Here is a 55,502-nt window from a genome sequence, read left to right as displayed (position 1 = left end):
CCGCGTCGTCGCGAAGGAAGCGGCCCACGACGCGCCGCGGGTCGGCGGCGATCGTCACCTCGTCACCGCCCTCGACCAGCGCCAGCGGCAGGTCCGGCATGCCCTCCACTCCCGCGCTCACCAGTTCGGGCCGCAGCACGAACCGCGCCGTCAGGTTCTCGTCGACCTCGAAGGTCCACTGCCCGGCGTCGTAGCCGCCCGCGTACTCCGGCGCGGGTGCCCGCAGCGCCAGCCGTACGGCCTGCGGCTTCGCGCCGAGCAGGTGCTCGAGGCACCAGTCGGTCACCAGCGCGCCCAGCGCCTTGCCGGGCGCGGAGTTGGTGAGCGTGGTGACGGCGAAGCCGTGCTCGGGCGCCAGCACGAACGTGGACAGCTGCAGGTTGCCGATGTTGCCTCCGTGCGTGACCAGCCGCACGCCCGCCTGCTCCTCCAGCAGCCACGGCAGCCCGATGCCGGTCCACGGCGCCCCGACCCGCACGTGCTCGGCCCGCATCAGCTCCCTGGTGGCCGCCGAGATCGGCGCCTCGCCGTCGGCGCCCAGGTGGAAGGCGGCGTAGCGAAGCTGGTCGCGCACCGACGAGACCAGCCCGCCCTCGGCCATACCCTCGCGGAACAGCCCCCACGTGTGCGCCACCCGCGGGCCGTCCTCGCGTACGGCGTGCCCGACCGCGTGCGCCCGCGTCGCGACCTCCCAGGGGAAGAAGAAGCTGGAGCTCATGCCCAGGGGTTCGAGCACGATGCGCCTGACCGCCTGCTCGTACGGCTCGCCGCACACGACCTCGACGATCCGGCCGAGCAGCCGGAACCCGGCGTTGTTGTAGGAGGCGAGCGCCCCGGGCGGGAAGAGCTGGGGCAGCCGGTCGTAGGTGCCGATCGAGTCGGCCAGCGCCGAGGTGTCCCAGCTCTCGCCGTCGTCGATGTCGCCGAGGAATCCGCCGGTGTGGGTCAGCAGGTGCCGGACGGTCAGCTCGTCCGCGGCCCGCTCGTCGGCGAGCCGGAAGCCGGGCAGGTACTGCCGCACGCGCCCGTCCAGGTCGAGCCGGCCGCGTTCGACGAGATGCATGGCCGCTGTCGCGGTGACCGTCTTGGTGGTCGACCCGATCTGGAACAGCGTGTCGCCGGTCACGGGGGCCGGCGCGTCGACGCTGGTGACGCCGGTGGTCAGGATGTGCTGCACGCCGTCGGCGAGCACGCCGACGGCGGCACCGGGGACGTGGCGGGATGTCGCTTCGCTGTCGAGCAGGCGCTGCAGGGGAGTGAGGTCGGTCATCGGTTCATCCTGCTGACTGCGGGAGCGGCGGGCTTCGTCGGCCCGCACCATTTCCGCCGCGCCGTTCGTCCGCCCGGGTGGATGCCTCGGAGCGGGGGTCAGCCGACCGTGGGCAGGGTCAGCGTGGTCCTGGCCAGGTCGACGGTGAGCGTGGGCCGCTGGCCGGGTTCGAGGAACTCCCAGTAGTCCGTCCCGCCGATCACCAGGCCGATGCGGTGCCCGGCGGGCACGACGTGGTCGAGCGGCGACAGGTCGAAGCTCATCGTGTAGAACCGCTCGGGGTCCAGCGGCACGCCGCGCCGCAACGTGGCGTGGTGGCCGAGGTCCGCCCATCCGGTGGCGACGATCTCGTGGTCGACGGTCGTGGTGGCGGTCTCGGTGTCGAGGTAGCAGGCGCTGTCGGTGGCGCTGCCCTCACCCCAGCACGAGCGCGTCGTGAGGGTGCGGATGCCGCCCGTCCCGGTGATGTCGACGTAGTCCCTGATGGTGGCGGGGCCGTAGTCGACCACCGCGATCCCCACCCTGGCGACCGGCGTGGAGGACTTCATCGTCACCGTGATCCTGCCGGTGCCCGACAGGCGGGTGTCGGCCGCCAGCGGCTCGGACCTGTACAGCAGCCGGTGGTTCGAGGGCCCCTCCTTCACCCATTCGAACCGGCCGATGTCGGGGTCGTCCTGGAAGGTGGCCCGCGCCGACGCCGGGGGAGGGGCGGTCGACAGGCCGTCCTGCCCCGGCCACCACGTACGGGGCCGCGCGCCGGGTGCGGGCCAGGCCTGCTCCTCGCGCCACTGGTCGGGGGCGTGCTCGATCGTCACGGCAGGCTCGCGGTCGACGCCGTTGTCGACGCCGCGCAGCCACCTGTCGAACCACCGCTCGACGGTGCGCACGTAGTCGGCCCTGCGCAGGTCGAACGGGTCCACGTGCCCGCCCTGGAACAGCCACGCCTTGCGCGGCACCCGCAGCGCCTGCCACCACAGGGAGAAGTTCGACGCCGCCACGGCGTAGTCGCCGAACCCCTGGGTCACGAAGACGCTGGCCCGCACCCGGTCGGCCTTGCCGGGGTAGTCGCGCTCCTGCCAGTAGCGGTTCCAGTCGCCGTCGTTGCCCTCCAGCCGGTTCAGCTCCTCGGTGAACGGCTTGCACAGCCGCATGGCGCGCTCGTTGTAGAGCCGCGGCGGGCCGTCGTCGGTCCGGACGTAACCGCGCCAGGCGCCGTTGGCGTTGTAGGTGCGGTAGATGTCGGTGTTCCCGGCGATCGACACCACGGTCTTCAGGCCGCGCACCCCGGTCGTGGCGATGCCGTTGGCCAGCCAGCCGTCGTGCGACTTGCCCCAGATGCCGACCGCGCCGGTGGACCAGCCGGCCGCCACCGGCTCGCCGCCGAACGGCTTGGTGTAGGCGCGGGCCCTGCCGTTCAGCCAGTTCACCACCTGGGCGCCCGCGGCCACGTCGTGCCGGCCGCCCCTGTCCATGCAGCCGGTCGACCGGTTGGTGCCCGACATGTCGACGAGCACCACCGCATAGCCCTTCGGCACGAAGTAGTTGTCGTAGTACAGCGGGAAGCCGGTGGGCTTGCCGTCGGCGTCGTAGGTCTTCTTCTGGGCCTCGTTGCCCCGGCCGCAGCAGGCGTAGTAGGGGCTGATGTCCATCAGGACAGGCACCTTGAGCCCGCTCGCCGCCGGCTCGGCGGGCCGGATGACGTCGGCGGCCAGGCGGTCCCTGTGGCCGTCGCGATCGAGGTCGACGTCGAGCTCCACCCACGCGGTCTCGCGGATCGCGTCGGCGTAGGAATAGGTCTCGGCATGCGCGGGAAAGGCGGGGATCGCCGCCGCGAGCGCCATGCACATCGCGACAAGTAATGATCTCATCCGGCAAGTTTCACACTGATTTGTGGCGCTGGTAGTAGCGCGCCACCCTGGCCCGGTTGCCGCACAGCGCGGCCGAGCACCAGCGCCGCCGGGGGTGCGCGGGCAGGAACAGCATCACGCAGTCGTCGGCCGCGCACTGCCGGATCCTCCCGGCGGCGGGATCGCTCAACAGGTCGGCCGCCGCCTCGGCGAGGATCGCGGCCAGCCGGACACCCGGCGAACCCGTGCGGACGGGGACCGCGGTGAGCGCCTCGCCGTCCCAGCGCAGCTCCCTGACCGCGGGCGCCGCGCGCTGGGCCGTGTTGAGGCCACGCAGCGCGGCCGGCGCGGGCCGCTCACCCCGCATGAGCGTGTGGACGGCGGTGCCGGCGTGGTCGCGTACGGCGTGCACGGCGGCCAGGTCGGCCGCCGACGGCAGGCCGTCCAGGCCCGGCAGCCGGTCGGCCTCGAGGTCCAGCCAGCGTCTGAGCCCCTCGGGGGTGGCGATCAGGTCGGTGCCGGCCGGGCGGGTATTGATCAGGTCGAGCGCCAGGGGCTCTCCGATGAGCATGGTTCTAATGGTACATCGCCATCTTGACCCATTAGTGCTATAACTAATGCATCTTCTCGCTACGGAGGCATGTGACATGTTGGTCCCGCGTGTGGTGCACAGGTTCGTCGACGTCGACGGGGTGAAGGTCTTCTACCGGGAGTCGCTCCCCGAGGATCCCGACGCCCCCGTGCTGCTGCTCCTGCACGGCTTCCCGTCGGCGTCCCACCAGTACCGGCGGCTCATCGACGCGCTCGGCGCCCGCTACCGGCTGATCGCCCCCGACTATCCCGGCTTCGGCCACACCACGGCCCCCGACGACTTCACCTACACCTTCGACCGGCTGGCCGACATCACCGAGGGCTTCGTGCGGCGGCTCGGGCTGGAGCGCTTCGTGATGTACGTCTTCGACTTCGGCGCGCCCGTCGGCTTCCGCCTCGCCCTGCGCAACCCGTCGTGGATCGCCGGCCTGATCGTGCAGAACGGCAACGCCTACGAGGACGGGCTGTCGGCCGGTGCGCGCGACTTCATCGCGCTGCGCCCGGAGGTGGCGGGGGCGGAGGAGACCGTGCGCGGGCTGCTCACGCTGGAGAGCACGCGCGGCCAGTACGAAGGCGGCACCGGCGACCCCGAGGCGGTCGCCCCCGACGGCTGGACCCTCGACCAGCACTTCCTCGACCTGCCCGGGCGCAAGGAGGCGCAGGTCGCGCTGGCCTTCGACTACCACTCCAACGTCGAGCAGTACGACAGGTGGCAGGCGTGGCTGCGCGAGCACACCCCGCCGGCGCTCATCACCTGGGGGCGCCACGACATGTTCTTCCCCGAGCCCGGCGCCCACGCCTACCTGCGCGACCTGCCCGACGCCGAGCTGCACCTGTTCGACACCGGCCACTTCGCCCTGGAGGAGAAGCTGCCCGAGATCGCCCCGCTCGTCGCCGGGTTCCTCGACAAGGTGTGGCGCTGAGGCACGTCCCGAGGCGTCCCGAGGCACGGTCCGAGGCGCGGCGGGGCGCGGGTCGCGCAGCGTGCGGCGCCGACGCACGCGGGTTGCCCAGGGCAGGGTGCTGACGTACGGCGGGCGCCGGCTCGGCTCAGGGCAGGCGGGCGGCCCGGGCGTTGAGATAGCGCTGCTCCGGCATGCCCCGCCACCGGCCGGACCGCGGCGGACAAGCGCCGAGAATGAGCTCTCATGAGAGCCATTGACCATCCCCTGGTGCGAGCACTGCTGTCGCTCGAGCTTCCCCCGGCGGACTTCGTCATCGCGGGCAGCGGGCCGCTCCTCGCCCACGGCATCAAGGACGACATCCGCGACCTCGACGTGGTCGCCCGTGGCCAGGCCTGGGCCAGGGCGTGCGCGTTCGGCGCGCCGGAGCCGTCTCCGTTCGGCGAGCACGTCGAGAAGGTCGCGGTCCTGGACGGAAGGATCGAGATATTCAACGGCTGGTTCGCCGAGGCCGGCACCGTGGACGAGCTGATCGCCCGGTCCGAGGTCGTCGACGGCCTCAGGTACGAGTCCCTGGCGGACGTAGGCCGCTGGAAGCGGCTCCTGGGCCGCCCGAAGGACCGAGCGGATCTGGCGTTGATCGAGCGGCACCTCTCGGGCCGGGCCCTCGCGCGACCACCCCGCGCCGGCGATCCCATCTCATGAGGGTCGGCGAACGGGCGTGGGGCCACCGGCTCTGCCGTGCGCTCGCCGCGGCGCCGCGCCTCGCGTCCTGAGACCGGGATCGGCCCGTGTCGGTGGCCCGGCCGTGCGGGCCGATCCCGTCACTCGTGATCGGCCCGCACCGGCATCCCGACCGTGCGGGCCGGCCCCGTCGCCCGTGATCGGCCCGCGCCGGCATCCGGGGAGTGCGGCCCCGAGACACGCTAGAGGTCGGCCTCTGCGAGTACGGCACGCAGCCGGGCGGCGAAGCGCTCGGGATCCCCCGCGAACCCGACGTGGTCCCCCGGGAACATCGTCGGCTCGACCCCGAGCGTGTCCGCCAGGGCTCGCGAGGAGCGGTCACAGAGCTGCCCGGCCGAGTCCGTGCCGATCCCCACCACGATCCGCGGCTTCCCCGAGCGCAGGGCGTGCACGTCGGGGACCCATCGGACCGTGGGCCGCAGCATGTGCGTGTGCTGGAAGTCCGCGTCCGCGACGTCCTGCGGGTCGCGATCGCCCCCGACCATGTGCTCGAACACCTCCTCGGGCAGGAAGATGTTCGCCTGCTCCAGGAACTTGCGGAACGCTCCGCGGGCGTCCCCCGCCAGATGCGTCGCGATGATCTCCTCGGTGCCCTTGCGGAGTTCCTCGCGGTCCTCCAGCAACTCGATCAGCGGGGGCTCGTGCGCGATGACGGTGTGGACCTGGTCGGGATGCGCCTGGGCGAGGGCCAGCGCGCTGACGGCGCCGCCGCTGGAGCCGAGGACGGCGGCGGGACCGGCGCCCAGGTGCGTCAGCAGCCGCGAGAGGTCGTCGGCGCGCATCTCGGGCGTGGAGTCCTGGCCGGGGTCGTCGACGGGGCTGCGGTTGATGCCGCGCGGATCGGTGGTGAGCACCGTGTGGTCGGCGCTCAGCAGGTCGGCCAGGGGTTCGAACGACCTGGCGTCCATCGGGGCGCCGACCAGGACCACGACGGGCCCCTGGCCGCGCACCTCGTAGTGCAGCCGGGCGCCGGGTACGGCGAGGGTGCCGGTGGTGACGGTATCGGGCATGGCGAACCTCCTCGAATTAACTGAACTGTACGGTACAGGAAAGTTTTACTGTACTCAATCGTTCAGTTGTCGGGTAGGATGGCGCCATGGCCAGAGGCACCGCCGCATCCGCTCCCACCGGCAAGCGCGCCGAGCGCAGCAGGCGCGCCATCGTCGCCGCCGCGCGCGAGGTGTTCCTGCGCGACGGCTTCGACGCCAGCGTCGACGTGGTCGCCGCCACCGCCGGCGTGTCCAAGGTGACCGTCTACAACCATTTCGGCTGCAAGGAAGACCTGTTCACCGCGGTGGTCGAGGACGCGCTGGACGAGATCGGCTCGACACTCTCCCAGGTCAAGGCCGGCGTGCTGGCCGCGGAGGACGTACGCGAGGTGCTCACGCGCACCGCGCGCGCCATGGTCGCCGAGGCGATCGAGCCCCCGCGGCCGGAGCTGCGCAACCTCGTCACCGGCGAGCTGCGCCGCTTCCCCGAGATCGGCCGGGCCTGGCAGGAGCGCGGGCCTGGCCGGTTCGCCGGGCTCCTCGGCGAGATCCTGGGCCACCTGACCGAGCGCGGCCGGCTCGCCGTCGGCGACATCGAGGTGGCCACGATCCAGTTCTTCGGGCTGACGGTCTACCCCCACCTGATCTTCAATTCCTTCGGGACCACGCTCACCGCCGACCTCGCCGAACGCCTCATCCGCGAGGGTGTCGACATGTTCCTGCGGCGGTACGCCACCTGACGACCTCACGTGCGGGCCTACCCGCACGGGGCTCCGGTCACTGACCTGCTCCTTCGCCGGCACCGTCGCGCGCAGGCCACGCCATACCACCCGGCCGAGAGGGTACGGCGGAGGTTGTACGACCTGTTGAGGAAAGGCGTGGCTCATGTGCAGATGGCTCGTTTACTCGGGAACGCCCATGCTGCTGTGCGACGTGCTGTACCGTCCGCAGCCGTCGCTGATCGACCAGAGCCTGCGCTCCCGGATGGGCGTGGAGACGACGAACGGCGACGGGTTCGGCATCGGCTGGTACACCGTCGGTATCGGCACCCCCGCGATCTTCCGGGACACCGGCCCGGCGTGGAACAACCGCAACCTGCGGGAGATCGCCGAGCATGTCCGCTCGCCGCTGTTCTTCGCCCACATCCGCTCGTCGACCGGTACGGCGGTGCAGCAGACCAACTGTCACCCCTTCCGGTACGGACGCTGGTTGTGGATGCACAACGGCGTGGTCACCGGCTTCGACCGGCTCCGGCGGGAGCTGTGCATGGCCGTCGACCCCGCGCTGTTTTCCCGCATCGAGGGCACGACGGACTCGGAGGTGATGTTCTACCTGGCACTGACGTTCGGCCTGGACGACGACCCGCCGGAGGCCGTGGCCCGCATGGCCGGCCTGGTCGAACGGCTCGGCCACGAGCACGGCATCGAGTTCCCGCTGCAGATGACGGTCGCGACGTCGAACGGCGAGCGGGTGTGGGTCTTCCGCTACTCCAGCCGGCGCCAGTCGCGCACGCTGTTCTACAGCTCCAGCGTCGAGTCCCTGCGCTCGCTGCACCCGGATGTCGCGTGGCTGCGCGGGCTGTCCGCCGACACCCGCCTGGTCGTGTCCGAGCCGCTCGGCGACCTGCCGGGAGCCTGGAACGAGCTGCCCGAGAGCAGCTACGGCGTCATCCCGCCCGACGGCGAGCTGCTGGCCGGGTTCACCGTCGGACAGCTGACCTAGCCAGGCATCCGCCCGCGCCGACGGGCACCAGGGCCCGCCGGCCTCCCCGGGCTGAGCGGGCGCTGCCCGTGCCCCTACCGGCCCTGAGCGTCCACACGGTGTGGGAGCGGCTCGAAACCCGGCCGCTCCCACACCGTCGCCCAGGTCCGGGCTCGTTACACCTGCCGAGTCGGATACATGGTGATCCGCGAGAGATTGACATGTGCCGGCTGAGCCGCCGTGAACGCGATCACCTCCGCCACGTCCTGGGCCGACAGCACCTCGATGCTGCCGATCAGCCCGTCGAGCCACTGGTTGACCGCGGGATCGGTGACGTGCCCCTGCAGCTCGGTGGCGACGACCCCCGGCTCGACGGCGGTGACCCGCACCCCACGGCCGCCGAGTTCGGCGCGCAGGGTCGTGGACAGGTGGGTGACGGCGGCCTTGCTCGCGGTGTAGGCGGCGAAGCTGGGGAAAGGCACGTGCGAGGCGATCGAGGAGATGTTGATCAGGTCGGCGGGTCCGGTGGCCGCCGCCCGCAGCAGTGAGGGCGTGAGCGCGTGGACGATGCGCAGCGCGCCGGTGACGTTGACGTCGATCTGGCTCTCCCAGTCGGCGAGGTCGGCCTGCTCGGCGGGGGCGGGCAGCATGATCCCGGCGTTGTTGACGACGAGGTCCACCCCGCCGAAGACGCCGAGCACCCGCTGGACGGCCGCGGCCACCGAAGCGGAGTCGGCCACGTCGGCGGCGACGGCGATCGCCTCCCCTCCGGCGTGCTTGATCTCCTGGACGAGGTCGGTCAGCCGCTCTTCGCGGCGGGCCAGCAGCGCGACCCTGGCGCCCCTGGCGGCCAGCAGCGTGGCGGTGGCGGCTCCGATGCCGCTGGATGCTCCGGTGACGATGGCGGTACGGCCCGCGAGGTTGTCGGTCATGGCGCCGACTCTGCCGCCCGCCGCATGCCGTACCCAGGGACCTGGTTTTCCTGGGTCTGACAGGACCAGGCACGCGCGGCCGGGCGGACCGATAATCGAGGGGTGAACGAACTGGGTGAGTTCCTCAAGTCGCGTCGCGCGCGCGTCCGTCCCGAGGAGGCGGGCCTGCGGTCGTACGGCGGGCGCCGCCGCGTGCCCGGCCTGCGCAGGGAGGAGCTGGCCCAGCTGGCAGGAATGAGCGCCGACTACTACACGCGGCTGGAGCAGGGACGCGGCGGCGGAGTGTCGGAAGAGGTGCTCAACGCGCTGGCCAGGACGCTCGGTCTGGACCAGGACGAGCGGACCTACCTGTTCAGCCTGGCCAGGCCGGTGCGCGCACCTCAGCGCTCGCGGCGTACCCGGCGCACGGTCGGCCCTCAGCTGCGGCACCTGCTCGACGCGATGGAGGGCGTGCCCGCCTACGTGATCGACCACAGGAGCGAGCTGCTGGCCTGGAACCGCCTGGCCTCCGCGCTCTACACCGACCTGGGCAGGCACCGTAACTGGGCGCGCTTCTGCTTCCTCGACGAGGCGAGCAAGGAGATCTTCGTCGACTGGGAGAAGAAGGCCAGGGAGGTCGTCGCCTACCTGCGGCTGAAGGCGGCCCAGTATCCGGACGACGCCCTGCTGGCAGCGCTGGTGGGCGAGCTGTCGGTGAAGAACGCGCACTTCCGCCGCTGGTGGGCCGATCACAACGTGCTGGAGAAGACGCGCGGGACCAAGCAGCTCCGTCATCCGGTGGTGGGCGAGTTGTCGCTGAGCTTCCAGTCGTTCACGGTGACCGGAGAGCCCGACCAGGTGCTGGTGGCCTATGCGGCCGAGCCCGGCTCGCCCTCGCAGGAGGCGCTGCGGCTGCTGGCGAGCTGGTCCCTGCCCGAACGGCAGGGTGCGCCCGGCTAGGGCCTGCTCAAACTGAGAGTAGCCAAAACACTACCCTCCGCTTGCGGACGCTTTCCACGCTGTGCTGACGTGAGCGGCGTGACCTCATGCCAGGACCGGGTGGTCCACGAACTGCGCACGCTGATGGATCGGGCCATCGCCGCCGAGGATCTCGGCGCCGCGCTTTCCGCGGCCATCGCGCCGTGGGTACGGCACGACGCGCTGCGCCTGATCGGCACCAGTCCGGCGACCGGGCTCGGGCAGGGCTCGTTCAGCTTCTGGCACCGGTACGAACGCGAACTCGCCACGGCCCTGCTCGCCCACCGTCACACCCACGGCGATCCCTGCCGGCCTTCGTCCCTGGTGCGCCGGCAGGTGCCGGTCGCGGTGGCCGGCGCCGACGAGGGGGCGCGGCGGGCGTTCGCGGCCTGCGGCGTCTCCTGCGAGCTGCGGCTGCTCCTGCGTGACAGCCGCGGCGTGTGGGGGCTGCTCGGGCTGGTGCGCGCCTGCGACGACCACCCCTTCACCGGCGACGACCTGCGCAGGGCGGCGCTGCTCGGCCCGGCGCTGGTGACCGCGCTGCGCCGGTACGTCACCGCGGGCCCGCTGGCGCCCACCGCGGCCGCGCTGCCCGCCGGCGTGATCGTCGTCGGCCCCGACCGCACGATCCGTACCGTGACCCCGCAGGCCCAGGCGTGGCTCGAGCGGCTGCGCGGCCCTGTCCGGCACGGCACGCACGCCTGGCTGGCCGACACGTTCGTGACGGCGCTGGCGATCGACGCCGGCGAGCACGTCCGCGGATCGGGCGGCGGCCGGCCGCTCATCTGCGCCCCCGCGGCCCACTACGGCCGCTGGCTCGCCGTCGAGGGCCAAGCCCTGGACGAGGACGGCACGGGCGACGTGGCCGTGGTCATCCAGTCGGCCGCGGGCGCGCTCATGCTGCCCTCGTTCTGCGACTGGTACGCGATCACGCCGCGCGAGCGCGGCGTGCTGGAACTGCTGTGCAGGGGAGCCGCGCCGAAGCAGATCGCGCGGCTGCTCGGCCTGTCCGCGTACACGGTGAACGACCATCTGAAGGCGGTCTTCCGCAAGACCGGCGCGGCCGGCAGGGACGAGCTCATGGCCGCCTTCACCACCTGAACGCCATCCCCAACACTGGGGGGATGTCCGGGCCGCCGCCTCACCCGACCATGAAGGAGTTCGCACCACTCACAGGGGAGGAACACCCGTGAAAAGCATCTCAACCCCCGCCCGCCGCCAGGTCGAGCGCTTCCTGGAGTTCTCCGACCACGTCGGGGGACTGGCCGAGGCCGACGTGCTGGCGCTGCTGCGCGACCAGGGCATCACCACGCTGGAGGCACTCGTCAGCAAGGCCGTCAGCGCGCCCCGCTCGGCCCCGCCCGTCAAGATGGACGCCGCCCAGGCGCTGAGCGCGCCCAGGGCGACCTCCACGCAGCCCATCACGCACCCGGCACCCGCCATGGCGGTGGTCGTGGACGGCGTCGAGCACGACCCCCGCGACCTGTCGCGGTTCGACGGCCGCCCGCTGACCTACATCTACGGCCCCGAGCGGCTGTCGGCCCTCACCGACGACAGCGCGCTCAACGGCGCGCTGTGGGCGGCCTCGCAACTGGCCCAGGCAGGGGCCGCGCGGGACCCGCGCCCCGCGACGTGGGGCCAGGTCCAGATGTTCGAGCACGTGGACTACGCCGGTGACTGGTTCTGGTGCGCGGCCCGAGAAGCGCACAACGACCTGACCAGCGTCCACCACGGGCCCCTGCACCTGCACGACTGGAACGACGTCATCAGCTCCATGGGCGGCACGAACTGCTCGGTCCGCTACTACGAGCACATCAACTTCGGTGGCAGTTCCCTGTTCGTCGCACCGTTCACCGACATCCCCAACCTCGTCCCCAGCGGCTGGAACGACCGCATCTCCTCCGTCTGGAACCTCGGCTGATCCGCACACCACCGCCCTAGGCGGCGGATCAGGCCGGTAAGCGGGCCTGGCCGCGCCGCATGCGCAGGACGGCACCACCACCTGCGCGCGGCCGGTCAGGCCCGCCCCCTCGTTCGCCACTTTCATCTCATTGCACAGAGTTGCCAATCGACGACACACCGTTACTATTGCGTGGAGGTCTTCCACCCCTTTCCCCGATCCCTTCCCCCCGATCACGGAGTGCCGCATGGAGCGAACGGTTCTGGCCGCCGTCACCGAACGTCCCGACGCCGATTCGGCACTCGCCGATCAGCTCCGCCGCGTGTGCGCGGCGATGGACGAGCACGGGCTCCAGGTGCGCTGGACCCACCGGGCCGAGGACGCCCTGGCGGTGGTCGGGTCGGACGCGTCGCTGACGGCTGTGCTGGCGGCATGGGACGCGCCGGGGGCCGAGGAACTGCTCGGCGCGGTGGCCAAACGGTTCCGCGGCCTGCCCGTCTTCCTGATGACGCAGGAGCAGGAGCTTCCGCTGTGGGTGTACGAGGTCATCCAGGGCTACGTCTTCCCGCTGGAGGACACCCCGCAGTTCATCGCCGGGCGCATCGCCCACGCGGCCGAGCAGTACGCCGAGAAGATCCTTCCGCCGTTCTTCAGCGCGCTGCGGCGCCTTCAGGACCACCATCGCTACTCCTGGCACACACCGGCGCACGCGGGCGGGGTGGCGTTCCTCAAGTCGCCGGTGGGGCGGGCGTTCTTCGACTTCTACGGCGAGCGGCTGCTGCGCACCGACCTGTCCATCTCCGTCACCGAGCTGGGATCGCCGCTCGACCACACCGGCCCGATCGGCGAGGCCGAGCGCAACGCCGCCCGCGTCTTCGCCGCCGACCGCACGTTCTTCGTGGTCAACGGCAACTCCACCGCCAACCGCATCGTCGGTCACCACGCGATCGCCCGTGACGACACGGTCCTGGTGGACCGCAACTGCCACAAGTCGGTCCAGCACGCGCTGGCCATCAGCGGCGCCCGCCCGGTCTACCTCGTACCCGAGCGCAACGGGCTGGGGCTGGCGGGCCCGATCCCGCCCGCCGTACTGCAGGCGGACGCGGTCCGTGACCGGGTGGCCGCCCACCCCCTCGCCGCCGGGGATCCGACGTACGCGGTGATCACGAACTCCACCTACGACGGGGTGTGCTACGACGCGGTGCGGGTCGGCGAGCTGCTGGGCGCCAGCGTGCCGCGGCTGCACTTCGACGAGGCGTGGTTCGCCTACGCCCGGTTCAACCAGCTCTACGCCGGCCGCTACGGCATGGCGATCGACGAGCGCACGCTGCCGGGCGCGGGGCGTCCCACCGTTTTCGCCACCCAGTCGACCCACAAGCTGCTGGCCGCGTTGTCGCAGGCGGCGATGCTGCACGTCCGCCCGGCGGAGCGGGCGCCGGTCGACTACGACGCGTTCAACGAGACCTACCTCATGCACGCCTCCACCTCGCCGCTCTACCCGATGATCGCCTCGCTGGACGTCGCGGCGGCGATGATGGACGGCCCGTCCGGGCCGTTCCTGACCGGGGAGGCGATCGTCGAGGCGGTCCGCTTCCGGCAGGCGATGGTACGGCTGGCCGCCCGCATCCGCGAGGACGGCCTGCGGCCCGACTGGTTCTTCGGCGTCTGGCAGCCCCCCACGGTCACCGACCCGCGCACCGGCCAGGACGTCTCGTTCGCCGACGCCGACCCTGCGCTGCTGTGCGCCGAGCCCCGATGCTGGACGCTGGACGAGGGGGCCGCGTGGCACGGGTTCGACGGGATGTCCGAGGGCTACTGCCTGCTCGACCCGGTCAAGGTGACGATCACCTGCCCGGGTGCCGACGCCGCCACGGGCACGCTCGACTGGGGCATCCCGGCCCGCGTCGTGGCCGCCTACCTGGAGCGGCGCGGCATCGTGGTGGAGAAGACCGGCGACCACACGTTGCTGGTGCTGTTCTCCATGGGGATCACCAAGGGCAAGTGGGGCACGCTGATCGACGCGCTCACCGACTTCAAGAACGCCTACGACAACGATCTGGACCTGGCGGAGGTGCTGCCGGGCTTCGGGCCGTCCGCGATCTCGCTGCAGAAGTTCTGCACCCTGGTCCACGAGAAGCTGCGCGACTCCGGTGTCGGGAAGCTGCTCGACCAGGTCTTCACCACCCTGCCCGAGGCGGTGTCGACTCCCGCCGACTGCTACCAGGCCATGATCCGGGCCCGCACCGAGCGCGTCTCGCTGGACGGCCTGCCGGGGCGGGTAGCCGCGGCCACGGTGGTGGTCACCCCGCCCGGGATCCCCATGCTGATGCCCGGCGAGGCGACCGGCCCGGCCGACGGCCCGCTGATGACCTATCTACGGGCTCTGGAGGACTTCGATCGGGCCTTCCCCGACCTGGCCACCGACATCCACGGCGCCCACCGTGACGGCGACGGCCGCTACTGGGTGGAGGTCGTCAAGGACTGAGATCGGCGGTCGTGCGCCGGGTGACCGGTGGGCGGCCGGACGGCCCCGGGCGGCGGTTCACCCGGGGCCTGATCCGTGGTCATCCGTGGTCAGCCGTGGACGACGACCTTGTCGAGGTCGGGGGCATAGGCGGTGTCGTTGCCGAAGCGGAGCGTGTTGGCGCCGGCGGCGAGCCGTACGGTGACGGTCACGACGGCCGGGACGGACCAGCTGGTGCCGGTCAGCGCCACCTGCGTCGCGGGGCTGCCGTTGACGCTGACGGAGAAGGACCGGGAGCCGTCGACCAGACCGTGGATCTCCAGCCGGTAGTCGCCCTCGCTCGGCGCGGTGACGCCGGTGAGGGTGACGCCGTTGGCGGCGCCGTTGCCGATGTAGCCGACCTTCGCGCCGCCGGAGCACCCGCCGCACGCGGCCCGCAGGGCAGCGCCCTCGACGGCGCTGGCCGGCGCCTCGGCCTCGTAGTGGTTGTGGGTGGGGCCGGCGCAGGTGAGCTTGGCGTCCGCCCAGTCGGCGTGGTCGTAGTTGATGCCGTCCCCGCCGTCGGTGACCACCAGGCGCAGCAGGGCGGCTCCCGAGATGTCGGCCGTGAGCCGTTGCCCGGGCATCGCGTTGGTCATGACCTCGGTGCTCGCGACCTTCCGCCCGTCCGCCCAGATCTCGAACGCGGCCGTGCCGCGGGTCCCCGCCTCGTCGTCCAGGCCGGCCACGGCCGTCACCTGGGTGCAGGCGCCGCCGATGTAGTACTCGACCGTGCTCGGGGCGTGCACGCCGAGGCCCTTGGCGTACACCGCTCCGCCGACGGTGAGCGGCCCGCCGTCCCCCGAGCCGTCCTCGCCGACGCTGCGGTCCCGCTCCACGGGGCCCCAGCCGTTCGTCGAGCTCAGCCAAGCGACATCGCTGAGGTAGGAGCTGCCGGTAGGGGCCGTCGGCGGAACCAGCAGGCCAGCCGTGCCCGTGGTCCGGGCCGGCGGCCGGCCACCGGGGCCGGTGTGGTCCAGCGTGGCCGTCACCTCGTGGTGACCGGAGGAGGCGTCGGCCGGCGCGGTGACCTTCCAGGTGGTACGGAAGGTCCTGCCGGGAGCGAGGATGCCCTTCGTCGTGGGGGAGGTCGCCTCCACCTTCCACCCTTCGGGCGCGCTCACCCGCACCGAGAGCCGCTGGGCCGGGACGTGCCCGTGGTTGACCGCGGTCGTGGTGAGGGTGAGGGGCTTGCCGGGGTGGGCGAGCACCGGGCCGTCCGGATAGGCGGCCTCGCCCTGCGGGCTCAGCTCGACCGCGGGGGCGTACCGGGCCCACCCGGCGTCCTTGGAGACGCGCAGCATGACCGTGCCGTGCGCGGGGACCGTCGCCGCGAGCACGTCCTCGGTGTGGGTGTCCGTGCGGGTCCACAGGTCGCGCACCCGGTAGGCCGGGCTGCCGTCGGCCAGTCCGATCTCGGTCACCGAGGTGGCGACGCGCTGCGCCCGGTCGCTCTCGTTGAACAGGGCGACCGCCTTGTCCCCGTTGGCCAGCGGCTTGACGACGACCCACCGGCCGCCCTCGGACTTCAGCACGCTTCCCTGGATCCCGAGCGGGTCCTGGTCGACGGCGATGACCTCCTTGTTGAGCAGGATGTCGAACGTCTCGCCTGATGCCCTGCGCAGGTCGGAGCCGATGAGCAGCGGAGCGGCCATGATCGACCACATGCTGAAGTGGGTGCGGTACTCGGTGTCCGTCATGCCGCCGTTGCCCACTTCGAGCATGTCGGGGTCGTTCCAGGCCCCCGGCTTGGCGTACTGCGCCAGCGCCAGGTTGCGCTTCATGATGTCGAGCATCGAGGACCAGCTGTCGCTGATGTCGCCCGTGGTGCGCCACAGGTGGCCGACGTCCTGCGCCCAGAGCCACGGCTGGTTGGAGCCCCACTCGCAGATGCTGAAGACGATCGGCCGGCCGCTGGCCCTGAGCGCGTCGCGCATCGTGGTGTACCTCTCAAGCGCGCTCTGCCCGAGATGGTCGCCGCAGTTGTCGTACTTGAGGTAGTCCACACCCCAGGAGGCGAACAGGTTCGCGTCCTGCCTTTCGTGGCCGATCCCGCCGGGGAAGCCCTTGGCGTCGCACGTCCTGGTGCCGGCGCTGGTGTAGATGCCGAACTTCAGGCCCTTGGAGTGGACGTAGTCGGCCACCGCCTTGATGCCGTGGGGGAACCGCACGGGATCGGGCACCAGGTTGCCGTTCTGGTCGCGCTGCGGCAGCGCCCAGCAGTCGTCGAGGTTGACGTACTGGTATCCCGCGTCCTTCAGTCCCTTCGAGACGAACAGGTCCGCGATTCCCTTGACCATCTCCTCGTTGAACTCGGCACGGCAGTGGGTGCTGTTCCAGTTGTTGAAACCCATGGGCGGGGTGAGCGCGAGACCGTCGTCGACCGCCGCCGCGGCTGCGGGAGCGGCCGTTGCCACGGTCGCGGCCAGCCCGGCGCTCGCCAGGGCCGTACTCAGCAGGGTCGTCGCGGCGAAGCCGGAGAGAAGTTGTCGAAGCGCACGCACGAACTGCCTCCATGGGGGGTGGATGGCGGGCAGGCTCCACTGGTAAGGCCCGGCCGGGGCATGCCGGAGCCTGCCCTCGCGGGGGTGCTGGGGAGAGCCGTGAGGCGGCACGGTGAAAACGGGTGGGAAGGGCTGGGACGGTGGCCCGTCGCGGGCCGGGGATGGGCGGCCGGGACGAATACGAACAGCCTTGCCTTTGCAATTCACCATGAATCATCAGAATCATGCAATACCACACTTTATAACGACTAGATCTCAACACATCTGCACTCGGATGGACTGGGAAGCAGTCGGAAAGACCGACAGCGGCGGCGATACATGCGCGTGAAGCGGCGGGTTCGCTTCTGTTGATTCACGCTCGGCTCTGGGGGAGTGCCGCTCGTCAACGCTCGACCAGCAGCGCACCAGGGCTCTGCCGGTACGCCGTCGGGCCTACCGGCCCCACCCCGCCGGTCGTGCGCGGCCGAAGCCGGGCGGCAGGCGAGCCCGAACGATCACCGCTGTCACCCTCGCCCGCCCGGGGTGCCCCTTCGGCGGGTCCTCGACACCTTGGCACGCGCCTACGACCACGCCGACCCCGCGGCCGGCTGCCGGGATGCTCACGCAGGAGGTGGAGATGCTCGGCGGCGCCGCCGAGCCGCCCCCGACACCGGTCTCCTGCATCACGCGACAGGACGCCGGCACCTACCACCTGATCGACTTCAAGGAGGTCGGCAGGCCGGGTCGGCCGGTGAGGATCCGTGGTCGCGGGAGGGCGTCACGGGGTCGGATCGCGGGCGGGAAGGTGTGGCCATGACCACGCCGGCGACCTGCCGTACAGGATCAAGCCGTGCGGTCGTGAACGACGGCGAGCGAACCGCTCCACTCCCTGACGCGGGCAAGCAAGGTCACGGCGGTAGGAAGCGGATCGGCGCAAAGAACGCTCGCGTGGAAGGCGTGCGGCATGCCGTCGTAGATGTCGAGGCTGACCGTTCCCGCGGCGTCGGACACCGCCTCGGCGAACCGCTGCGCATCATCGAGGAGAACCTCTTTCGAGCCGGCCACGACCAGCAGCGGCGGCAGCCCGCGAAGGTCGCCGTGCAGAGGGGACTGGGGTCCCTGATCCGGCCGGGCACCGGCCAGGTACTGCGTTCGGACGTGGTCGAGCACGGTCCGGTCGACGACGTCCTGGCCGTCGTTGGCGTCGATCGACGGGCTTGACAGCGTGAGGTCGGTCTGCGGAGAGATGGTCAGCGCTCCGGCGGGCAGAGCGTCGCCGGCCTGGTTGAGTACGAGCAGCGCCGACAGCACCAGCGTGGCGCCGGCGGACTCACCGGCCAGGATGATCTTGGAGGCGGGTACGTCCTGAGCGAGCAGGCTCCGGTAGGCGGTCACCACGTCCTCAAGGGCGGCCGGATATCGGTGAGCCGGGGCAAGGCGATAGTCCACGGCCAGGACAGGACGGCCGGTCGCCTCGGAAAGGCGGTAGGCCATGATCTGTTCCAGGTGGGGATTGGCGTACTCGAACCCGCCTCCGTGGACGTAGACGGTGACCCCTCTCGCGGACACCGCATCGGCTGGCGGCTTCTGCAGAGGCATCTGCGGAGGCTTCTGCGGAGCGGTGACCCAGGTGCCGGGAACGCCGCCGGTGTGCGGCAGCAGGGCGGTGAGGTCGGCGTCAGCCGGTAGGACGGGAGGTCGAGACTGCATGGCGCCGAGCTCGGCCAAGACCATGGCGCCGGCGTCGGGTGCAGCGGGGATGTGGGTGAGGTTCACGAACAGATCCTTCGTACGGAGCAGTGGGCGGGACGGCCTCCCCTCCGTCCCGGAGTGGTGGATCGTCGGAGGGAGGCACGATGCGCCGATGGCAGCGGTCACCAGGAGGCGCCTGGTGCCGTACCTGGCAAAGACGGGAATGCGGTGCAGGCATGCGACGACCCGGCGTCAACAGGAGCGCGGATCGGCGGTCAGTTGTTCGGCACGCGAGAATGCGCCGTGCTCACCTGCGGTGGTGGTGGTCAGCACCGTCCGCGCAGGGCGCGCGGCGCGGGCGTGGTCACGGTCAGATGCGACCGGTGAACTGAGACGTCACGAGACCAACCCCTTGATACGGTGCCTCCATGCCGTCGGCGTTCTCCTCGACGACGTCACGCGACACGCAGATCATTAGAGCCCGCCGACGCAGGGCTGTCAAACGTCGCCGACACGGCTCTTCCTCGCTCGCACGGCTGACTTGACCGATGATCGCAAGAGTGATGGGATCCGTCGTCAGCGTCGCGGTGTACCGGCAAGCAGGCCGCCGAGGACACGGAGGCGCCGGAACATGGGATACCCATGGAGCCCTTCGACCTCGCCGAGCCAGCCGCGTTCGGTGGCTTCGCGTATCCGGTCATGCAGGTTCGTGATGATCTCGGCGAGCCGCATCGCTTGTGCTGGATCTGGCTGCAGCATGGGACATCTCAGCAGGCTTCTCTGAACTAAGGAACTTGATGCTCAGCGGTAGCGCCTCACCTCGTTCGCTGTCGAAGCGGGTCAGGTAGAGGTCAGCCCAGCTTTGGCGGAGTCGAGATGGCGGGTGTCACCGAGGTTGACGACCTGGCGGCTGTGGCGGAAATCGTCTTCGTGCAGTGTGGTGATGCTGCCCGATCGAACTCGGAAAAAGGCATGGCCGACCGCCATGATCGGCATCTTGATCCAGGCCGCCACGACGAAGGTCAGGGAGCCACCGTGCGTCACGATGATCTGGTGCTCGCAGGGGCGCTGCACGATCTCGTCCATGGCCGCGTAGATGCGCTGCGCCAGCGCCGCCTTGGTCTCGGCACCCTCCACGCCCTCGTCATGTTCCAGCCGCTCCCCGACAGCCGGCGGCGGCACGAATCGCTGATCCAGCCACTCCTGTGGCCTTCCCTCCGCCTCTCCATAGGATTTCTCCCGCAGTCTGCGGTCCAAGATTGGCTTCACGCCGAACAGCTCGGCAACCTTCTCGGCCGTTTGCCGGGTGCGCTGCAGATCCGAGGAGAACAGCTCCACCTCGCCGCCGTCCGGGATCTGAGCCCGCAGCGCCTGGGCAATGGAGGCCGCCGCGCTGAGGCCGGCCGGCGTCAGCTGCGAATCATGCCAACCGCCGACGACCCCCTCGATGTGATGTGTCGCCTCCGGATGGGTGACGACGTAAATGGTGCGCACGAGCGAGCTCTTCCTGTCGATGGCCAGGCCTTTGGCGATCTTAAGAGTGGTTCACGCGTTTCTCTGATTTCTCTGAACTTTGGGGCCGGTCCGTCCCAAAGCCTCTGATCTGCAGCTCTCTGAAACCGAATCGGTGATCCCAGAGGAATCACAGCGAGATGCTCCGGAGAGCGAGAGCCGCTCCGCCTGCCGCCTCAGTACTGTGATTTCGCATGACGGACACCGAGATTGAGATCACCGCCGACCTGGTCCGCGACCTGCTGCAGGAGCAACATCCGGACCTTGCAGGGCTGGCCATCCGCGAGGTGGCGGGCGGCTGGGGCAACCAGATGTGGCGCCTCGGGGACGAGTTGGCCGTGCGCATGCAGCGCATGGACCCCACCCCGGAGCTCCAGCTCAAGGAGCGGCGGTGGCTACCCGTGCTGGCCCCGCGCCTGCCGCTCCCGGTGCCGACCCCGGTGCGGTTCGGCGAACCGTCCGAGCGCTTCCCCAAGCACTGGACCGTGATGACGTGGGTTCCCGGCGAGCCGCTGGACCACGTCTCGATCAGCCGCGGCACCCACGCGGCCGACACGCTGGCGGGCTTCCTCCAGGCGCTCCATGTGGAGGCGCCCGCCGAGGCCCCGGCCGGTTCGGACTTCGGCGCTCACCTCAAGAGGTGCACGGGCGGCTTCGAGCAGTTCTTGCAGGCCATTGACCGCGACGCCGTCGGCGATGTCCGCGCCGTCCGGGCCGTCTGGGCCGATGCCGTCGCGGCCCCCGAGTGGGAGGGCCCGCCGGTGTGGGTGCACGGCGACCTCCATCCCGCGAACGTCGTCGTCTCGGACGGAACGCTCTCGGGCATCGTCGACTTCGGTGGCATGTTCGCCGGCGATCCGGCGTGGGACCTCGCCGCCGCATGGGTGCTGCTACCCGCGGGCACGGCCGCACGGTTCTTCGACATGTACGCGCACGCAGACGAGGCGGCGATCCGGCGCGCCCGCGGGCTGGCCGCTATGAAGAGCCTCTTCCTGATGCTCATGGGGCAGAACGGAGATCGGGGCCTTCCCGGCGGGAAGCCGAACTGGGGACCCGCAGGCCGGGCGGCACTTGATCGTGTTCTGAAGGGCGTTTGACGCACGGTTCTTTGACTTTCTCGATCTTGGTGAACCGTGGGCCGTAGCGGCCTGTCCGCTCCGGCGTCCAGGCTTCCATCGGGTTGTGGTGCGCGTGCGCGCGGCCGGAGCGACGCGCCAGGTCCAGCGGGAACGGCTCGAGCAGCGGCCCGGATCCGGTATCGCGGTGCAGGTCGTGGAACCTGCGCGGCACCGTCTCGCTGTGAGCGACGGACGACGGGGCAGGACCCCGCCCCGTCGCGGCCTTCCCTCCGGGTACCTACCTGACGGTCAACGGGCCGATGCGCTTTCTGAACGCAGACGTCTACACGCCGCTTTATGTCACCGGCTCGGTCACCGCGCAGCACCTGATGTGCCTCGTGGACAGCAATCTGTTCATCGGCGGCTCGCTCACCGTCGGGGGCCTGCTGATGACGGAACTCTCCGACTCGGGAATGCTCGTCGTACACGGTGCTGCATCTGCGGGCGCGTGGCTCGAAACATGGGACAGGGGCGACGTCACCTTTGTCGATGATCTGAAGGCCCGTCGGCTGCGCGTGTCCGAGGGCGATTACCTTGAAGACGCCGACGCGGATGATGCGGCTGACATCCTGTTGCCCGAGTTCCTGGACGGCGACACTGAAGATGCCGCGGAAAAGCTCTGGGAAGCCGCGCTTGAAGGACGTCCCCTGCTGCGCCCCTGATTTCCTGCCGGTTTGATCGGCAGCCGCGGATGAGTACAACTGGGTGAAGCCTGTCTGCGCGGGCTGGACGATGTCGGCGATCAGTTGGCGGGGAGTGGGCGCCCCCTGCCGCGGCTGCCCGACCGGCTCGACAGCTCAGGAATGCGCCGTCTGCAAGGTGCGGAGCAGTTCGAAGGCGGGACGGTCCACGGAACGTCGCGTGTTGCTGAGGACGGCGACGCCCACCCCCTTCTCGGGGTCGAAGCCCACGAACGAGGAGAACCCGCCGGTCATCCCGCTGTGCCAGATCTGCAGGTGGGCGCCCTGCCGAGCATGCAGCCGTTGCCCCATCCAGCCCAGGTGAACCCAGGAGAAGGGGCTGATCCGGTGCTCGGTCCGGCGGCTGAGCCGGATCGCCTCGGCCAGCGCGCCGGCGCCGTCGTCCACGTGGGCGCGGAGGAAGGCGACCAGGTCGGCCGGCGTGGATCGCAGCCCTCCGGCACCGGCCATGTCCGCCAGGTGCCAGGCCGCGGCGGGCCTGCCCCGCCGGGTGTGGCCCTGCGCCAGGCGCGCCGACCGGCCGCCGCCGGCAGTGCCGCCGACAGTGCTGCCGACGGTGCCGGCACCGCCATCACCGTCGAAGGTGCCGTCGACGGTGATGCCGGTGCCGGTCAGGTCCAGCGGGGAGCTGATCTCCCGGGAGATCAGCGTCTCGTAGTCGGTGCCCACCCGGTGGGCGAGCGCCGCTCCCAGCAGGCCGGCGCCGAGGTTGGAGTAGCGGAACCGGCGTCCGGGTGTGGCGCCCAACCGGGTCCGAGCCAGCCCCCGGAGCAGGAGATCGATCGTGCATCCGGCGTACGGATCCGGCTTCCACGGGCGGAGCAGCGCCTCCAGCATCATGCCCTTGGGCAGTCGGGGCAGCCCTGAGGTGTGGGTCGCCAGATGCCGAAGGGTGATCTCCTGGCCATCCCGTGACGGCACGCGTGTTCCCTCGGGCAGCAGCGCGGCCACGGGCTCGTCGAGGTCGACCGTGCCGGCGACACCCAGCCGCGCCAGGGCCAGAGCCGTGAACACCTTGGTCACCGAGCCGACCTCGAACACCGTCCCGGCGCCGGGCGTGCCGTCGTTGTCACCGCCGGCGCGACCGGCACCCCGGATCTCCACCGAGCCGGGGGTCAGCGCGGCGACCACCACGCCGACGTGATTCGCGGCCAGCCGGTCAGCTGACTCCCTCACGAGGCCGTCCAGATCTGTCACATCTGGCAATTATCGGGGCTGCGGCGTGCGGGCGGAGCCGCCGAACCCTGCGGCTACGAGTGGCGTGGCCGGCCGGCGGCGGCGTACAGCAGCTGCCGCAACCCCGGCAGTTCCTCCCGGTCCTCCCGCCACACCAGGCGCAGGCTCAGCCGCGGAGCCGGCAGCGCCAGCGGTACCAGCGCACCCGACTCCAGCGCCCCGGCCACCGCGAACTCCGGCAACAACGCGATGCCCAGACCCTGCTCGGCCCAGGCGCGCATCACCGCCACCCCGCCCGCGCCGACTCGTTCGGGCCCCGGCCCGAGCACGCTGTCGGCGGCCAGGCGGAAGGAGCAGCCCGGCACGTTGACCAGCAGCCGCTCGCCCGCCAGGTCACCGGGGCCGACCAGGCCGCGCCCGGCGAGGGGGTGTCCCGGTGCCGCCACCAGCACCAGCGGGACCTCGTCGACGTCGAGGAAGGTCAGCGGCTCAGGCGGCGCGAACCCCAGCCCGCCCAGCGCCTGGCCCGCGTCCAGCAGCAGCGCCGCCTCCAGCCGCCCGGCCGCGACCTCGGCCATCAGCTCGTCCCTGCTGGAGCTGGGACGCACCCGCACCTCCAAGCCGGGATGGTGTTCGGCCAGGTGGGCCAGCACGCGCGGCGCGTGGGTGGCGGCGATGGTCTCCAGCGCCCCGAGGCGCAGCCGGTACGGCTGCCCGGTCACTTCCAGCCGGGCCTGCTCGGCCAGCTCCAGCAGGCGGCGCGCCCAGCCGGTCAGCCGCTCGGCGGCCGCGGTGGGACGCATGCCGCGCGGCGTGCGCTCGAACAGCGACACCCCGAGCGAGCGCTCCAGCGCGCGGATCTGCTCGGAGACGCTGGAGGGCGCCAGGTCCAGGGCGACGGCGGCGTCGGTGACGGTGCCGTGCCGTAGCAGGGTCTCGAAGGTGCGCAGCTGGCGCAGTTCCATGCCGCTGCCAACCCGCGCCGGGCGTTCGGAAATTCCGAACGCTGCCTTCGGGTCAGCCGGTGGAGGCGGCGGTCGGTGCCGGGCGAGGGTGGGCGCCGTGATCAGATATCTCGTGGGCGTCTCGCTCGGCTACTTCATGGTGCTGCTGGACATGACGGTGCTGGCGGTCGCCGAGCCGGACCTGGCCGCCTCGCTGGAGACCTCCGTGGCCGGCCTGCAGTGGGCGACCACCGCCTACACCGTGGTGTTCGGGGCGTCGCTGCTGTCGGCCGGCGCCGTCTCCGACCGGTACGGCGCGCACCGCGTCTTCCGCGCCGGGGTGAGCGCGTTCGGCGCGCTCTCGCTCCTGTCGGCGCTGGCGCCGACGCTGCCGGCCCTGGTCGGCCTGCGCGCCGTGCTCGGGGCAGCGGCGGCGGCCTGCCTGCCGAGCTCGATGGCGATCATCGCGCGGCTCTACCCTGACCCGCCGCGCCGCGCACGCGCCGTGGCCACCTGGGCGGCCGTCAGCGGCGCGGCGGTGGCCGCCGGCCCGATCGCCGGGGGAGCGCTGGTGGACCTGGCCGGCTGGCGGGCGATCTTCCTCGTCAACGTGCCCATCACCCTCCTCGTGCTGTCCCTGGTCAAGGGCGCGGCGATCACCTGCCCCGCGGGGGAGCGGCGGATCGACTGGCGCGCGCAGCTGGCCGCCGTGGCGGTGCTGGCGCTGCTCACCGACACCGTGGTGGCCGCCGGCTCCCGCGCCTGGGCGCACGCGGCCGCCTCAGGAGCGGCCACCCTGGCGGTGGCCGGCCTCTTCGCGGCGCTCGAACGGCACAGCCCGGCGCCGGTGCTCCACCGCGGGCTGCTGGCCGGCCGCGGCGTGCGCGCCGGGCTGGCGGCCGGCGCCGCGGTCACCTTCACGCTCAACGGCATCCTGTTCGTGCTGCCGCTCCTGCTGCGGGACCAGCACCTCGGCGCGACCGACACCGGCCTGGCGTTCCTGCCGATGACCCTGCCCTTCGTGCTCAACCCGCCGCTGACCGGCCGGCTGGTGGCCCGCTTCGGCCCCCGCCCGCCCATCCTGGCCGGGCTGGCGCTGCTGGTGGCCGGCAGCCTCGCGCTGGCCGCCGGATGGCTGCCTGCCGGGCTGCTGCTGGCCGGCCTCGGCGTCTCCTTCGTGCTGCCCGCGCTGGCCGCGGCCGTCGTCGCGGCCGCTCCTGAGGGTACGGCAGGCGCGGCCGGCGGGCTGCTCAACAGCGTCAGGCAGGTCGGCGCGACGCTCGGGGTGGCGGCCATGGGCGCGCTGGTGACCACCGGCCCGGCCCTGCCGCTCCTGCTGGCCGCGGCCGTCTGCGCGGTGGCGGCCGCCGGTTTCCTGCAGCCCGCCGGCGCCCGGCTGGGGTGACATCGGGGCCCCGGCGGGCGGGCTCAGAGCGGCCACGAGGTGAGACGCCCCCATGCGACGATCGCGGCGACGACCATGACGGCGATGTTCCCGCCGACCAGGTGCGCCTCCCCGCGACCCAGATGCGTGATCGTGGCGCCGGCCATGAGGATCACCAGACCGATCGCCGCGACCGGCGTCAGCACGGGCGCGATCCGCGTCACGCCGGGAAGGACGAGGCCCGCCGCGCCGCACACCTCCAGGATCCCGATGCCCGCCACCTGGGGCCGGGAGAAGTCCTCGACCCACGGCATGATCCCGCTGATGGCCTCGAGCGGCGCGAAGATCTTGAGGCCACCGGCGAGGAGGAACAACACCGCCAGCAACCCCTGAAACACCCAGAACACGATGGTCATGCCGTTCAGTGCACACCGTCCCCGATGGGACTGTCCAAGACCGGTTTCCACCTGCCCGACAGGCGCGGCCTATCATGGCCGGAATGGGATGGGATCTGCGGCGGCTGCGGTATTTCCAGGCAGTGGCCGAAGAACTGCACTTCGGCCGGGCGGCCCGCCGGCTGCACATCGCCCAGCCGTCGCTGAGCCAGCAGATCAAGGCCCTGGAGCGGGCGGTCGGCGCCACCCTCCTGGAGCGCACGCCGCGCGGGGTGCGGTTGACCCCCGCGGGGGCGGCGGCGCTGGAGGCGGCCCGCGACCTGCTCGCCCGCTCTGACCGCACCCTGCGCGACATCAGGGACCTGGCCGCCGGCTCCGCGCCCGCGCTCAGGCTCGGGCTGTCCACGGGGATCGGTCCCGACCTGCTCGGCCGGGTACGGCTGGCCGCCGCAGCCGTGGGCGTGGACATCGCCTTCCGCGACGCCGCCTCCGCCGAACAGCCGGACCTGCTGCGCAGGGGTGAACTCGACCTCGGCCTCGTGCTCGAGCCCGCGACCGACGACACGGACCTGAGGCTGCTGCGCCTGGTCGACGAACCCCTCGGCGTGATCGCCGGCAAGCGGCACCGGCTGCCGGACCGGCTCACGGCGGACGATCTCACCGGCACGCGCCTGCTCTGGTTCGACCGGGAGGAGGCCCCCGGCTACCACGACCATGTGCTGGACGCCTGCGCCGCCGCCGGATGGCGGCCCGAGATCCAGGTGTGCGACAGCCGGCGGCTCAGCGCCGTCGTCCTGCTGCTCACCGCCGAGCCGGACCTGGTCACGCTGGTGCCCGCCGCCAAGGCCGGCCATCCCGAGCTGGTCTGGCGCCCGCTGCGGGACGCTCCCCGCCACCGCGTCGCCCTGGCCTGGCGCCGTGCCGACGGCAGGGAGGCCGTCGGCCGCCTTCGCGACGAGCTCGACCGCGGTCCGGCGCGGACCTGACTCCTCCGGTCCGGCGCGAAACCTGATTCCTCCGGTCCGGCGCGGACCTGGTGACCGCGGTCCGGGGCGACCCTGACGACCGGTGAGCGCCCGCCGCGACCTCGACCGTGCTCGTGGGCGAAGGGCGAGGGCCCGAGCCGATCGAGACGGGGATCAGCCGCTCTGCGCGGGCGTGCCGGTCCGTTGGTCACGGGCCCGCCAGGCTTCGGTGAGGCCGGCGACGGCCTGGTCGAGCAGCTCGGGCCGCAGGGCGAAGCTGAGGCGCAGGCGGTCGCGGTGGCGGCCGTCGGCGGAGAAGAGCGAGCCGGGGGCGACGGCGACGCCGTACCGGCGGGTGAGCGCCGAGAAGCGGTCGGTGTCGGTGCCGGGCAGGCGGACCCACAGGGACAGGCCGCCGCGCGGCGGCTCCCATGTCCACGCCGGCAGCGCGGCGGCGAGCGCGGTGGACAGGTGGTCGCGGCGGGCGGCCAGCTCGGCGCGCCAGGAGCCGGCGGGGTTGCCTTCCAGGAGTTCGGCCGCCATCCGCTGGGAGACGGCGCTGGTGGCGAGGTCGGCGTCCTGCTTGGCCTCGGCCAGCCGGGCCAGCAGCGGCTCGGCGGCGCGCAGCCAGCCCACCCGCAGCCCGCCCCACAGCACCTTGGACAGCGAGCCCACGGTGACCGTGCCGTGCGGGTGACCGTCCGCGAGCGGCGCCGGGCAGGCGCCTTCGAACACCAGCTCCGCGAGGGTCCGGTCCTCGACGATCAGGATGTCGTCGGCGCGGGCCAGGTCGGCCACGTGCCGCAGGTCGGGGACCGCGCCCGTCGGGTTGTTGACGCTGACGGCGTAGATCAGCGCGGGCCGGTGCAGGCCGATCGCCGCGCGGGCCGCTCGCGGGTCGGCCAGCTCGACGGGTACGGCCAGCGCTCCGGCCCGCTGGAAGGCCGCGAGCGCGCCGCCGTACGTCGGATCCTCGACCAGCACCCTGTCCCCCGGGCGCAGCAGGACCCTGGCCGCCAGGTCGATGCCCTGCTGGGCGCCACCGGTGATCAGGACGTCCCCGCCCAGGAGCGCGCGCAGGCGGGGGTCGCCCTTGGCGTCGTACCCGTGGCCGGTGGGTGTGCGCAGGAGTTCCGCGGCGTCGAGCGGGGGCACGACGAGGTGTGAGGGGTCGGGCACGACCGAGGTCGACAGGTCGGCGAGGACGGCGCCCGCGCGCAGCAGCCCCGAGAAGGACGGCGTGCCCGTGGCGACGGTCTCGCGCAGGTAGGTGCCGCTGCCGTGGCGGCGCTCGAACAGCCCCTCCTCGCACAGGGCGTTGAGCGCGGCGGCGACCGTGCCGCGGCTGAGCCCGACGATCAGGGCGAGGTCGCGTTCGGACGGCAGCCTGCCGCCGGGGGCCAGCGCGCCGATCTCGGCGAGATCGCTCAGCGCCCCGGCGAGCCTGCGACTGGGCGGCTGCCTGCCCTCGCGCAGCCGCAGCCGGTCGCGGACGAGCACGGCGAACCTGTTCAGATCCTCGGTTCCCACCGGGCTATTGTGCCCGCTCTTGTGTGGCCTGGTCGACCGCCGCTAGATTCGCCACTCATCGGAGAAGTGGCTCAGAAGTGGCCACTTGATTGAGCCACTTGAGGGGACATGATGAAGCTGCCCGAAACCGGGACGATCTGGATGGACGGCGCGCTGGTTCCGTGGCCGGAGGCCCGCGTCCACGTGCTGTCCCACGCCCTGCACTACGGCACGGCCGTGCTGGAGGGCACCAACGTCCACGACACCCCGCAGGGCCCGGCGGTCTTCCGGCTCGACGCCCATCTGGCCAGGCTCTACCGGAGCGCGAAGATCATCGGCCTTGCCGTGCCGTACACCCCGGGCGAGCTGCACGCCGCCACCCTGCGAACGGTCAGGGACAACGGCCACTCGACCTGCTACATCCGCCACCTCGTCCACCGCGGCTACGGCGAGATGGGCATCTCGGCGCGGAACTGCCCGGTCACGGTGTCGATCGCCACCTGGGAGTGGGGCACGTACCTGGGCGACGGGGTGCGGCTGATGACCAGCTCCTGGCGCCGCAACGACCCCGCCGTCGTCCCCACGGTCGCCAAGGCGACCGGCCCCTACCTGAACTCGGTGCTGGCCAAGGCCGAGGCGCTGGAGGCGGGCTTCGACGAGGCCGTGCTGCTCAACGCCGCCGGCCACGTGAGCGAGTGCACGGCCGCCAACCTGTTCCTCGTCAGCGACGGTGCGCTGGCCACCCCGCCCGCCACCGCCGGGGCCCTGGAGGGCATCACCCAGGACACCGTCGAGCGGCTCGCCGCCGACCTCGGCCTGCCCGTACGGCGGCGCGACATCCTGCGCGCCGAGCTCTACACGGCCGACGAGCTGTTCCTGTGCGGCACGGCCGTCGGGATCGTGCCGGTCGCCTCCGTCGACCACCGCGAGAGCGGTCCGGAAGGCCCGGTGACCGCCAAGCTCAGGAACGCCTACGACGCGGCCGTGCACGGTCGTGACGACCGCTACCGCGACTGGCTCACCCCTGTCGGTTAGGTCCGGCCGACCCCGCGGCGTGATCAGGTCCGCATGCGGGCCGGATGGAACGCGGCACTTTGCGGGGCTGCGGGCGGCGTCCATGAGCCTCACCGGTGCTGTGGGCAGGTGGACGGCCGGATGGACGGGGAGTCGGCGGAGGTGGAGGCGGGCGGGTGGACAGGGGGACGGTCAGCAGGCCGGCGAACCGGCAGGCCGACGAACGGGGAGGCGGGCGGACGAGGGCCGGTGGATGGGGAGGCCGGCGGACGGGAGGCCGGTGAATGGGGAGGCCGGCGGACGGTCAGGCTGGGGTTGTCAGCGGACCCAGCCGGTGTAGCGGCGTCCCGCCGACGTGCCCGAGGAGCGCCCGCCGCCGCGGCCCTCGGCGGGTTCGAGGGTGGCGGCGACCGCCCTGACCAGCCAGGCGTTCACCGACAGGCTCTCCCTGCCGGCCGCCTCCTCCACCCTGACCTTGAGGTGCTCGGGAAGCCGGAAGTTGATGCGCGCCGTACCGCCCTCGTCGCCCTCCGGCGGCAGCGGGGGAGCCGGCGGCCTGGCCGCGACGGCGGGCACGGGCTCGACGGTCTGGTCGGCGGACTCGTCGACGGGGACCCTGACGACGAAATCCGGGTCGCGACCGCGCAGGCGGACGTCGACCGACCCGGGTGCGAGGTCGCGCGTGATCTCGTCGGCCGCCTTCGACAGCGCCTCCAGCAGGGCGAGCCTGGTCGCGGACTCCAGCGGCCCGGTGAGCCGCTCGGCGAGCGCACGGGCGTCGTCGCCACCGACCTCGGCAGCGGCGGCCAGCTCCTGGCGCAGATAGTCGACGTATGGCGCGAGATCCATGACGCCACTATGGCGTCAACCTGGCATCATCGCAAGCCGCCGACCTTCGATGCGGCCACTCCCGCCAAGGCTCCGCCGTGAGCCGGAGCACCGCCCCGACCGGCGTGGCCACCAGACCCCGCCGACACCCACCCGGCCTGGGTCGAGCCGCTGACGGGTGTCAGCGAAGGAGGGCCGGCTGGAGGGAGGTCGTGCGGGTCCCGCTCGGGCGGCACGCTGCGCGCGCCCTCCGACTGCGACGCCTGCGCCGGTATCGCGGCCTCACGCGCTGGAACGCGCGCGGGTCAGCCGAGTTGCTCCTCCATCAGGGCTCGCGCCTCCGGCCAGGCCCGCCAGAGCAGGAGCTCGGAAGCTCGCGCGCAGCGCGGCGAGCAGGCGTTCGCGCGTTCTCGTCCGGGGTGTGTCCGTATGTCTCGTCCAGGGTGCGTTCGCGTGTCTTGTCCGGGGTAGCGCTCGGTCTGATCCGTCACGCGTCGTCTCCCAGGCGGTAGACGCGACGCGCGTTGTCCTTGCCGATCATGGTGGCCACCCGGACCGCCTGGGCCGGCGACCACTCCCCGTCGGCCACGAAGCCGCCGAGGACGCGGGACATGGCCCGGCGCCACAGCAGGGCGCCCAGGTGGTGCAGCTCGGTCGGGCCCCAGGCGTCGGAGGAGAAGAGAGTCTTGGCGAACGGCGCCAGCTCCAGGCTCTCCGCCACGACGGCCACGCTGCGCGCTCCGGTGTAGTTCACTCCAAGGCCCACGTCGAAGTAGACGTTGGGGTAGACCTGGGCGAGGTAGCCCGCGTTGCGGTGGAACGGATAGCAGTGCAGCAGGAGCAGCGGCACCCCGCTGGGCTCGGCCCGCTCGATGAGCCCCCGCAGCAGCAGCGGGTCGGAGCGGCGCAGGTCGATGTCAGGATCGCCGTAGCCGGTGTGGAACTGCAGCGGCAGCCCGCGCTCGATCCCGGTCCAGATCAGGTGGCGTAGCAGCACCGGATCGTCGACCCGGACCGTCGCGGTCTCCTCGACCGCCCGGAGCCACCGCCCCGCCGCGGCCGTGACCTCGGCGGGGGTGGGCGGGCTCGGGTCGAGGTCGAGCCCGTGCCGGTAGGCGGCGATCGTCTTGAGGCCGCGGGCCGTACGGCTGAGCTTCCACAGCAGTTCGGCGAAGCGCGCGGCGAACCCGGCCGCGCTGACGCCCTCGGCGACCACCTGCTCGGCCACCGCCTCCAAGCGGACGACCTCCTCGGCGGGCCGTCCGGTGACCTCGGTCATGCCCGCGACCCCGAGGATCTCGTCGCCGCGATAACCGGTCTCCACCAGGAAGTGGCCGATCCCGCTCGCGGTCAGCAACCTCCTGTTCACCTCCGCGGCGCCGAGCTCGGCACGCCGCGCCATGTACGCCTCGGGGGAGGCATGTGGGTCGAGACCCAGCACGGGCGCGCAGTGCCGCAGGATCGCGAAGCCGATCTGGGAGTCGAACTGGCTCATCCAGCCGGGTACCGGCCGGTCCGACTCGGTGATGAGCTCCTCGAACTCCGCCCTGGACAGGTCGTTGCCCGCGGCGCCGTGGACATGGTGGTCCACCAGTGCGATGGCCTCGATCGACTGATCGAGGGACTCAGAAGACATCAGCGATCCTCCGGCAGCTTTCCACGTCGTCCAGACCGTCGAGCGCGCGCGACTCCGCCCGCCTGACCGACAGGTACGTGTCGATGAGGTCGGGCGCGAACAGGCCGCGGACGACCTGGTCGGCCTCGAGTGCGTCGAGCGCCTCGTCCTGCGACCTCGGCAGCGGCGGCACGGCTGCGGCCGAGACGCACACCTCCGCGCGCTCTCCAGTCATCGACGCCTCTCGATCAGGGTTGTCCCGCCCATCATTCTGGATGGTCGCCGAGCCTGTCGGGATTCGCGCCGACGCCTGCGCGGGTCGCGGGAGGGCGGGGCGGCGGGTGGCCGGTCCTCGCGGCCCGGCGCCGGCATGGCGGCGGGCATGGCCGGCGGGCCCGGCGCCGGCATGGCCTCGGTAAGTCTCATGAAAGTCCGATGAAAGGCTCATGCAAGGCGATTCAGCTAGAAACAGCGCATACGGCCATAAACCGTATAAATCTGCACGAAACTGCTCGATACTCATCGATCGTGCCCATGTGATGGCGCTGCCATCGGCGCGGTCGCCCTCGGCATATGAGGGGCGAGTGTCAGATTCATCCCTTTCTGCGATGCGAGCGACTCCGACGCCGGCCCTGGCGCGGGAGAGAAGTGTGACTCGATGAAGGAAACTCCCGGAAGCGACATGCTTTCGCGCGCCGCGAGGTCGAAGCGTGGTCACCGGGGCGACATGCGTATCGCGATCGTCGGTTACGGCAAAGCCGGCCGGCAGCACGCCACGGCGATTCGACAAGCCGGCGCCATGGTGTTGCATTCCGTTTTCGACGCCGACGAAACCGTCGACGTCCTCCCGCACCGGCGGATCGGCTCGTGGCCGGACGTCCTGGCGGACCCGGACCTGGACGCGGTCGCGCTGTGCACCCCTCCCGGTCAGCGGTCCGACATGGCGCACGCTGTTCTCGACGCCGGGAAATCGCTTCTCCTGGAGAAGCCTCCGGCCATGTCGGTCGAGGAACTGGACCGGCTCGCCGCGAAGTCCGACGACGTGGCCGTGATGCTGCAGCATCGCCTGCGCATCCCGGAAACCGCCTGCACCGCCTGGGGCGGCGACGCGATCGGAACGCTGCTCGTGAGCCGGCCACGGGCGCCCGAACATTTCACCGGATGGCGCGCGAATCCTTTGCACTCATCCGGCGGGGTCACGTCTCACCTCGGAATTCACTACCTGGACATCGCCTGCCAGCTCTTGGGCGACATCGAACGGGTACGGGTCAGCGACTATCGCGAATGCGCGCCCGGAATCGACATCAGGAGCGCCGGGACGATCTTCTTCGCCTCGGGGGCGACGCTGGCCTTCACCGTGTCGGCCGATGGCGGCACGCGCGCGGAACACCTCGTCATCGTGGGCGGCGACGCCAGGCGATTCGAGATCACCGATGGCATGGTCCGTATCGCGGTCGGCGACCGGGTGACCGAGATCCCACCCGAGCCCACCCCGGCCCTCCGGACACGGGTCTACCAGGAGTTCGCCGCCGGCCCCGATCGCTGCCGGCTGGCCCGGGCCAGGGCCGTCGTGACCGTGCTCGACGAGGTGCGGAAGGCCGGCGGCCGATGATCGCACGGTGCGGCCTCTCGTCGGCGTCGGCGCCGGAGCTGAGCGCTTCCGATCTGGCCGCGCTCACCCGTCGTGCCGGGGGTACGGTGGTCGACCTGCGCGCCGGCAGGGGCCACCGGTGGGAGCGGGACGGCATCGCCGGGCTGGCTGGACTCCCCGTGGCGTTCGTCGGCCTGTCGGTCGTGCTCGGCCGGGACGACCGCGACGTGATGCCGGCGGAGCACTTCCCCGATCACCCCGTCAAGATCTTCGCGGCGGTGGGCGCGCTCGAGGCCCCGTGCACGTCGGAGCAGATCGACCGACTCACCCGCCATCGTCCGCCGCGAGACGTCCTCATCGAGACCCATCGAGGGCATGCGGGCCCCGATGAGCTGATGCGCCTGTGCGACCGGTACGGCTGCCGCCTGCTGATCGACAACCTTGGCCTGCACGGGATCTCGCGAGACTTCGAGGCGGATCTGACCCGGCTGGCCCTGCTGGCTCGTGCCGTTCAGGTCAAGGGCTTCGGCTGCGGCGACCGGCACCGGCACCGCCCGCTGACCGGCGACGACCTCCGCTGGCTCCGCCTGGCCGGCGACGACGTCACCGACCTGACAGTGGAGTCGCACGCGGGCGTGCCCGAACAGGACCTGAGCGTCCTCCGCCATGCGTGGAAGGGGGTCGCATGCGACTCGCCGTGATCAACGACGAAGTCCACCAGGATCTGCGCGTCGTCGCGAGGACCGCGCGCTCCTGCGGGTTCTCGGGCATCGAGATACGGTCCCTCGCGAACACGCCGCCCCATCGGCTCGGTGACGAGCAGCTGGCGCAGGCGCGCAGGACGGTGTCCGAGCACGGGTTGGAGGTGGCGGGGTTCTGCCCGCCGGCCATGAAGTGCGACCTGCCGCGCACGGACGAAGACGTCGGCCGGGTCCGGACCTTGCTGATCCGCGCCGTCGAGCAGGCTCGTCTCCTCGGCGCCCCCCACGTGCGCGCCTTCACCTTCTACCGGGACGGCGCACCGGATCCGGTCAGCGCCGCCCAGGTCGCCAGGGAGGTGCTGCACGGGGTCTCCATGTCCGGCGTCCAGCTTCTGGTGGAGACCGGCACGCGGACCAACACCCCGACGATCGCCCTGATCATGACCTTCCTGGACGTGCTGGGTCACAGCGACGTCGGGATTCTCTGGGACCCGGGCAACAGCGTCTTCAGCGGCCGGCATCGGGCTCCCTTTCCCGAGGAGTACCGGATCGGGTCAGCACTCATCCGCCACGTGCACGTCAAGGACCCGGCGGGCACGACCGGCTATGTCCGCCTCGGCGAGGGCGATCTGCCCTGGGCGGAGATCGTCGCCGCCCTGGCCGCCGACGGCTACGAGGGCTGGCTGTCGCTGGAGACTCACTGGCGGCACGGGCGCGTCCTGACGCGGGAGGAACGCGACCGGCCATGGGGCGAGGCCTTCACCGAAGGGGGCCACGCGGCGAGCGTCGAATGCATGCGGTGGCTGAAGAGGCTGGTGACCACGTGAACGGCCCGCTCCTGCTCCTCGGCGCTCAGCGGTCGGGAACGACTGCCTTCGCGCACGCGCTCAGCCGTGCCTACGCCGACAGCGGAGGCTTGTTCACCGTCAACGGCAAGCTGCCCTACCTCCTGCCCCGCTGGTGCACGCGGAGCGATCTCGCGGGCCGGCATTTCCGGGCCGACGAGATCTGGCATGCTCTCGGCCGCAAGCCGGTGGCAGGACAGGGAGTCGCGCACTGGCGCGTCCGCGTCGGCACCGCCCTGCGCGCCGCCGCCTCCAGGGTGGCGGAGGGCCGGCGTGACGACCCCTCGGCGCTGGTCCGGGAGATCCTCACCGAGTCCTACGCGGCCTGGCCCTTCTGGGGGGACAAGTACAACGAGTACCTGCTCGATCTGCCCACCGTGCTGGAGGCGGTGCCGTCGGCTCGCCTGCTGCTTCTCGTGCGGCACCCGTACGAGGTCGCCGCCTCCACGCACGAATGGGCGGGAGAGCGGCCGTGGAAACCGGCTACCGATGTCGGCGCGTGCGCCAAGTGGGCGGCCTGGCACCGCGGCTGGCTCGCACTCGCGCCGGCGCTCGACCCGGCGCGCCAGATGGTGGTCGGATATCGCGCGCTGTGCGACGGCAGGGCCACGCGGCGGCTCAGCACCTTCGTCGGTCTGGATCTCGCCCCCTATCTCGGCGGGCTGCGCGCCAGGCGCAGCACCTGCCCCGAACCCGATCTGCCGGCAGACCTGGATGCCCACGTCACCGCCGTGTGGGGGCGTCTTCGTGAAAGGGAGAACAGCTGTGAGTGACAACCCGCCCCACGCCGGGCGACATGACCATGACCATCGGTCGCCGTTCGGCTTCGGCCTGCATCACGTCCAACTGGCCATCGCTCCCGGCAGCGAGGACGAGTGCCGCTCCTTCTACGTGGGTGTCCTGGGCATGGTCGAGATCCCGAAGCCGCCGGCGCTCGCCGCCCGCGGAGGTCTGTGGGTGCGGGCCGACGCACTGGAGATCCATCTCGGCGTGGAAGAGGACTTCCGCCCGGCCCGTAAGGCCCATCCCGGCATCAGGTCGGCCGATCTCGACAACCTGGCCCGCCGTCTCGCCGATCGCGGCGTCGAGGTCACGTGGGACGGCGACCTCCCCTGCCACCGGCGCTTCTACGTCCATGACAATCTGGGCAACCGTCTGGAGTTCCTCCAGCGGCTTCCTGACCAGCCTCCGGAGCGATGACATGACCGGCCTCGTGGGCAGGCTGGTCGGCCTGCCTGACATTCCCGCGGTACGCCGCTGGTCCTGGGTGGCGATCGTGGACGCTCTGGGCAGCGGTCTGCTGATGCCGCTGGTCATCATCTACTTCACCCGGCAGATCGGCCTCGAGCCGGTGACGGTCGGCCTGGCCATGAGCATCGCGGGCATCGCCGGCATCGCGCTGGTGCCCGTCGGGGGCGCCCTCGTCGACCGTTACGGCCCCAAACCGGTGGTGATCGCGGCATTCGGCCTGGCCGCACTCGGGACCGCCGCCTACCTGCTCGCCGACGCCTTCGCTCCGCTGGTGGTCGCGGTGCTTCTCGCGCAGACGGCCGACGCCTCCGGCCGGCCGGCCAAGCACGCCTTCATCGCCGAGATCGCCGAAGGCGAGACCAGGAACCGGCTGCTGGCCTTCAACCGCTCGATCCGCAACGCCGGATACGGAATCGGCGGACTGCTTGCCGCGATCGTGCTGGCCGTCGGAACCCGCGAGGGATACCTCCTGGCCATCGGCCTCGATGTCCTGTCGTTCGTCGTCGCGGCCGTTCTCGTCGTGTCCATCAGGCCGCCCGAGCGGGCCTTCCGAGCGGTCGCCGAAGCAGAGCGGGCCCCAGCCCCCGGCGGCTATCGCGCGGTGCTGGCGGACTGGCGCTACGTGACGCTCGCCGCGCTGAACGTCCTGGTGCTCCTGGAGGCGAACGCCTTCATCGTCGGCGTTCCGCTCTGGGTGGTCCAGCACACCAACGCCCCGCAGGCGCTCGTCGGCGTGCTGTTCACCGCGAACACGATCATGATCGTGCTGTTCCAGGTACGGGCGACCAGGAATCTCAGCGGACCGGCGGACGTCCGTCCCGCGTACGCGCGGGCCGCGATCGCCTTCGCGTTCGCGGCGGCCGGCTACGTGACGGCCCAGTACACCGGGGTGACGCTCACCATCGCCGTCATGGCCGTCGCGGTCGTGATGCACTCGATCGGCGAGCTGTCGGCCTCCGCCGCCGAGTGGACGGTCTCCATCGGGCTCGCCAAGGAACGCCTGCGGGGCCGCTACCTCGCGGTTTTCGCGCTCGGCGACTCGGCGCAGAAGGCGATCGGACCCGTGGTCGTCGCCCTGCTCATCAGCGGCCTGACATCGCTCGGCTGGGTCGTGCTGCTCGCTCTGGTCAGCGGCGCCTGCCTGATCAGCGCCGAAGTGGCGGTCCGGCATCCCCGCACCCGCCGGCAACGCGCCGAGCGGTCCGCGGAGGTGACCGCATGACGTGCCTGCTTCCCGCCCAGCGGCGGTGGGTCGGCAACCGGCCGGACGCCGACTGGCACCACTTCAACCTCGGCTGGCTGTTCACCGTACCTGCCGAGCTGACCGGCGAGATCCTCGTCCGGGCCGTGGAACGCCTCCTCGAGCGCAACCCGGCATTGCGCACCGCTTACCGCGTGACTCCGCACGGATGGCGGTCACAGGTGCTGAGCCCGCAGGCCGGCACGGTCATGGGCCGGGCCGAACTGGCTGACTACCGTGGCGAGGCAGCGGCCCTGGCCGAGGAGATCGCCAGGGCGCAGACCAGGATGCGACCGGCGGACGGCCAGGTCCTTCACGTGGTGCACTTCCCCTTCGGCGACGAGCCGGGGCGGCTACTGGTGATCATCCATCATCTGACGCTCGACGGATTCTCCATGGGCATCGTCGCCGACGAGCTCGAAAGCGCGTTGCGCGGCGAACCCGAAGGACCGCGTCGTCCCGCCACCCCGGCCGACTACGTCGCCGCCGTCGAGCAGTGGGTGCGTACGGAGGAGGCGGCGGCCGACGCGCGACGCTGGCGGGCACGGCCCTTCGACGCGGTACGGATGCCTCCCACCGACCGCGACGAGCCGGCGTCGCTGTCCACGATGCGACTGGCCGGCATCCGGCTGTCCGCCGCGGAAACCGCGGTGCTCGCCAGGACGTCCAGGGCTCGGGGACTACGCGTGAGCGATGTCGTGCTGGACGCGGCCGCTCAGGCGATCATGGCGCGCTGGGGCCTTCCGGCAGTCGGGGTCGACACCTATCACGTCGGCCGGCACCTGACGCCACTGAACATCGACGTGGTCGACACCGTCGGCTATCTGCAGAACACGTTCCCGATCGTGTTCACGGCCCGGGACGGTTTCGACCCGGCGGACCTGCGGGCCGTCCCCGAGCGCCTGTTCGGCTTCGACGCCCTGCGCCACTTCACCGACGAGCTCGCCGACCTCCCCGAGACCACGCTGCGCTACAACTTCCGCGGCCAGCTGGGACGGCTCGACGAGCGCGCCGGTGCGCTGCTCCGATCCGCCGACGAGCCCCTCGGGCCACTGCGCTCGCAGGCCCAGACCGAGCGTTACACGCTCATGCTCGAAGGCGACGTCGTCGACAGGCGGCTGGAGCTGCACATCAAGTACAGCACCGGGCACTACCATCCCGGCACCGTTCGTGAGCTGCTCGAAGAGGCGGTCGTCAGGGTGCGCGCGGCGGCGGAGGAGCTCACATGCTGACCGTGCGCGATCTCGTCGTCGTCGTCGGCGCGCCCGGCGAGGAGGCGGTCCTCCTGCGCGGACTCGACCTCGACATCTCCGCCGGCCAGACGGTCCTGGTCCGCGGCGCGCGGGGCTCAGGCAAGAGCGTGCTCGGCGCGGTGCTCAAGGGCGAGCTGCGCCCACGATTCGGACAGATCAGCGGACAGGTCCTGGTCGTCGACGACGCCGACCGGCTGCCCGTCGACCACCTCGCCGCACTGGTCCGAGAGCGGAAGGCGAGCGGAAAGACCACCGTCCTGCTGGCCACCGACGCCGTCCAGGGCGAGCGGGTGATGCCCGACCGCGTGTTCACTCTCGCCAAGGGGACTCTCATCCCGGAGAGCTCCGCGCCGGATCCTGGCACTGACCTCCGCCTGCCCGCCGGGAAGGTGCGCGACCTCACCGTGGCGGCCCTGCGCGGGGTGGGCGCCACGGAGAAGACCGCCGGCATCGTCGCCGACGTCCTCGTCGAGGCCGATGTGAGGGGGCACCCCTCCCACGGAGTGGGGCTCCTGCCCACCTACCTGGAGCGGGTCAGCGCGGGTGGCATCGATCCCACGGCCAGACCCGTCCTCTCGGCACGGGGCGCGACCGCCCGCGTCGACGCCCGCGCCGGATTCGGCCAGGTCGCCGCCGCACGAGCCGCTGAATGGTGCGCGCTGACCGCGGTCAGAACCGGCGTCTCCGCGGTCGCCGTCCACCACAACAACCACGTCGGTATGATGGCCGCCTACCGGTGGCCGTTCCAGCGGCACAGGACCGTCGGGCTGCTGTACAACGTCTCCGGCCCCAGCCTGGCGGCTCCGGGAGCGGTCCGGCCGACGCTCGGCAGCAACGCCGTCTGCCTCGTCACCCCCACCGGCCGCGACGAACCCTTCGTCGTCGACTTCGCCACCGGGGTCGTGGCGATCGGGAAGATCCGCGACGCCGGCCATCGTGGCGCGCCCGTCCCTCCGGGATGGCTGCTGGACGGCGAAGGACGGACGACCACCGATCCTGCGGATCTGGAGCAGGGCGGCTCGGTGCCGCTGTTCGGCGGCTACAAGGGGCTCTGCGTGACCGTCATCGCCGAGGTACTGGCCGGCATGCTCGGCGGCCACACCATCAGTCCGCTCGTCGGCAAGCAGCGCAAGCGCCCCGGCCGGCCGATGAACTGCAGCCAGCTGTTCATCGGACTCTCGCCCGCCGCCTTCGGGCTCGACGAGATCGACACGTTGATCGAAGCCTTGCGTGCTGCCGTGACAGCGGGTTACGCCGGGGGCGCCCCCGAGCCGCATTTCCCCGACCAGCTCGAGGCCGCCCATACCTCGCACAGCCGCGCCGAAGGGCTGCGCGTGCCGCGCGCCGTGGCCGACGCCCTCGGGTGGAGGTGACCGATGATCCGTGGCCCGCTGCCCGCGGAGGTGGAGCTCGCCATGGCCGGCTCAGCGCCCGGCTGGCCACTCGTCCTGTACTTCCACCACGTGCATCCCGCTCTTGAGCACTACACGTCGGTCACCCCGCAGGCGTTCGCCCATGCCCTGGAGACGCTGCTGGACGAGTACGGCAGGCCACTGGATCCCGGCGCGCTGAGCGACCTGCGGGCGTTGCCCGCGGAACCGCGCTTCCTGATCACTTTCGACGACGGTCACCGGGACACGCTGGAGTACGCGCTGCCGATCCTCGACCGGTTCGGCGTCAAGGCGGTGTTCTTCGTCATCACCGGTCCGGCCGGCGCGGAGCCGTACTACCACCACGGCTTGCTGAGCTGGGCGGAACTGGGCGGACTGCGCACGGCCGGGCATCTGATCGGCGCGCACACCGTGACCCACCGCAGGTTGCCCGAGCTGGGCGCCGACGAACAGCGCCACGAGATCACCGAATCGCTCGCGGTGATCCGCGACCGGCTCGCCGTGGCCTCGCCCCCGCTGGCCTATCCCTACGGGCTCGTGCCCAGCGTGCCGGCCGTGCCGTCCCGAACCCTCGCTTTCGGCACGGTCAAAGCCGCTCCGCTGCCCTGGCTCGCGGCGCCGCACGCGATCCGCCGTACCTACCTGCCAGTGGGACACCACCGGCTATGGCCGGCCCTGTGCCGTGAATGGAGAGACCAATGGACGCGCCCGTCACCGTGATCGTGCCCAGCAGGGACAGGTATCGCGACCTGCGCCGCTGCCTGCTGGCGCTCGTCGACTGCGACACCACGTTGCTGCACGAAGTGCTCGTGATCGACGACGGCTCGCAGCCGCGCATCGGCGACGCGTCGGTGCCCGGCCTGCCGGTGCGGGTGATTCGCAACGCCCGCCCGCAGGGGGCGATGCGCGCTCGCTCCCTCGGCGCCGGGCGGGCGAGCTCACCGATGCTCGCCTTCCTCGACGACGACGCGTTGCCCCGCGCGGACTGGCTGAACCGGATCGCCGAGGAGCTCACACCGGGCCGTGGCGGTATCACCGGCCGTGTCCTGCCCTTCGACGCCGGCCTGGTCTCCAAGGCACGCCAGGCCAGGTACATGGAACGCTACCGAGGCCTGTCGCATGGCGAATCGGTCGATTTCTTCGCCGGCGGGAACAGCGCGGTCTGGCGCGAGGCCTTCCTCCAGGCCGGCGGCATGACATCCGCGGGGCCCGGCGGCGACAACAAACTGGTCGCGGAGCTCGAACGGCTCGGGCTCTCCGTTCATTTCGTGCCCTCACTGGTGGTCGTGCACCGCAACGGCAAAGGGTTCTCCCAGGCGGTCCGTACCGCGTTCGGCGCCGGGCGTCATCACGACAAACCTCTCTCCGTGCCCGCGGCCCTGCACCGTGCGACACAGGCCGTCCCCGGAGCGACACCGTCGGTTCGGCTCACCAACAGGGTGCTCAACGTCGCCCATCTGGCTGGGCGCTGCCTGCCACATTCCGCAAAGGAGTCCTGATATGTCACCATCCGAGGTCGCCATCACCCTCTCCGGCATCTGGGAGGAGGTTCTCGACATCGAGGGCATCACCCAGGACGACCACTTCTTCGAGCTGGGCGGAGACAGCCTGCTCGCGGTCACCATGGTCAGCAGGGCGCGCAGGGCCGGGCTCCACATCGCGGTGAAGGACCTCGTGGACAATCCCGTCCTGCGCGATCTGGTCGCGGCGGTGAGCTGACCGTGACCAGGGTGCTCCACCAGGTCTTCCGCGGCCACGCGCAGCGCCAAGGAGACCACCCTGCCCTGGTCGAGGGCACGCGCGTGCTGACGTACGCCGAACTGGACGCCGCCTCCGACCGGATGGCCGCCGGGCTGCGCGCCAGAGGGGTCGGCCCCGGCGAGCGGGTGGCGCTGCTGCTGCCCCGATCCATCGGCCTCGTCACGGCGATCCTCGGGACGCTCAAGTGCGGAGCCTCGTACTCGGCTCTGGATCCCGGCTGGCCCGCCGTACGCGTCGAGGAGTTGAGCCGCCGGCTCGAACCGGCCGCCGTGATCGACGCCGGCGCCTACCCCGCCGTGGCGTCCGCCAGGGGCGCGCGCGTCGACGAGGACGTCGATGGCGACGACATCGCCACCGTGGTCTTCACCTCGGGCACCTCGGGCCGCCCCAAGGGCGTGCTCTCCCCCCACCGGGCGATCGCCCGGCTGTTCCCGCGCTGCGGTGCCGCCGACCTCACCGGCCGTCCGATCGTCTCGCTGTCCACGGCGGTGTCCTGGGACGGCTTCGCCCTCGAACTGTGGGGCGCGCTGTGCTCGGGCGGCACCGCCGTCGTCGTCACCGAGCCGTACCCGCTCCCGCAGAGGGTCCGTGAGCTGGTCGGCCGCGGCGGGCTGGACACGCTCTTCCTCCCGGCCTCGCTCCTCAACCTGTACGTCGACGAGGACCTCGACGCGTTCACCGGTCTGCGCCAGGTCATGACGGGCGGCGAGCGGATGTCCGCATGCCATGCGGGCAGGTTCGTGAACCGGCATCCCGACATCGCCCTGGTGAACTGCTACGGGCCCGCCGAATGCGGCATCCTGGTCACCACTCACCGTGTCACCGCCGAGGACTGCGCGCGGCGCGACGTCCCGATCGGGCTGCCGGCGCCGGACACACGGATACACCTCATCGACGGGGAGATGTTCACCGGCGGCGACGGCCTCGCCCGCGGGTACCTCGGTGACGCCGCGGGTACCGCTGAGAGGTTCGTCGAGATCGTCGTCGACGGGGACCGGACCCGTGCCTACCGCACCGGCGACCGTGGCGAACGCGGGCAGGACGGCCTGCTGCGATACCGTGGCCGACTCGACCGGCAGGTCAAGATCCGCGGCCACCGGGTCGAACCAGCGGAGGTCGAGACGGCCGCGGACGCCCTCGACGGGGTGGTGCGGAGCGCGGCGGTGCCGCTCACCGGCTCGGACGGCACGACGACCGGTCTGGCGCTCTTCTACCAGGGAGAACGCCCGGCCCCTGGAGTGGAGGGCGAGCTGCGGGCCCGGCTACCGGGCTATCTCGTGCCGGCGCGGATCACGCGGGTGGACGGCTTTCCGCTGACCGCCAACGGCAAGACCGACCACGAGGCGCTCACCGCCACCCTGCTCGCCGGTCCCGCGAGGCCCGCCGCCACCGGCGAGACCTCCGTCGATCCCGATCCCCTGCTCGCCGATCCCGTGACTGCCGATCCCGTGACCGAGGTCGTGGCCGAGGCGTTCGCTCACGTGCTCGGACTGCCGGAAGTACAGGTCACCGAGAACTTCTTCGCGCTCGGCGGCACATCGTTGGCCGCGGGCAGGCTGTGCGTCAGGCTGGGGGCCCGCCTCGGTGTCACGGTTCCCGTCTCGGCCGTGATGCGCCATCCGACCGCCGCGCGGCTGGCCGCGTGGCTGCGCACGCGTGGGGCCGGCGGGGATCGTGGAGAGCCCGGCACGCCGACGGCGGCCACGGCCGTCCCCCTCCTGCCCTCCCAGCTCGGGTTCTTCCTCGCGGCCCAGATGCGACCCGAGGACGTCTCCGGCATGTGCCCGCTGGTCTGGGAGTACGAGGGGACGCTGGAGCGGGCGGCACTGCAGGCCGCGCTCACCGACGTGGCGATCCGGCACGAGGCTCTGCGCAGTCGCTATTTCCTGCGGGACGGGCCGGTGGCGAAGATCGCGGCCGAACCGTACCCTGTCGAACTCCGGCTGGTGGAAGATCCCCACGATCTGCCGGCGGTGCTGATCCGGCCGCTCGACCTGGAATCCGGACAGGTGTGGCGCTCCGCCCTGGCCCCCGGCCGGTTCGGCATCGTGGTGCACCACATCGCCATCGACGGCTGGGCCGCCGGCCTGCTCGCCCACGACCTGTCAGTGGCGTACCGGGCCCGGCTCGACGGTCGCGCCCCTCGCTTCGGCGGTCCGGCTCCCGGTCTCGGCGAGGTCGCCCGCGCCTACCATCGCCAGGCCGACGTGACGGACCTCGACGCCCAGCGGGCCTACTGGAGGCACGCCCTCACCGGCCTGCCGGACCCCGGCCGGCGTGACGGCGTCGAGCCGGGCAGACTCGCCTCGGTGAGCCGGCCGCTGGCCGTCACGCGGCTCGACGAGAGCGCCCTGCGGCATCGCACCACCAGCACGGTCGTCCTGCTGGCCGCGTACGCGCGAGCCGTGGAAGCCCTGACGGGCGGGTCCGACCTCGCCGTGGGCGTGCCCGTGGCCCGGCGCAACGACGACGTCCTCGCCAGGTCGGTGACCTGCCTGATCGACATGGTGTGCGTACGGCTGCGCGGAGCCGGGGTCGCGGCCGCGAAGGCAGGGTTGGTGGACGCCCTGAGCCACCAGGACGTGCCCGCCTACGAGGTGGCCAGACTGGCCCGCCGGCGTCCGCTCTACACCACCGTCCTGGCCGTGCAGGACGCTCCCGAGCCGCGGCTCGACCTGCCGGCGGCGACGCGCTTCGTCTGGGCCGACACCACCCGGCTCGACGTCGACCTCGTCATCGAGTTCCTGCCCGGATCGGTGCTGCGGGTCAGTCATCGGTGCGAGGCCGTACCCGCGGATGTCGCCGCGGCCCTGTGCGACGCGATCGTCCGAGCAGTCGAGGAGCCACGATGACCGCACGACGACGGCGGCTCTGGGAGCAGTGGGTTCTCGATCCCGACGGCCCCTGGCACACCGTCACGTTCACGATCGACCTCGCGGGAGCCGTCGATCGGACCCGGCTCGAAGGGGCGCTCGCCGCGTTCCCCTGCCTCGAGGTTCCGGTTCCCGTCCGGCTGACGCCGAGCTTTCTGGTGCGCGACCGCCGTGTGGCGGTGACGCTTCCCGCGCAGACCGCGACTCCCGGGGAGTTCGTCCAGGCGGTCGCGGACGCCTACGCGGGCCGGGCGGCGGCCGGCGGCGACGAGCCGACCGCGCGGGCCCGCGCCCACTGGCGGGACGTGATCACCGATCCTCCCGTGTCGCGGATACCGGTGGAAGGCAGCCCGGGCGCGGGTCCCGGCGTGATCAGGCACCGGTTCGAGGACGCGGCACCGGAATCCGTGCTCGCCGCGCTGGCGGCGGTACTGGGACGCTGGACTCGATCACGAGATCTGCTGATCGGCGTTCCCGAAGGTTTCGTCCGGATCGACATCGACGACACGGCATCCCTCAGCGACCTGGTGGACCAGGTGAGGGAACGCCGGGGGAGAGGACTCCGTCACGCGGGCGCCTTCCGGGACGGCGCGCATCAGGTCATGGAGGATGCCGGGATCCGGCATCTGCCCGCGGTTCACTTCGCTGACGCAGCCGCTCCGCCGAGGTTCGTCGACGCCGGGCCGCTGACGCTGATCCCCAGGGTGCCGCCGCACGGGGCGGTCGGATCGAGCCTCACCATCGGCATGGACGACACGTGCTTCGACGCCAGGGACATCGACGAGGCGACCGCCGAGCGGCTGCTCCACCAGGTGGAGCGGGTGCTGGCGGCCGACCCCCGTGACACCCTCTCCGCGATCTCGCTCATGGGGGAGGCCGAGCGGACGACGGTGGTCGGACGCTTCAGCCGTACGGCGGAGCCGGCCGCGAGCAGCCACGTGCTTCACGAGCTCATAGCCGGCCCCGACGACGCCGTGGCCGTGGTGTGCGGAACCGAGCGGATCACCTACGGACAGCTCGATCGCCGGTCCGCTCTGCTCGCCCGGCGACTGCGCGATCTCGGCGTGCGCGGCGAGGACGTCGTCGGGGTACGGTTGCCGCGCTCGGTCGACCTCATCGTCGCCTTCCTGGGAGTGCTCAAGGCCGGTGCCGCCTACCTCCCGCTCGATCCGGGCCATCCCGCCGATCGCCTGGCCTTCATGACGGCCGACGCGCGCGCCGAGATCGTGATCGACGGCGAGACGCTGGACGCCCTTCGATCCGGCAGCGTGCCGGCCGCTCCTCATGGGAGGCGGCAGGCGGAGGCGGAGCCCGACCGGCTCGCCTACGTGATCTATACCTCCGGATCCAGCGGTCGCCCCAAGGGGGTTCAGGTCGAGCACCGGCAGATCGTCGCGTCCACCCTCGCCCGTTACCCCGTCTTCCCCGGTCCGATCGACTCCTACCTGGCCTTGGCCGGGCCGGCTTTCGACGCCCTCGGCGCCGGCGTCTACCTGACCCTGACAAGGGCAGGCACGCTGGTCCTGCCCACGGACGACGAGGTCGGCGACCCCTGGCTGCTGGGCGAGCTCATCACGCGCGAGCGTGTGACACACGTCGACGGGGTTCCAGGACAGTACGCCGCGCTGCTGGACGCCGCTCCTGACTCCGTCGCCGGGCTGCGCTGCGCTGTGGTCGGCGGTGAGGTGTGCCCTCCCGCTCTCGTGACGCGCCACAACGAGGTGACGCGTGAAGCCGTTCTCATCAACGAATACGGCCCGACGGAGACGACCGTCTGGGCCACCTCGTACACCTGCGACCGCGGGAAGCCGCCCGCGAGGTCGGTGCCGATCGGGCGGCCGATACCGGGTGCCCTCGCCTACGTCCTCGACGAACGGCTGGCGCCGGTTCCCATCGGAGTCCCCGGCGAACTGTGCATCGGCGGCGCGGGAGTCGCCCGCGGCTACGTGGGGCGGCCGGATCTCACCGCTTCGCGCTTCGTCGCCAACCCCTTCGCCGCCGGCGTCGTCTACCGGACCGGGGACCTGGTCCGCTGGCGACCGGACGGCGATCTGGAGTTCCTCGGCCGCATCGACGAACAGATCAACATGCGCGGCCTCCGTGTGGAGCCCGCGGAGATCGAGCAGGTCATCTCGAGGCACCCTCAGGTGCGAGAGGTGGCCGTCGTCGCGGCGCGCGCCGGTGATCACCATCGGCTCGACGCCTACGTCGTCGCCACCGGCGCGGCCGCGCTCAGCCGGCCGGAACTCAGCGCGCACACCGGCCGGTTCCTGCCTGCCTCCATGGTGCCCGCGACCTGGACGGTGCTCGACCGGATGCCGCGGACCGGCAACGGCAAGCTTGACCGGGCCGCGCTCCCGCCGCCCCGTGCGGCCGCTCACACGAGCGGGAAGGCCACGGGCAGCCCGGCGACCGCCGTGCAGCGCGCGGTCGTCGAGCTCTTCACCACGTCGCTGGGCGAGGACAGCGACCTGAGGACCACTGTTCCCGCCTGGACGGGGCAGTTCTTCGGACCTGCCGACCTGACCGCGCGCTTCCGGCTCCGGTTCGGCGACCGGGTGCCGCCGATAACCACAGGACTCAGCGCCGGCCGGCTGGCCACCGCCCTGCGGCGCCTCGACTCCACGGATCGTTGATGGCACGCGACCCCTCCGGCGCCGGCTACGACCTCGCGGTGGTCGGACTGGGCTACGTCGGAATGCCTCTGGCGAAGGAGGCCGTGGCCGCGGGGCTCCGCGTCGTCGGCTTCGAAGCCGACCCGCGAAAGGTGGACGCCCTCAACGCCGGCCGGTCGTACGTCGACGACGTGACCGACGCCGACCTCGAGCACATGGCGCAGGCCGGCGGCTTCCGCGCGACAACCGACGAGAGCGTGCTGGCCCGCAGCCGGACGATCGTCATCTGCGTGCCCACCCCGCTCGACGACGACCATCGCCCCGACCTCTCCGCGGTGGAAAGCGCCGCTGTGACCATCGCCAGGAACCTGAGCGCCGGCACGCTGGTCGTCCTGGAGTCCACCACCTGGCCCGGCACGACCGACAAGGTCGCCCGCCCGATCCTGGAGACCTCCGGCCTCCTGGCGGGGACGGATTTCCACCTCGCCTTCTCTCCTGAGCGCATCGACCCGGGCAATCCCAAGTACGGCCTGCGCAACACCCCCAAGGTCGTCGGCGGCCACACCGACACCTGCCTGGAGGTGGCCTCGGCGTTCTACGCGCGGTTCGTCCAGCAGATCGTGCCGGTCAGCGGCACCCGCGAGGCGGAGATGGCCAAGCTCCTGGAGAACACCTACCGGCACGTCAACATCGCGCTCGTCAACGAGATGGCGATCTTCTGCGACGAACTCGGCATCGACCTGTGGGAGGCCATCGAGGCCGCGGGCACCAAGCCGTTCGGCTTCCAGAAGTTCCTTCCCGGGCCCGGCGTCGGCGGGCACTGCATTCCCGTCGACCCGTCGTACCTGTCGTACGCCGTGCGAAAGCTGGGCTACCCGTTCCGGTTCGTGGAACTGGCTCAGGAGATCAACGAGCGCATGCCGTCCTACGTGGTGGCCCGCGCGCAGCGGCTGCTCAACCGGTGTCGCAAAGCCCTCAACGGTTCCAAGGTGCTGTTGCTCGGCGTCACCTACAAAGCCGACATCGCCGACGAACGCGAGAGCCCGGCCCTGCCCGTCGCGCGGGCGCTGCTGGAGTTCGGCGCCGATCTGGTCTACCTCGACCCGTACGTCAAGGAGTGGCAGGTGAACGGCAGCGCGGTGCCACGCGCGGAAGACCTCGCGACGGCGGTCGCCGGAGCGGACCTGACGGTGCTCCTGCAGCAGCACGCCACCTTCGACCTGGAGATCATCGAAGATCAGGGCAGGCTCGTCCTCGACACCAGAGGGGTGCTCACCGAGGGCGAGCGCGTCGAACGACTCTAGGAACCGTTTCCCGTACCGCCGGGCCGCGTCCGGCCGTGTCAGAGGACGGCGTCGAGGAGGAGGGCGCCCGCGCCGAGCAGCGCGACGTCCTTGCCCGCCCGCGCCGGCGCGATCTCCAGGTCGCGGGTGGCCAGCGGCAGGCAGCGCTCGTACACCGCCGCCCTGATCGCCGCGATCAGCGGCTCGGCCGCCGACAGGCTGCCGCCGACGGCGATCACGTCGGGGTTGAAGAAGTTGACGAGCACGGTGAGGACCTCGCCGATCAGCCGTCCGGCGCCGCGCACCAGGCTGGTCGCCTCGGGCACCGCGTCGCTGACCAGGCCGATGATGTCGGCGGGCCGGTCGACCACGATGCCCGCCTCGGCCAGCGCGGCCATCAGCGCGGCGCCGCTGGCGTAGGCCTCCAGGCAGTCGGGGTGGCCGCACGAGCACATCACCGAGGGGTCGGTGCGGACCCTGACGTGGCTGATGTCGCCCGCCGCGCCCCTGCCTCTGTGCAGGTGGCCGTTGACGATCACGCCGCACCCTATGCCGGTGCCGGTCTTGAGCACCATGAGGTTGTCCGAGCCGGGCCACGAGCGAGCCTCGCCGACGGCCATGAGGTTGGCGTCGTTCTCGACGAGCACCGGCAGGTCGTAGCGGGCGCCCAGGTGCTCGGCCACCGGGTAGTTGTTCCACCCCGGCATGCGGGAGGGGCCGACGACACGCCCGGAGGCCGGGTCGACCGGCCCGGGGATCCCGGTGCCGACGCCGCGCAGCGGCATCCCGGAGGGGGCGCGCGTGCGCAGCAGGTCGTCGAAGGCGTCGGCCATCCAGTCGAGCACCGCCTCGGGGCCGGCCGCGATGTCACAGGCCCGTTCCTGTACGGCGAGCGGTGTCCCGCTCAGATCGAGCAGGCCGAGCCGTACGTGATGGGAGCCGAGGTCGGCGACCGCCAGCAGGCCCGCGCTGGGGGCCAGCCGCAGCCGGCGGGGCCTGCGTCCGCCGCGCGAGGTGCCTGAGCCCTCCTCGACCAGCAGCCCGGCTTCGAGCAGCTCTTCGACCCGCAGCGACACGCTGGAGGCGGCCAGGCCGGAAAGCCGCGCCAGATCGGCGCGTGACTCGGCCTGGCCGGTGGCGACGAGCCGCAGCAGTTCCCCCTGCGCCCCCGTCACGGGCAGCCGCTCTTTGCCAGACATGAGCAGATGAATACCACGCTTTACCTTCGTACGACAATGTGTTGACTTAGCGCGAAATCATCCATTACGGTCCGCCATATCTTCGATATCGAAGGAAGTGTCGCGGGATACCTGGCAAAGAGGGTTCCGTGACCGTGGGAGGACTGGATGATTCGGGTACGAGGGCTGAACAAGTGGTTCGGCCGGCACCACGTGCTGCGCGACATCGACCTCGACGTCGCGCGCGGCGAGGTCGTGGTGGTGATCGGCCCGTCGGGTTCGGGCAAGTCCACGCTGTGCCGCTGCCTCAACCGGCTGGAGACGGCCCAGAAGGGCGAGATCGCCATCGACGGTGCGCCCGCCCCGCTGGAGGGCCGCGAGCTGGCCAGGCTGCGCGCCGACGTCGGCATGGTCTTCCAGTCGTTCAACCTCTTCCAGCACAAGACCGTGCTGGAGAACATCACGCTCGCCCCGATGAAGGTGCGCGGCGTCGGCCGTGACGAGGCCGAGAAGACGGCTCGCGACCTGCTCGACCGCGTCGGCATCGGCGCGCAGGCGGGCAAGCTGCCGGGACAGCTGTCCGGCGGGCAGCAGCAGCGCGCCGCCATCGCCCGCGCCCTGGCCATGCGACCCAAGGTCATGCTCTTCGACGAGCCGACCTCCGCCCTCGACCCCGAGATGGTCGGCGAGGTGCTGGACGTCATGACCGGCCTGGCCGCCGACGGCATGACCATGGTCGTCGTCACCCACGAGATGGGTTTCGCGCGCAGGGCGGCCGACCGCGTGGTGTTCATGGCCGACGGCCAGATCGTCGAGGAGGGCGCTCCCGCGGCCTTCTTCGACGCCCCCCAGACGGACCGGGCCAGGGACTTCCTGGCCAAGGTACTCACTCACTGAACGCAAGGGATGGTGCCCATGAAGAAGATGGTCGCTGTCGTCGCCGTGTCGCTGCTCGGCCTCGCCGCCTGCTCGAGCACGGAGTCCACCGGCAGCCCCGCCGTGCCAGGAGAGGCGAAGCCCGCCGCCAACGACCTGCTCGCCAAGGCCCCCGTCGCCGACGCCGCCGCGATCCTGCCCGGCTCGACGATGGACAAGATCAAGAAGCGCGGCGAGCTCCTCGTCGGCGGCTCGCTCGACGCCCCGCTGCTGTCACAGCAGAACCCGGTCAGCGGCGAGGTCGAGGGCTTCGACGCCGACATGGGCAAGGCCCTGGCCAAGTACATCATCGGCGAGCCGAAGGTGAAGATCGTCAACTCGGCCTCGGAGACGCGTGAGGCGCTGCTCAGCAACGGGACCGTCGACGTCGTCTTCCAGACGTACACGATCACCCCCGAGCGGGCCAAGCAGGTCGCCTTCGCCGGGCCGTACTACACCTCCGGCCTGACGATCGCCGTCAAGAAGGGCGCCACGGGCATCGCCAAGCCCGAGGACCTCAACGGCAAGAAGGTCATCGCGGGCGCCAACACCCCGGCCATCCCCGCGATCAAGAAGCTGGCGCCGCAGGCGGAGATCATCACCTTCGGCAGCGACCCCGAGTGCATGCAGGCGCTCAAGCAGGACCGGGGCGTGGCCTACGTGCAGGACGAGACGCTCCTGATCGCCAACGCGCAGAAGGACCCCTCCATCCAGGTGGTCGGCAACCCCTTCACCCAGGATCCGTACGGCATCGGCCTCAAGCACGGCGACGACCAGTTCAAGTCGTTCGTCAACGACTGGCTGAAGAAGACGCAGAGCACCGGCGTCTGGCAGCAGGCCTGGAAGAACTCCATCGGCACCGTCGTCCAGGGCGAGGCGCCCGCCCCGCCGCAGATCGGCTCGGTGCCGGGTTCCTGATGTCCGTCCTCCTGGACCACCTGCCCGAACTCTGGCAGGGCCTGGTCGTGACGCTCCAGCTCACCGTCGCGTCCTTCGTCGGCGCGGCGGTGCTCGGGGTGCTGGTCACCGCGATGCGGGTGAGCCCGGTCGGCGTGCTGCGCGCCATGGGCACCGCCTACGTGGAGGCGTTCCAGAACCTGCCGCTGCTGGTCCTGCTCCTGCTGGCCTGGTTCGGCCTGCCAGAGATCGGGATCAAGGCGGGGCCGATGGTGACCGCGATCGTGGTGATCTCGGTCTACGAGGCCGCCTACGTGGCCGAGGCGCTGCGTTCGGGCGTCAACGCGGTCGGCCAGGGCCAGGGTGAGGCGGCCAGGGCGCTCGGGCTGACGTTCCGGCAGTCCCTGTGGTACGTCATCCTGCCCCAGGCACTGCGCACGGTCGTCCAGCCGCTCGGCAACATCCTCATCGCGCTCACCATGAACACCGCGCTGGCCGGCGCGATCAGCGTGGTCGACCTGACCGCCGCGGCCAACAGGGTGAACCTGATGGAGGCCCAGCCCATCCCGATCTTCGTCGGTGCGGGCCTGATGTACGCGCTCATCGCCGCCGTCATCGGCTTCACGACGGGACGGCTCGAGCGACGGCTGGTGATGATCCGATGAGCAGTGTCCTGTTCGACGAGCCGGGGCCGCGCGCCAGGCGCAGGATCCGGGTCGCCACCGTCCTGGGCGTCCTGGTCGCGCTCGCGCTCGCCGCGCTCGCGATCCGCCAGTTCGCCGCCAACGGGCAGCTGGCCTACGAGCGCTGGCAGCCGTACGCCACCTGGCCCATGTGGCGCTACCTGCTCAACGGCCTGTGGTCGACGGCGCTGGCCGCCGTGGTGTCGGCGGCGCTGTCCATGGCCCTGGGCCTGCTGCTGGCCCTCGGCAGGCTGTCCGAGCGGCGCTGGGTGCGCGGGCCGTCGGCCGGCTACGTCGAGGTGGTGCGGGTCATCCCGGCACTGCTGCTGGTGTACGTGGTGCTGTTCGCGCTGCCCAGATACGGCCTCGACCTGCCGCTGTTCTGGAAGCTCGTGGTGCCGCTGACCGTCTCGAACGCGGCCGCCTTCGCCGAGATCTTCCGCGCCGGCATCCTGTCGGTCGAGCGCGGGCAGACCGAGGCGGGCCTGGCCGTCGGGCTGACCCGCCTGCAGACCATGCGGATGATCGTGCTGCCGCAGGCCGCCCGCCGGGTGCTGCCGTCGATCGTCAGCCAGTCCGTCGGCCTGCTCAAGGACACCTCGCTCGGTTTCGTGGTCAGCTACGGCGAACTGCTGTACTCGGGCAAGGTCCTGGCCGCCTACAACGGCCTGCTCATCCAGACCTACGTGGTGCTGGCGCTGATCTACCTCGTGGTCAACGCCTCGCTGTCCAAGCTGGCCAGGGTCCTGGAGCGAAGGAGCAAAGCCCGTGCCTGAACCCGCCGTCCTCGCCGAGGTGGTCCGCTCGGGCTTCGTCGAGAGCGTCCACTACGGCAGCGCCGTCGGCCTCGGCCCCGACGGCCGGGTCGAGGTCGCCCTCGGCTGCGTGGACGCCCCTGTCCTGCCCCGCTCGTCGGCCAAGCCGTTCCAGGCGCTGGCCTGCCTGACCGCGGGCGCGGTCCTGCCGGGCCCGCGCCTGGCGATCGCGGCCGGCAGCCACACCGGCGAGGACTTCCACGTACGGCTGGTCGCCGAACTCCTCGAGGAGTACGGCCTCGGCCTCGGTCACCTGCGCTGCCCCGAGGACTGGCCGGAGGACGAGGCCACCCGCCACCGGCTGATCCGTGACGGCCACGGCAGGACGCGCGAGCGGATGAACTGCTCGGGCAAGCACGCCGCGATGCTGGCCGCCTGCGTCGCCAACGGCTGGGACGTGGCCTCCTACCTCGACCAGGACCACCCGCTCCAGCGCCGGGTGAGGACGGCCGTGGAGGAGCTGTCAGGGGAGAGGGCCGCCGCGGTGGCCGTCGACGGATGCGGCGCGCCCCTGTTCGGGCTGTCTCTGGCCGGCCTGGCCGGGGCGGTGCGGGCGCTGGTGCTGGCCGCGCCGGGCAGCGCGCCCCGCCAGGTCGCCGACGCCATGCGGGAACACCCCGAGTACGTCGGCGGCACCGGACACCAGAACACCGAGCTCATGCGCGCCCTGCCCGGCGCGGTGGTGAAGGGCGGCGCAGAGGGCGTGCTGGTCGCGGCGCTCGGCTCGGGCCACGCCGTCGCCGTCAAGGTCATCGACGGCAGCCCCAGGGCCACGACGGCGATCGCGCTTGCGGTGCTGCGCCGGATGGGCTGCGACGTCTCGGACGCCGGCGCCTTCACCACGGTCCCGGTGCTGGGCGGCGGCGTGCCCGTAGGGCGGATCCACGCGGTGTAGGTGCTGGGCAGGCCCCGCACAGGTGCGGTGCCGGTGCGGTGCCGGGCAGGTCACGCGGCGACGATGCGGCGGCCGGTGATCCGGGTGGGCGTGATCCTGACGTAGAGCGTCCGGTCGCCGCCCGCCCACGGGGTCACCTCCGGCCCGGTCGCCTCGTGCCGCGCCGGACCCTGGACCAGCACGCTCCAGCCCGTCCGCATCGCGTCGTCGATCCTGTCGACCTCGAAGCCGACCATCCGTTCGACCCCTTCGAGACCCGTCCGCAGGTCCTCGTCCATCGGCCCGCCGTACGCGGTGCGGAAGACGATCGCCCCCTCGTCGAGGCGGTAGTTGACGGGCAGCACCGTCGGCCCGCGCAGCCCGTCGAACGCCACGCGGCCCACCCCGCCAGGCGCGATCAGCCGCAGGCACTCCTCGGCCGCGAGCGGCTCCAGCCGGGGGGCGGCCAGCGCCGGAGCGCCGCCCTGCGGCCGGTCAGGGACGTCGCCGAGCAGATCCCCGGTCGTGGTGTCCAGGGCGTCGGCCAGCCGCTGCAACGTCTCCATGCCGGGCGTGGCCGCCTGCGCCTCCAGGTGCCGCAGGTCGCCGGGGGACAGCCGCGCCCGCTCGGCCGCCTCTTCGGTGGTGAGGCCGAGGCGTTCGCGGTGGTGACGGACCCTGCGGCCCAGATCGCTGGTCATCGTGGGGCTCCTCCTCGTCGTCCGGTACGCCCCGACGCTACGGACGCCTCCGGCGGCCCGCCACGGCCGTCGGACATCGCGTCGCCGGGACCTCGGTAGGCAGCAGAAAAGGACTTTCGGCCCTGCCCGGCGGACGGGTCCGGATGGTGTGCTGGTGTCGGCACTCGGCACTGGGAAGGAACAATGCACCGCTCTCTCACCGAAGCCGATTCCGCGGAGGAGCCGGCAGAGGATCCGGTCAGGCCGCTCGACTACGTCTGGGGCGTGGCCCGCATCGCCGCCGGCTCGCTGTTCCTGTGGGCCTACGTGGACCGGGCGTTCGGCCTGGTCACGCCCGTCCATCAGGCGTGGATGTACGGCGGCAGCCCGACCTCGGCCTTCCGGCACGGCGGTCTGCCGGCGCCGGCCGGGCAGCCGTGGGTGGATGGGCTGTTCATGTTCGGGCTGCTCGGATTCGGTCTCTGTCTCGTGCTCGGCGTCGCCACCCGGGCGGTGGCCACGGCGGGCGGGATCACGCTGGCCCTCATGTGGGCGGCCGCGCTGCCGCTGTCCGGCCGGCCGTTCGCCCACGAGTACATCGTCTACGCCGTCGGGCTGGCCCTGCTCGCCGTGGTCAGGGCGGGGGACACGCTCGGTCTCGGCAGGCTCGTCACCAGGCCGTACCTCAAATAGTCCAAGAAACGCCCACCCATCCGTGGTGGGCGGTTTGCCGTCCCGGTGGAAAACTTCCAGGTGTGTCCAACCCGCTGCTGCCACACATGCGGCTCGACGAGCTGCTGGAGGAGCTCCAGGTCCGGTTGAACGCCGTGCTGGCCACCCGTGACCGGGTGCACGCGTTGCTGGACGCGGTGGTGTCGGTGGGCAGTGGCCTGGATCTGGAGACGATGCTGCGCCGGATCGTGGAGACGGCGACCGATCTGGTGGACGCCAGTTACGGGGCGCTGGGCGTGGTGGGGGAGGAGC

The 55,502-nt window shown here is 71.7% G+C and carries 51 protein-coding genes and 1 pseudogene (1 of these 52 running past the window's edge); 34 read left to right on the top strand and 18 right to left on the bottom strand.

Going from position 1 to position 55,502, the window contains the following annotated elements; all coding sequences use genetic code 11:
* From ACWDLG_RS36770 to ACWDLG_RS36760, 3 genes are all read right to left on the bottom strand, one after another.
* Positions 1–1,270: the 5' portion of a serine hydrolase domain-containing protein gene (locus ACWDLG_RS36770; protein WP_354916049.1), read on the bottom strand. 59 nt of this gene lie to the left of the window's left edge; the window shows 1,270 of its 1,329 coding nt (coding positions 1–1,270); its start codon is at positions 1,268–1,270; its stop codon lies off the left edge, out of view.
* Positions 1,271–1,368: 98 nt separating this feature from the next.
* A complete protein-coding gene (locus ACWDLG_RS36765) occupies positions 1,369–3,138 on the bottom strand; it encodes a CocE/NonD family hydrolase (RefSeq protein WP_449928985.1) in 1,770 nt (589 codons plus the stop codon).
* Positions 3,139–3,148: 10 nt separating this feature from the next.
* Positions 3,149–3,688 (bottom strand): CGNR zinc finger domain-containing protein, encoded by a 540-nt coding sequence (locus ACWDLG_RS36760; protein ID WP_449928983.1) that lies wholly within the window; start codon positions 3,686–3,688, stop codon positions 3,149–3,151.
* A 76-nt stretch (positions 3,689–3,764) separates the two neighbouring features.
* Between ACWDLG_RS36760 and ACWDLG_RS36755 the strand changes: the two genes are divergently transcribed.
* Both ACWDLG_RS36755 and ACWDLG_RS36750 read left to right on the top strand, forming a co-directional pair.
* Entirely contained in the window at positions 3,765–4,631 is an 867-nt protein-coding gene (locus ACWDLG_RS36755; protein ID WP_354916040.1) for an alpha/beta fold hydrolase, read from the top strand.
* A 225-nt stretch (positions 4,632–4,856) separates the two neighbouring features.
* Positions 4,857–5,315 carry a hypothetical protein gene (locus ACWDLG_RS36750; protein WP_449928980.1) on the top strand — a complete coding sequence of 153 codons (459 nt, stop codon included), beginning with the start codon at positions 4,857–4,859 and terminating at the stop codon, positions 5,313–5,315.
* A gap of 221 nt (positions 5,316–5,536) precedes the next feature.
* On the opposite strand, the gene ACWDLG_RS36745 is transcribed toward ACWDLG_RS36750, so the two are convergent.
* On the bottom strand, positions 5,537–6,364 hold the full coding sequence (locus ACWDLG_RS36745; protein ID WP_449928978.1) for an alpha/beta fold hydrolase: 828 nt from the start codon (positions 6,362–6,364) through the stop codon (positions 5,537–5,539).
* An 86-nt stretch (positions 6,365–6,450) separates the two neighbouring features.
* Here ACWDLG_RS36745 and ACWDLG_RS36740 point away from each other — a divergent pair, with 86 nt between their 5' ends.
* Together ACWDLG_RS36740 and ACWDLG_RS36735 are read left to right on the top strand one after the other, a co-directional pair.
* Entirely contained in the window at positions 6,451–7,083 is a 633-nt protein-coding gene (locus ACWDLG_RS36740; RefSeq protein WP_449928976.1) for a TetR/AcrR family transcriptional regulator, read from the top strand.
* 145 nt (positions 7,084–7,228) lie between these two features.
* The gene (locus ACWDLG_RS36735) at positions 7,229–8,065 is read left to right on the top strand and encodes a class II glutamine amidotransferase (protein ID WP_449928974.1); all 837 of its coding nucleotides are present in this window, start codon (positions 7,229–7,231) and stop codon (positions 8,063–8,065) included.
* A 155-nt stretch (positions 8,066–8,220) separates the two neighbouring features.
* Here the strand turns inward: ACWDLG_RS36735 and ACWDLG_RS36730 are convergent, their stop codons facing one another.
* Positions 8,221–8,976, bottom strand: a complete 756-nt coding sequence (locus ACWDLG_RS36730) for an SDR family oxidoreductase (protein ID WP_449928972.1) — start codon at positions 8,974–8,976, stop codon at positions 8,221–8,223.
* A gap of 102 nt (positions 8,977–9,078) precedes the next feature.
* Between ACWDLG_RS36730 and ACWDLG_RS36725 the strand changes: the two genes are divergently transcribed.
* The 4 genes from ACWDLG_RS36725 (at position 9,079) to ACWDLG_RS36710 (ending at position 14,318) form a co-directional block, all read left to right on the top strand.
* Positions 9,079–9,915 carry a helix-turn-helix transcriptional regulator gene (locus tag ACWDLG_RS36725; protein WP_449928970.1) on the top strand — a complete coding sequence of 279 codons (837 nt, stop codon included), beginning with the start codon at positions 9,079–9,081 and terminating at the stop codon, positions 9,913–9,915.
* A gap of 69 nt (positions 9,916–9,984) precedes the next feature.
* Positions 9,985–11,034 carry a LuxR C-terminal-related transcriptional regulator gene (locus ACWDLG_RS36720; protein ID WP_449928968.1) on the top strand — a complete coding sequence of 350 codons (1,050 nt, stop codon included), beginning with the start codon at positions 9,985–9,987 and terminating at the stop codon, positions 11,032–11,034.
* An 88-nt stretch (positions 11,035–11,122) separates the two neighbouring features.
* Positions 11,123–11,854: a hypothetical protein gene (locus ACWDLG_RS36715; protein ID WP_449928966.1), complete on the top strand. Its 732-nt coding sequence runs from the start codon at positions 11,123–11,125 to the stop codon at positions 11,852–11,854.
* Between the two features lie 226 nt (positions 11,855–12,080).
* Positions 12,081–14,318 carry an Orn/Lys/Arg family decarboxylase gene (locus ACWDLG_RS36710; RefSeq protein WP_449928964.1) on the top strand — a complete coding sequence of 746 codons (2,238 nt, stop codon included), beginning with the start codon at positions 12,081–12,083 and terminating at the stop codon, positions 14,316–14,318.
* An 89-nt stretch (positions 14,319–14,407) separates the two neighbouring features.
* Here the strand turns inward: ACWDLG_RS36710 and ACWDLG_RS36705 are convergent, their stop codons facing one another.
* From ACWDLG_RS36705 to ACWDLG_RS36690, 4 genes are all read right to left on the bottom strand, one after another.
* Positions 14,408–16,840: an NPCBM/NEW2 domain-containing protein gene (locus ACWDLG_RS36705; protein WP_449928962.1), complete on the bottom strand. Its 2,433-nt coding sequence runs from the start codon at positions 16,838–16,840 to the stop codon at positions 14,408–14,410.
* Between the two features lie 822 nt (positions 16,841–17,662).
* Positions 17,663–18,595, bottom strand: coding sequence for an alpha/beta hydrolase (locus tag ACWDLG_RS36700; protein WP_449928960.1), 933 nt, complete (start codon positions 18,593–18,595; stop codon positions 17,663–17,665).
* Between the two features lie 492 nt (positions 18,596–19,087).
* Positions 19,088–19,270, bottom strand: a complete 183-nt coding sequence (locus ACWDLG_RS36695) for a hypothetical protein (protein ID WP_449928958.1) — start codon at positions 19,268–19,270, stop codon at positions 19,088–19,090.
* Positions 19,271–19,351: 81 nt separating this feature from the next.
* Positions 19,352–20,005, bottom strand: a complete 654-nt coding sequence (locus ACWDLG_RS36690) for a histidine phosphatase family protein (RefSeq protein ID WP_449928956.1) — start codon at positions 20,003–20,005, stop codon at positions 19,352–19,354.
* 212 nt (positions 20,006–20,217) lie between these two features.
* Here ACWDLG_RS36690 and ACWDLG_RS36685 point away from each other — a divergent pair, with 212 nt between their 5' ends.
* The gene (locus ACWDLG_RS36685) at positions 20,218–21,120 is read left to right on the top strand and encodes an aminoglycoside phosphotransferase family protein (protein WP_449928954.1); all 903 of its coding nucleotides are present in this window, start codon (positions 20,218–20,220) and stop codon (positions 21,118–21,120) included.
* Positions 21,121–21,401: 281 nt separating this feature from the next.
* A complete protein-coding gene (locus ACWDLG_RS36680; protein ID WP_449928952.1) occupies positions 21,402–21,803 on the top strand; it encodes a hypothetical protein in 402 nt (133 codons plus the stop codon).
* A gap of 135 nt (positions 21,804–21,938) precedes the next feature.
* Here ACWDLG_RS36680 and ACWDLG_RS36675 read toward each other — a convergent pair whose 3' ends face one another.
* Positions 21,939–23,039, bottom strand: coding sequence for a serine hydrolase domain-containing protein (locus ACWDLG_RS36675; RefSeq protein WP_449928950.1), 1,101 nt, complete (start codon positions 23,037–23,039; stop codon positions 21,939–21,941).
* A gap of 53 nt (positions 23,040–23,092) precedes the next feature.
* Complete coding sequence (locus ACWDLG_RS36670) at positions 23,093–23,983, bottom strand: LysR family transcriptional regulator (RefSeq protein WP_449928948.1); 891 nt, start codon at positions 23,981–23,983, stop codon at positions 23,093–23,095.
* 97 nt (positions 23,984–24,080) lie between these two features.
* Between ACWDLG_RS36670 and ACWDLG_RS36665 the strand changes: the two genes are divergently transcribed.
* Positions 24,081–25,367, top strand: a complete 1,287-nt coding sequence (locus ACWDLG_RS36665) for an MFS transporter (protein WP_449928946.1) — start codon at positions 24,081–24,083, stop codon at positions 25,365–25,367.
* Positions 25,368–25,390: 23 nt separating this feature from the next.
* Here ACWDLG_RS36665 and ACWDLG_RS36660 read toward each other — a convergent pair whose 3' ends face one another.
* A complete protein-coding gene (locus ACWDLG_RS36660) occupies positions 25,391–25,762 on the bottom strand; it encodes a DoxX family protein (RefSeq protein WP_449928944.1) in 372 nt (123 codons plus the stop codon).
* Positions 25,763–25,845: 83 nt separating this feature from the next.
* Here ACWDLG_RS36660 and ACWDLG_RS36655 point away from each other — a divergent pair, with 83 nt between their 5' ends.
* Positions 25,846–26,727, top strand: a complete 882-nt coding sequence (locus ACWDLG_RS36655) for a LysR family transcriptional regulator (RefSeq protein WP_449928942.1) — start codon at positions 25,846–25,848, stop codon at positions 26,725–26,727.
* A 153-nt stretch (positions 26,728–26,880) separates the two neighbouring features.
* Here ACWDLG_RS36655 and ACWDLG_RS36650 read toward each other — a convergent pair whose 3' ends face one another.
* Entirely contained in the window at positions 26,881–28,236 is a 1,356-nt protein-coding gene (locus tag ACWDLG_RS36650; protein WP_449928940.1) for an aminotransferase-like domain-containing protein, read from the bottom strand.
* Between the two features lie 108 nt (positions 28,237–28,344).
* Here ACWDLG_RS36650 and ACWDLG_RS36645 point away from each other — a divergent pair, with 108 nt between their 5' ends.
* Complete coding sequence (locus ACWDLG_RS36645) at positions 28,345–29,250, top strand: branched-chain amino acid transaminase (RefSeq protein ID WP_449928938.1); 906 nt, start codon at positions 28,345–28,347, stop codon at positions 29,248–29,250.
* Positions 29,251–29,547: 297 nt separating this feature from the next.
* Here ACWDLG_RS36645 and ACWDLG_RS36640 read toward each other — a convergent pair whose 3' ends face one another.
* The 3 genes from ACWDLG_RS36640 to ACWDLG_RS36630 form a co-directional block, all read right to left on the bottom strand.
* Positions 29,548–30,078 (bottom strand): hypothetical protein, encoded by a 531-nt coding sequence (locus ACWDLG_RS36640; protein WP_449928936.1) that lies wholly within the window; start codon positions 30,076–30,078, stop codon positions 29,548–29,550.
* 466 nt (positions 30,079–30,544) lie between these two features.
* Positions 30,545–31,693: an amidohydrolase family protein gene (locus ACWDLG_RS36635; protein ID WP_449928934.1), complete on the bottom strand. Its 1,149-nt coding sequence runs from the start codon at positions 31,691–31,693 to the stop codon at positions 30,545–30,547.
* Positions 31,683–31,907 (bottom strand): hypothetical protein, encoded by a 225-nt coding sequence (locus tag ACWDLG_RS36630; protein WP_449928932.1) that lies wholly within the window; start codon positions 31,905–31,907, stop codon positions 31,683–31,685. Before ACWDLG_RS36630 ends, ACWDLG_RS36635 begins: the two co-directional genes overlap by 11 nt.
* A gap of 492 nt (positions 31,908–32,399) precedes the next feature.
* Between ACWDLG_RS36630 and ACWDLG_RS36625 the strand changes: the two genes are divergently transcribed.
* From ACWDLG_RS36625 to ACWDLG_RS36560, 14 genes are read left to right on the top strand one after another with little or no spacing between them, the layout of a single operon-like run.
* Positions 32,400–33,284, top strand: a complete 885-nt coding sequence (locus tag ACWDLG_RS36625) for a Gfo/Idh/MocA family protein (RefSeq protein WP_449928930.1) — start codon at positions 32,400–32,402, stop codon at positions 33,282–33,284.
* Positions 33,281–33,964: a hypothetical protein gene (locus tag ACWDLG_RS36620; protein WP_449928928.1), complete on the top strand. Its 684-nt coding sequence runs from the start codon at positions 33,281–33,283 to the stop codon at positions 33,962–33,964. Before ACWDLG_RS36625 ends, ACWDLG_RS36620 begins: the two co-directional genes overlap by 4 nt.
* Positions 33,949–34,791 (top strand): sugar phosphate isomerase/epimerase family protein, encoded by an 843-nt coding sequence (locus ACWDLG_RS36615; RefSeq protein ID WP_449928926.1) that lies wholly within the window; start codon positions 33,949–33,951, stop codon positions 34,789–34,791. Before ACWDLG_RS36620 ends, ACWDLG_RS36615 begins: the two co-directional genes overlap by 16 nt.
* Positions 34,788–35,582 (top strand): sulfotransferase, encoded by a 795-nt coding sequence (locus ACWDLG_RS36610; protein WP_449928924.1) that lies wholly within the window; start codon positions 34,788–34,790, stop codon positions 35,580–35,582. The genes ACWDLG_RS36615 and ACWDLG_RS36610 overlap by 4 nt, the downstream gene beginning before the upstream one ends.
* Complete coding sequence (locus ACWDLG_RS36605; protein WP_449928922.1) at positions 35,575–36,009, top strand: glyoxalase; 435 nt, start codon at positions 35,575–35,577, stop codon at positions 36,007–36,009. The genes ACWDLG_RS36610 and ACWDLG_RS36605 overlap by 8 nt, the downstream gene beginning before the upstream one ends.
* 1 nt (position 36,010) lies before the next feature.
* A complete protein-coding gene (locus ACWDLG_RS36600; RefSeq protein ID WP_449928920.1) occupies positions 36,011–37,282 on the top strand; it encodes an MFS transporter in 1,272 nt (423 codons plus the stop codon).
* The gene (locus tag ACWDLG_RS36595; protein ID WP_449928918.1) at positions 37,279–38,532 is read left to right on the top strand and encodes a condensation domain-containing protein; all 1,254 of its coding nucleotides are present in this window, start codon (positions 37,279–37,281) and stop codon (positions 38,530–38,532) included. The genes ACWDLG_RS36600 and ACWDLG_RS36595 overlap by 4 nt, the downstream gene beginning before the upstream one ends.
* Positions 38,526–39,926 (top strand): Ldh family oxidoreductase, encoded by a 1,401-nt coding sequence (locus ACWDLG_RS36590; RefSeq protein WP_449928916.1) that lies wholly within the window; start codon positions 38,526–38,528, stop codon positions 39,924–39,926. The genes ACWDLG_RS36595 and ACWDLG_RS36590 overlap by 7 nt, the downstream gene beginning before the upstream one ends.
* Positions 39,927–39,929: 3 nt before the next feature.
* On the top strand, positions 39,930–40,664 hold the full coding sequence (locus ACWDLG_RS36585; protein ID WP_449928914.1) for a polysaccharide deacetylase family protein: 735 nt from the start codon (positions 39,930–39,932) through the stop codon (positions 40,662–40,664).
* Positions 40,643–41,443: a glycosyltransferase family 2 protein gene (locus tag ACWDLG_RS36580; RefSeq protein ID WP_449928912.1), complete on the top strand. Its 801-nt coding sequence runs from the start codon at positions 40,643–40,645 to the stop codon at positions 41,441–41,443. The genes ACWDLG_RS36585 and ACWDLG_RS36580 overlap by 22 nt, the downstream gene beginning before the upstream one ends.
* A gap of 1 nt (position 41,444) precedes the next feature.
* A complete protein-coding gene (locus ACWDLG_RS36575) occupies positions 41,445–41,663 on the top strand; it encodes a phosphopantetheine-binding protein (protein ID WP_449928910.1) in 219 nt (72 codons plus the stop codon).
* Positions 41,664–41,665: 2 nt separating this feature from the next.
* A complete protein-coding gene (locus ACWDLG_RS36570) occupies positions 41,666–44,557 on the top strand; it encodes an AMP-binding protein (protein WP_449928908.1) in 2,892 nt (963 codons plus the stop codon).
* Positions 44,554–47,214 (top strand): non-ribosomal peptide synthetase, encoded by a 2,661-nt coding sequence (locus ACWDLG_RS36565; RefSeq protein ID WP_449928906.1) that lies wholly within the window; start codon positions 44,554–44,556, stop codon positions 47,212–47,214. The genes ACWDLG_RS36570 and ACWDLG_RS36565 overlap by 4 nt, the downstream gene beginning before the upstream one ends.
* Positions 47,214–48,497, top strand: a complete 1,284-nt coding sequence (locus ACWDLG_RS36560) for a nucleotide sugar dehydrogenase (RefSeq protein ID WP_449928904.1) — start codon at positions 47,214–47,216, stop codon at positions 48,495–48,497. Before ACWDLG_RS36565 ends, ACWDLG_RS36560 begins: the two co-directional genes overlap by 1 nt.
* Positions 48,498–48,535: 38 nt before the next feature.
* Here the strand turns inward: ACWDLG_RS36560 and ACWDLG_RS36555 are convergent, their stop codons facing one another.
* Positions 48,536–49,675, bottom strand: coding sequence for an ROK family transcriptional regulator (locus ACWDLG_RS36555; RefSeq protein ID WP_354915971.1), 1,140 nt, complete (start codon positions 49,673–49,675; stop codon positions 48,536–48,538).
* A gap of 147 nt (positions 49,676–49,822) precedes the next feature.
* Here ACWDLG_RS36555 and ACWDLG_RS36550 point away from each other — a divergent pair, with 147 nt between their 5' ends.
* From ACWDLG_RS36550 to ACWDLG_RS36530, 5 genes are read left to right on the top strand one after another with little or no spacing between them, the layout of a single operon-like run.
* Complete coding sequence (locus ACWDLG_RS36550) at positions 49,823–50,551, top strand: amino acid ABC transporter ATP-binding protein (protein WP_449928902.1); 729 nt, start codon at positions 49,823–49,825, stop codon at positions 50,549–50,551.
* 18 nt (positions 50,552–50,569) lie between these two features.
* Positions 50,570–51,487 (top strand): glutamate ABC transporter substrate-binding protein, encoded by a 918-nt coding sequence (locus ACWDLG_RS36545; protein ID WP_449928900.1) that lies wholly within the window; start codon positions 50,570–50,572, stop codon positions 51,485–51,487.
* Positions 51,487–52,131 (top strand): amino acid ABC transporter permease, encoded by a 645-nt coding sequence (locus ACWDLG_RS36540; RefSeq protein WP_449928898.1) that lies wholly within the window; start codon positions 51,487–51,489, stop codon positions 52,129–52,131. The genes ACWDLG_RS36545 and ACWDLG_RS36540 overlap by 1 nt, the downstream gene beginning before the upstream one ends.
* Positions 52,128–52,925 (top strand): amino acid ABC transporter permease, encoded by a 798-nt coding sequence (locus ACWDLG_RS36535; protein ID WP_449928896.1) that lies wholly within the window; start codon positions 52,128–52,130, stop codon positions 52,923–52,925. Before ACWDLG_RS36540 ends, ACWDLG_RS36535 begins: the two co-directional genes overlap by 4 nt.
* Positions 52,918–53,859, top strand: a complete 942-nt coding sequence (locus tag ACWDLG_RS36530; protein ID WP_449928894.1) for an asparaginase — start codon at positions 52,918–52,920, stop codon at positions 53,857–53,859. The genes ACWDLG_RS36535 and ACWDLG_RS36530 overlap by 8 nt, the downstream gene beginning before the upstream one ends.
* Before the next feature lie 50 nt (positions 53,860–53,909).
* Here the strand turns inward: ACWDLG_RS36530 and ACWDLG_RS36525 are convergent, their stop codons facing one another.
* A complete protein-coding gene (locus ACWDLG_RS36525; protein WP_449928892.1) occupies positions 53,910–54,539 on the bottom strand; it encodes a helix-turn-helix domain-containing protein in 630 nt (209 codons plus the stop codon).
* A gap of 183 nt (positions 54,540–54,722) precedes the next feature.
* Between ACWDLG_RS36525 and ACWDLG_RS36520 the strand changes: the two genes are divergently transcribed.
* Both ACWDLG_RS36520 and ACWDLG_RS36515 read left to right on the top strand, forming a co-directional pair.
* Entirely contained in the window at positions 54,723–55,211 is a 489-nt protein-coding gene (locus ACWDLG_RS36520) for a hypothetical protein (protein WP_449928890.1), read from the top strand.
* Between the two features lie 86 nt (positions 55,212–55,297).
* Positions 55,298–55,502 (top strand): annotated as a pseudogene (locus ACWDLG_RS36515) (histidine kinase); the annotation flags it as partial.

It is taken from the genome of Nonomuraea sp. NPDC003727 (assembly GCF_053586935.1).
This window is presented reverse-complemented; position numbering and strand designations above follow the sequence as displayed.

Excerpts from the sequence above, each read along its gene's own strand:
- ACWDLG_RS36670 (WP_449928948.1), bottom strand. The coding sequence starts at position 23,983 with ATGGAACTGCGCCAGCTGCGCACCTTCGAGACCCTGCTACGGCACGGC.
- ACWDLG_RS36760 (WP_449928983.1), bottom strand. The coding sequence starts at position 3,688 with ATGCTCATCGGAGAGCCCCTGGCGCTCGACCTGATCAATACCCGCCCG.
- ACWDLG_RS36600 (WP_449928920.1), top strand. The coding sequence starts at position 36,011 with ATGACCGGCCTCGTGGGCAGGCTGGTCGGCCTGCCTGACATTCCCGCG.
- ACWDLG_RS36585 (WP_449928914.1), top strand. The coding sequence starts at position 39,930 with ATGATCCGTGGCCCGCTGCCCGCGGAGGTGGAGCTCGCCATGGCCGGC.
- ACWDLG_RS36625 (WP_449928930.1), top strand. The coding sequence starts at position 32,400 with ATGCGTATCGCGATCGTCGGTTACGGCAAAGCCGGCCGGCAGCACGCC.
- ACWDLG_RS36525 (WP_449928892.1), bottom strand. The coding sequence starts at position 54,539 with ATGACCAGCGATCTGGGCCGCAGGGTCCGTCACCACCGCGAACGCCTC.
- ACWDLG_RS36695 (WP_449928958.1), bottom strand. The coding sequence starts at position 19,270 with ATGCTGCAGCCAGATCCAGCACAAGCGATGCGGCTCGCCGAGATCATC.
- ACWDLG_RS36615 (WP_449928926.1), top strand. The coding sequence starts at position 33,949 with ATGCGACTCGCCGTGATCAACGACGAAGTCCACCAGGATCTGCGCGTC.
- ACWDLG_RS36660 (WP_449928944.1), bottom strand. The coding sequence starts at position 25,762 with ATGACCATCGTGTTCTGGGTGTTTCAGGGGTTGCTGGCGGTGTTGTTC.
- ACWDLG_RS36555 (WP_354915971.1), bottom strand. The coding sequence starts at position 49,675 with ATGTCTGGCAAAGAGCGGCTGCCCGTGACGGGGGCGCAGGGGGAACTG.
- ACWDLG_RS36635 (WP_449928934.1), bottom strand. The coding sequence starts at position 31,693 with ATGTCTTCTGAGTCCCTCGATCAGTCGATCGAGGCCATCGCACTGGTG.
- ACWDLG_RS36590 (WP_449928916.1), top strand. The coding sequence starts at position 38,526 with ATGCTGACCGTGCGCGATCTCGTCGTCGTCGTCGGCGCGCCCGGCGAG.
- ACWDLG_RS36545 (WP_449928900.1), top strand. The coding sequence starts at position 50,570 with ATGAAGAAGATGGTCGCTGTCGTCGCCGTGTCGCTGCTCGGCCTCGCC.
- ACWDLG_RS36580 (WP_449928912.1), top strand. The coding sequence starts at position 40,643 with ATGGACGCGCCCGTCACCGTGATCGTGCCCAGCAGGGACAGGTATCGC.
- ACWDLG_RS36565 (WP_449928906.1), top strand. The coding sequence starts at position 44,554 with ATGACCGCACGACGACGGCGGCTCTGGGAGCAGTGGGTTCTCGATCCC.
- ACWDLG_RS36750 (WP_449928980.1), top strand. The coding sequence starts at position 4,857 with ATGAGAGCCATTGACCATCCCCTGGTGCGAGCACTGCTGTCGCTCGAG.
- ACWDLG_RS36740 (WP_449928976.1), top strand. The coding sequence starts at position 6,451 with ATGGCCAGAGGCACCGCCGCATCCGCTCCCACCGGCAAGCGCGCCGAG.
- ACWDLG_RS36735 (WP_449928974.1), top strand. The coding sequence starts at position 7,229 with ATGTGCAGATGGCTCGTTTACTCGGGAACGCCCATGCTGCTGTGCGAC.
- ACWDLG_RS36765 (WP_449928985.1), bottom strand. The coding sequence starts at position 3,138 with ATGAGATCATTACTTGTCGCGATGTGCATGGCGCTCGCGGCGGCGATC.
- ACWDLG_RS36710 (WP_449928964.1), top strand. The coding sequence starts at position 12,081 with ATGGAGCGAACGGTTCTGGCCGCCGTCACCGAACGTCCCGACGCCGAT.
- ACWDLG_RS36645 (WP_449928938.1), top strand. The coding sequence starts at position 28,345 with ATGATGAAGCTGCCCGAAACCGGGACGATCTGGATGGACGGCGCGCTG.
- ACWDLG_RS36575 (WP_449928910.1), top strand. The coding sequence starts at position 41,445 with ATGTCACCATCCGAGGTCGCCATCACCCTCTCCGGCATCTGGGAGGAG.
- ACWDLG_RS36560 (WP_449928904.1), top strand. The coding sequence starts at position 47,214 with ATGGCACGCGACCCCTCCGGCGCCGGCTACGACCTCGCGGTGGTCGGA.
- ACWDLG_RS36630 (WP_449928932.1), bottom strand. The coding sequence starts at position 31,907 with ATGACTGGAGAGCGCGCGGAGGTGTGCGTCTCGGCCGCAGCCGTGCCG.
- ACWDLG_RS36655 (WP_449928942.1), top strand. The coding sequence starts at position 25,846 with ATGGGATGGGATCTGCGGCGGCTGCGGTATTTCCAGGCAGTGGCCGAA.
- ACWDLG_RS36535 (WP_449928896.1), top strand. The coding sequence starts at position 52,128 with ATGAGCAGTGTCCTGTTCGACGAGCCGGGGCCGCGCGCCAGGCGCAGG.
- ACWDLG_RS36680 (WP_449928952.1), top strand. The coding sequence starts at position 21,402 with ATGCGCTTTCTGAACGCAGACGTCTACACGCCGCTTTATGTCACCGGC.
- ACWDLG_RS36685 (WP_449928954.1), top strand. The coding sequence starts at position 20,218 with ATGACGGACACCGAGATTGAGATCACCGCCGACCTGGTCCGCGACCTG.
- ACWDLG_RS36755 (WP_354916040.1), top strand. The coding sequence starts at position 3,765 with ATGTTGGTCCCGCGTGTGGTGCACAGGTTCGTCGACGTCGACGGGGTG.
- ACWDLG_RS36745 (WP_449928978.1), bottom strand. The coding sequence starts at position 6,364 with ATGCCCGATACCGTCACCACCGGCACCCTCGCCGTACCCGGCGCCCGG.
- ACWDLG_RS36640 (WP_449928936.1), bottom strand. The coding sequence starts at position 30,078 with ATGGATCTCGCGCCATACGTCGACTATCTGCGCCAGGAGCTGGCCGCC.
- ACWDLG_RS36620 (WP_449928928.1), top strand. The coding sequence starts at position 33,281 with ATGATCGCACGGTGCGGCCTCTCGTCGGCGTCGGCGCCGGAGCTGAGC.
- ACWDLG_RS36730 (WP_449928972.1), bottom strand. The coding sequence starts at position 8,976 with ATGACCGACAACCTCGCGGGCCGTACCGCCATCGTCACCGGAGCATCC.
- ACWDLG_RS36550 (WP_449928902.1), top strand. The coding sequence starts at position 49,823 with ATGATTCGGGTACGAGGGCTGAACAAGTGGTTCGGCCGGCACCACGTG.
- ACWDLG_RS36595 (WP_449928918.1), top strand. The coding sequence starts at position 37,279 with ATGACGTGCCTGCTTCCCGCCCAGCGGCGGTGGGTCGGCAACCGGCCG.
- ACWDLG_RS36540 (WP_449928898.1), top strand. The coding sequence starts at position 51,487 with ATGTCCGTCCTCCTGGACCACCTGCCCGAACTCTGGCAGGGCCTGGTC.
- ACWDLG_RS36520 (WP_449928890.1), top strand. The coding sequence starts at position 54,723 with ATGCACCGCTCTCTCACCGAAGCCGATTCCGCGGAGGAGCCGGCAGAG.